This is a genomic window from Glaciibacter sp. 2TAF33, assembly GCF_052114945.1.
GTDB lineage: Bacteria > Actinomycetota > Actinomycetes > Actinomycetales > Microbacteriaceae > Cryobacterium.
In genome coordinates this window covers 168,153-224,731 of record NZ_JBFRFS010000004.1, presented here as the reverse complement: position 1 = coordinate 224,731, position 56,579 = coordinate 168,153, and the positions used below count along the sequence as shown (strand labels likewise).

The 56,579-nt window shown below is 63.1% G+C and carries 54 protein-coding genes, 1 tRNA gene, 1 pseudogene and 1 riboswitch (1 of these 57 only partly in view); of the genes and pseudogenes, 43 read left to right on the top strand and 13 right to left on the bottom strand.

What is annotated here, in order from left to right:
- Nucleotides 1–200 carry the start of a GNAT family N-acetyltransferase gene (locus tag AB4Y94_RS05365; protein WP_441725765.1) on the bottom strand. It extends 358 nt beyond the left edge of the window, so 200 of the gene's 558 nt are visible here — the first part of the coding sequence; the start codon lies at nt 198–200; its stop codon lies off the left edge, out of view.
- 65 nt (nt 201–265) lie between these two features.
- On the opposite strand from AB4Y94_RS05365, the gene AB4Y94_RS05360 reads away from it, so the two are divergent.
- The 11 genes from AB4Y94_RS05360 to AB4Y94_RS05310 all read left to right on the top strand — a co-directional run bounded on the left by AB4Y94_RS05360 (nt 266) and on the right by AB4Y94_RS05310 (nt 10,944).
- Entirely contained in the window at nt 266–1,960 is a 1,695-nt protein-coding gene (locus AB4Y94_RS05360) for a CTP synthase (protein WP_441725820.1), read from the top strand.
- The gene (locus AB4Y94_RS05355; RefSeq protein ID WP_441725763.1) at nt 1,953–2,621 is read left to right on the top strand and encodes an NUDIX domain-containing protein; all 669 of its coding nucleotides are present in this window, start codon (nt 1,953–1,955) and stop codon (nt 2,619–2,621) included. Before AB4Y94_RS05360 ends, AB4Y94_RS05355 begins: the two co-directional genes overlap by 8 nt.
- A complete protein-coding gene (gene xerD / locus AB4Y94_RS05350) occupies nt 2,618–3,541 on the top strand; it encodes a site-specific tyrosine recombinase XerD (RefSeq protein ID WP_441725760.1) in 924 nt (307 codons plus the stop codon). Before AB4Y94_RS05355 ends, xerD begins: the two co-directional genes overlap by 4 nt.
- A 207-nt stretch (nt 3,542–3,748) precedes the next feature.
- On the top strand, nt 3,749–4,663 hold the full coding sequence (locus tag AB4Y94_RS05345) for a ParA family protein (RefSeq protein WP_441725757.1): 915 nt from the start codon (nt 3,749–3,751) through the stop codon (nt 4,661–4,663).
- Between the two features lie 133 nt (nt 4,664–4,796).
- Nucleotides 4,797–5,630 (top strand): segregation and condensation protein A, encoded by an 834-nt coding sequence (locus AB4Y94_RS05340; protein WP_441725817.1) that lies wholly within the window; start codon nt 4,797–4,799, stop codon nt 5,628–5,630.
- Nucleotides 5,620–6,291: an SMC-Scp complex subunit ScpB gene (gene scpB, locus AB4Y94_RS05335; protein WP_441725754.1), complete on the top strand. Its 672-nt coding sequence runs from the start codon at nt 5,620–5,622 to the stop codon at nt 6,289–6,291. The genes AB4Y94_RS05340 and scpB overlap by 11 nt, the downstream gene beginning before the upstream one ends.
- Complete coding sequence (locus AB4Y94_RS05330) at nt 6,288–7,157, top strand: pseudouridine synthase (protein ID WP_441725751.1); 870 nt, start codon at nt 6,288–6,290, stop codon at nt 7,155–7,157. The genes scpB and AB4Y94_RS05330 overlap by 4 nt, the downstream gene beginning before the upstream one ends.
- 31 nt (nt 7,158–7,188) lie before the next feature.
- Complete coding sequence (locus AB4Y94_RS05325; RefSeq protein WP_441725749.1) at nt 7,189–8,271, top strand: prephenate dehydrogenase; 1,083 nt, start codon at nt 7,189–7,191, stop codon at nt 8,269–8,271.
- Nucleotides 8,272–8,274: 3 nt separating this feature from the next.
- A complete protein-coding gene (gene cmk, locus AB4Y94_RS05320; RefSeq protein ID WP_441725748.1) occupies nt 8,275–8,973 on the top strand; it encodes a (d)CMP kinase in 699 nt (232 codons plus the stop codon).
- The gene (gene der / locus AB4Y94_RS05315) at nt 8,966–10,501 is read left to right on the top strand and encodes a ribosome biogenesis GTPase Der (protein ID WP_441725746.1); all 1,536 of its coding nucleotides are present in this window, start codon (nt 8,966–8,968) and stop codon (nt 10,499–10,501) included. Before cmk ends, der begins: the two co-directional genes overlap by 8 nt.
- A 236-nt stretch (nt 10,502–10,737) precedes the next feature.
- Nucleotides 10,738–10,944, top strand: a complete 207-nt coding sequence (locus AB4Y94_RS05310) for a dodecin (RefSeq protein ID WP_441725743.1) — start codon at nt 10,738–10,740, stop codon at nt 10,942–10,944.
- Nucleotides 10,945–10,997: 53 nt separating this feature from the next.
- On the opposite strand, the gene AB4Y94_RS05305 is transcribed toward AB4Y94_RS05310, so the two are convergent.
- From AB4Y94_RS05305 to AB4Y94_RS05295, 3 genes are all read right to left on the bottom strand, one after another.
- Nucleotides 10,998–11,447 carry a hypothetical protein gene (locus tag AB4Y94_RS05305; protein WP_441725741.1) on the bottom strand — a complete coding sequence of 150 codons (450 nt, stop codon included), beginning with the start codon at nt 11,445–11,447 and terminating at the stop codon, nt 10,998–11,000.
- 196 nt (nt 11,448–11,643) lie between these two features.
- Nucleotides 11,644–12,285, bottom strand: a complete 642-nt coding sequence (locus AB4Y94_RS05300) for a hypothetical protein (protein WP_441725738.1) — start codon at nt 12,283–12,285, stop codon at nt 11,644–11,646.
- Between the two features lie 30 nt (nt 12,286–12,315).
- Nucleotides 12,316–12,909, bottom strand: coding sequence for a GNAT family N-acetyltransferase (locus AB4Y94_RS05295; protein ID WP_441725736.1), 594 nt, complete (start codon nt 12,907–12,909; stop codon nt 12,316–12,318).
- Nucleotides 12,910–13,139: 230 nt separating this feature from the next.
- On the opposite strand from AB4Y94_RS05295, the gene AB4Y94_RS05290 reads away from it, so the two are divergent.
- From AB4Y94_RS05290 to AB4Y94_RS05275, 4 genes are all read left to right on the top strand, one after another.
- Nucleotides 13,140–13,216, top strand: a tRNA-Pro gene (locus AB4Y94_RS05290).
- A gap of 241 nt (nt 13,217–13,457) precedes the next feature.
- A complete protein-coding gene (locus tag AB4Y94_RS05285; RefSeq protein WP_441725733.1) occupies nt 13,458–13,649 on the top strand; it encodes a helix-turn-helix transcriptional regulator in 192 nt (63 codons plus the stop codon).
- Nucleotides 13,650–13,655: 6 nt separating this feature from the next.
- Nucleotides 13,656–14,843: a tyrosine-type recombinase/integrase gene (locus AB4Y94_RS05280; protein WP_441725730.1), complete on the top strand. Its 1,188-nt coding sequence runs from the start codon at nt 13,656–13,658 to the stop codon at nt 14,841–14,843.
- Nucleotides 14,844–14,929: 86 nt separating this feature from the next.
- Nucleotides 14,930–15,559: a DUF1801 domain-containing protein gene (locus AB4Y94_RS05275; RefSeq protein WP_441725727.1), complete on the top strand. Its 630-nt coding sequence runs from the start codon at nt 14,930–14,932 to the stop codon at nt 15,557–15,559.
- Between the two features lie 376 nt (nt 15,560–15,935).
- Here the strand turns inward: AB4Y94_RS05275 and AB4Y94_RS05270 are convergent, their stop codons facing one another.
- The gene (locus tag AB4Y94_RS05270) at nt 15,936–16,226 is read right to left on the bottom strand and encodes a hypothetical protein (RefSeq protein WP_441725725.1); all 291 of its coding nucleotides are present in this window, start codon (nt 16,224–16,226) and stop codon (nt 15,936–15,938) included.
- A gap of 644 nt (nt 16,227–16,870) precedes the next feature.
- Complete coding sequence (locus tag AB4Y94_RS05265; protein WP_441725723.1) at nt 16,871–17,617, bottom strand: CBS domain-containing protein; 747 nt, start codon at nt 17,615–17,617, stop codon at nt 16,871–16,873.
- Nucleotides 17,618–18,870: 1,253 nt separating this feature from the next.
- On the opposite strand from AB4Y94_RS05265, the gene AB4Y94_RS05260 reads away from it, so the two are divergent.
- The 6 genes from AB4Y94_RS05260 (at nt 18,871) to AB4Y94_RS05235 (ending at nt 27,513) form a co-directional block, all read left to right on the top strand.
- On the top strand, nt 18,871–19,026 hold the full coding sequence (locus AB4Y94_RS05260) for a hypothetical protein (protein WP_441725720.1): 156 nt from the start codon (nt 18,871–18,873) through the stop codon (nt 19,024–19,026).
- Nucleotides 19,027–19,246: 220 nt separating this feature from the next.
- Complete coding sequence (locus AB4Y94_RS05255; protein ID WP_441725718.1) at nt 19,247–20,704, top strand: AAA family ATPase; 1,458 nt, start codon at nt 19,247–19,249, stop codon at nt 20,702–20,704.
- Nucleotides 20,701–21,747 (top strand): hypothetical protein, encoded by a 1,047-nt coding sequence (locus AB4Y94_RS05250; RefSeq protein ID WP_441725715.1) that lies wholly within the window; start codon nt 20,701–20,703, stop codon nt 21,745–21,747. The genes AB4Y94_RS05255 and AB4Y94_RS05250 overlap by 4 nt, the downstream gene beginning before the upstream one ends.
- A 758-nt stretch (nt 21,748–22,505) precedes the next feature.
- Complete coding sequence (locus AB4Y94_RS05245) at nt 22,506–24,320, top strand: ATP-dependent nuclease (RefSeq protein ID WP_441725712.1); 1,815 nt, start codon at nt 22,506–22,508, stop codon at nt 24,318–24,320.
- Between the two features lie 941 nt (nt 24,321–25,261).
- Entirely contained in the window at nt 25,262–25,687 is a 426-nt protein-coding gene (locus AB4Y94_RS05240) for a hypothetical protein (RefSeq protein WP_441725709.1), read from the top strand.
- A gap of 140 nt (nt 25,688–25,827) precedes the next feature.
- Complete coding sequence (locus tag AB4Y94_RS05235; protein ID WP_441725706.1) at nt 25,828–27,513, top strand: esterase/lipase family protein; 1,686 nt, start codon at nt 25,828–25,830, stop codon at nt 27,511–27,513.
- Between the two features lie 349 nt (nt 27,514–27,862).
- On the opposite strand, the gene AB4Y94_RS05230 is transcribed toward AB4Y94_RS05235, so the two are convergent.
- The 3 genes from AB4Y94_RS05230 to AB4Y94_RS05220 are packed head-to-tail and all read right to left on the bottom strand — an operon-like array spanning nt 27,863 to nt 29,787.
- Nucleotides 27,863–28,147: a hypothetical protein gene (locus tag AB4Y94_RS05230; protein WP_441725703.1), complete on the bottom strand. Its 285-nt coding sequence runs from the start codon at nt 28,145–28,147 to the stop codon at nt 27,863–27,865.
- Nucleotides 28,148–28,177: 30 nt separating this feature from the next.
- The gene (locus AB4Y94_RS05225) at nt 28,178–28,984 is read right to left on the bottom strand and encodes a nitrilase-related carbon-nitrogen hydrolase (RefSeq protein ID WP_441725700.1); all 807 of its coding nucleotides are present in this window, start codon (nt 28,982–28,984) and stop codon (nt 28,178–28,180) included.
- Nucleotides 28,981–29,787: an IclR family transcriptional regulator gene (locus AB4Y94_RS05220; RefSeq protein WP_441725698.1), complete on the bottom strand. Its 807-nt coding sequence runs from the start codon at nt 29,785–29,787 to the stop codon at nt 28,981–28,983. The genes AB4Y94_RS05225 and AB4Y94_RS05220 overlap by 4 nt, the downstream gene beginning before the upstream one ends.
- Before the next feature lie 133 nt (nt 29,788–29,920).
- Here AB4Y94_RS05220 and AB4Y94_RS05215 point away from each other — a divergent pair, with 133 nt between their 5' ends.
- The 16 genes from AB4Y94_RS05215 (at nt 29,921) to AB4Y94_RS05140 (ending at nt 45,573) form a co-directional block, all read left to right on the top strand.
- A complete protein-coding gene (locus tag AB4Y94_RS05215; RefSeq protein ID WP_441725695.1) occupies nt 29,921–30,973 on the top strand; it encodes an ABC transporter substrate-binding protein in 1,053 nt (350 codons plus the stop codon).
- A gap of 44 nt (nt 30,974–31,017) precedes the next feature.
- Entirely contained in the window at nt 31,018–31,914 is an 897-nt protein-coding gene (locus tag AB4Y94_RS05210) for an ABC transporter permease (protein WP_441725692.1), read from the top strand.
- Nucleotides 31,911–32,729 (top strand): ABC transporter permease, encoded by an 819-nt coding sequence (locus tag AB4Y94_RS05205; protein ID WP_441725689.1) that lies wholly within the window; start codon nt 31,911–31,913, stop codon nt 32,727–32,729. The genes AB4Y94_RS05210 and AB4Y94_RS05205 overlap by 4 nt, the downstream gene beginning before the upstream one ends.
- On the top strand, nt 32,726–33,868 hold the full coding sequence (locus AB4Y94_RS05200; RefSeq protein WP_441725686.1) for an ABC transporter ATP-binding protein: 1,143 nt from the start codon (nt 32,726–32,728) through the stop codon (nt 33,866–33,868). Before AB4Y94_RS05205 ends, AB4Y94_RS05200 begins: the two co-directional genes overlap by 4 nt.
- Complete coding sequence (locus tag AB4Y94_RS05195; protein WP_441725684.1) at nt 33,850–34,545, top strand: DUF1028 domain-containing protein; 696 nt, start codon at nt 33,850–33,852, stop codon at nt 34,543–34,545. Before AB4Y94_RS05200 ends, AB4Y94_RS05195 begins: the two co-directional genes overlap by 19 nt.
- Nucleotides 34,542–35,729, top strand: a complete 1,188-nt coding sequence (locus AB4Y94_RS05190) for a M20/M25/M40 family metallo-hydrolase (RefSeq protein ID WP_441725681.1) — start codon at nt 34,542–34,544, stop codon at nt 35,727–35,729. The genes AB4Y94_RS05195 and AB4Y94_RS05190 overlap by 4 nt, the downstream gene beginning before the upstream one ends.
- 126 nt (nt 35,730–35,855) lie before the next feature.
- Nucleotides 35,856–37,049, top strand: a complete 1,194-nt coding sequence (locus AB4Y94_RS05185; protein WP_441725679.1) for an acyl-CoA dehydrogenase family protein — start codon at nt 35,856–35,858, stop codon at nt 37,047–37,049.
- A gap of 13 nt (nt 37,050–37,062) precedes the next feature.
- Nucleotides 37,063–37,560 (top strand): flavin reductase family protein, encoded by a 498-nt coding sequence (locus AB4Y94_RS05180; protein ID WP_441725676.1) that lies wholly within the window; start codon nt 37,063–37,065, stop codon nt 37,558–37,560.
- 46 nt (nt 37,561–37,606) lie between these two features.
- Nucleotides 37,607–38,038 carry a RidA family protein gene (locus AB4Y94_RS05175; RefSeq protein ID WP_441725674.1) on the top strand — a complete coding sequence of 144 codons (432 nt, stop codon included), beginning with the start codon at nt 37,607–37,609 and terminating at the stop codon, nt 38,036–38,038.
- Nucleotides 38,035–39,276 carry an NAD(P)/FAD-dependent oxidoreductase gene (locus AB4Y94_RS05170; RefSeq protein WP_441725671.1) on the top strand — a complete coding sequence of 414 codons (1,242 nt, stop codon included), beginning with the start codon at nt 38,035–38,037 and terminating at the stop codon, nt 39,274–39,276. Before AB4Y94_RS05175 ends, AB4Y94_RS05170 begins: the two co-directional genes overlap by 4 nt.
- Nucleotides 39,277–40,005: 729 nt before the next feature.
- Nucleotides 40,006–41,328: an ABC transporter substrate-binding protein gene (locus AB4Y94_RS05165; RefSeq protein WP_441725668.1), complete on the top strand. Its 1,323-nt coding sequence runs from the start codon at nt 40,006–40,008 to the stop codon at nt 41,326–41,328.
- A gap of 108 nt (nt 41,329–41,436) precedes the next feature.
- Nucleotides 41,437–42,348, top strand: coding sequence for a carbohydrate ABC transporter permease (locus AB4Y94_RS05160; protein WP_441725665.1), 912 nt, complete (start codon nt 41,437–41,439; stop codon nt 42,346–42,348).
- Nucleotides 42,345–43,232 (top strand): carbohydrate ABC transporter permease, encoded by an 888-nt coding sequence (locus AB4Y94_RS05155; RefSeq protein ID WP_441725663.1) that lies wholly within the window; start codon nt 42,345–42,347, stop codon nt 43,230–43,232. Before AB4Y94_RS05160 ends, AB4Y94_RS05155 begins: the two co-directional genes overlap by 4 nt.
- Nucleotides 43,233–43,277: 45 nt before the next feature.
- Nucleotides 43,278–43,985: a GntR family transcriptional regulator gene (locus tag AB4Y94_RS05150; RefSeq protein WP_441725660.1), complete on the top strand. Its 708-nt coding sequence runs from the start codon at nt 43,278–43,280 to the stop codon at nt 43,983–43,985.
- Entirely contained in the window at nt 43,982–44,911 is a 930-nt protein-coding gene (locus tag AB4Y94_RS05145; RefSeq protein WP_441725657.1) for an ROK family protein, read from the top strand. Before AB4Y94_RS05150 ends, AB4Y94_RS05145 begins: the two co-directional genes overlap by 4 nt.
- Nucleotides 44,908–45,573: an N-acetylmannosamine-6-phosphate 2-epimerase gene (locus AB4Y94_RS05140; protein WP_441725654.1), complete on the top strand. Its 666-nt coding sequence runs from the start codon at nt 44,908–44,910 to the stop codon at nt 45,571–45,573. The genes AB4Y94_RS05145 and AB4Y94_RS05140 overlap by 4 nt, the downstream gene beginning before the upstream one ends.
- Nucleotides 45,574–45,937: 364 nt before the next feature.
- On the opposite strand, the gene AB4Y94_RS05135 is transcribed toward AB4Y94_RS05140, so the two are convergent.
- A complete protein-coding gene (locus AB4Y94_RS05135) occupies nt 45,938–46,819 on the bottom strand; it encodes a LysR family transcriptional regulator (RefSeq protein WP_441725651.1) in 882 nt (293 codons plus the stop codon).
- A gap of 222 nt (nt 46,820–47,041) precedes the next feature.
- Between AB4Y94_RS05135 and dctP the strand changes: the two genes are divergently transcribed.
- The 5 genes from dctP to AB4Y94_RS05110 all read left to right on the top strand — a co-directional run bounded on the left by dctP (nt 47,042) and on the right by AB4Y94_RS05110 (nt 51,161).
- A complete protein-coding gene (gene dctP / locus AB4Y94_RS05130) occupies nt 47,042–48,283 on the top strand; it encodes a TRAP transporter substrate-binding protein DctP (RefSeq protein WP_441725648.1) in 1,242 nt (413 codons plus the stop codon).
- Nucleotides 48,280–48,795: a nuclear transport factor 2 family protein gene (locus tag AB4Y94_RS05125; protein WP_441725646.1), complete on the top strand. Its 516-nt coding sequence runs from the start codon at nt 48,280–48,282 to the stop codon at nt 48,793–48,795. Before dctP ends, AB4Y94_RS05125 begins: the two co-directional genes overlap by 4 nt.
- Before the next feature lie 75 nt (nt 48,796–48,870).
- Nucleotides 48,871–49,833: an SDR family NAD(P)-dependent oxidoreductase gene (locus AB4Y94_RS05120; RefSeq protein ID WP_441725643.1), complete on the top strand. Its 963-nt coding sequence runs from the start codon at nt 48,871–48,873 to the stop codon at nt 49,831–49,833.
- Nucleotides 49,834–49,879: 46 nt separating this feature from the next.
- The gene (locus AB4Y94_RS05115) at nt 49,880–50,710 is read left to right on the top strand and encodes an SDR family NAD(P)-dependent oxidoreductase (protein WP_441725640.1); all 831 of its coding nucleotides are present in this window, start codon (nt 49,880–49,882) and stop codon (nt 50,708–50,710) included.
- A gap of 103 nt (nt 50,711–50,813) precedes the next feature.
- Nucleotides 50,814–51,161, top strand: coding sequence for an EthD domain-containing protein (locus tag AB4Y94_RS05110; RefSeq protein ID WP_441725637.1), 348 nt, complete (start codon nt 50,814–50,816; stop codon nt 51,159–51,161).
- A 237-nt stretch (nt 51,162–51,398) separates the two neighbouring features.
- On the opposite strand, the pseudogene AB4Y94_RS05105 reads toward AB4Y94_RS05110, so the two are convergent.
- Nucleotides 51,399–51,554: pseudogene (locus AB4Y94_RS05105) on the bottom strand (FAD-binding protein); the annotation flags it as partial.
- A gap of 19 nt (nt 51,555–51,573) precedes the next feature.
- On the opposite strand from AB4Y94_RS05105, the gene AB4Y94_RS05100 reads away from it, so the two are divergent.
- Nucleotides 51,574–51,960: a hypothetical protein gene (locus tag AB4Y94_RS05100; RefSeq protein ID WP_441725634.1), complete on the top strand. Its 387-nt coding sequence runs from the start codon at nt 51,574–51,576 to the stop codon at nt 51,958–51,960.
- A gap of 981 nt (nt 51,961–52,941) precedes the next feature.
- Here the strand turns inward: AB4Y94_RS05100 and AB4Y94_RS05095 are convergent.
- Together AB4Y94_RS05095 and AB4Y94_RS05090 are read right to left on the bottom strand one after the other, a co-directional pair.
- Nucleotides 52,942–55,218 carry a putative bifunctional diguanylate cyclase/phosphodiesterase gene (locus AB4Y94_RS05095; protein ID WP_441725631.1) on the bottom strand — a complete coding sequence of 759 codons (2,277 nt, stop codon included), beginning with the start codon at nt 55,216–55,218 and terminating at the stop codon, nt 52,942–52,944.
- 18 nt (nt 55,219–55,236) lie between these two features.
- Nucleotides 55,237–55,311: riboswitch (cyclic di-GMP riboswitch) on the bottom strand.
- A 275-nt stretch (nt 55,312–55,586) separates the two neighbouring features.
- Nucleotides 55,587–56,570: an AraC family transcriptional regulator gene (locus tag AB4Y94_RS05090; protein ID WP_441725628.1), complete on the bottom strand. Its 984-nt coding sequence runs from the start codon at nt 56,568–56,570 to the stop codon at nt 55,587–55,589.
- Nucleotides 56,571–56,579 lie beyond the last annotated feature (9 nt).

Here is a 56,579-nt window from a genome sequence, read left to right as displayed (position 1 = left end):
ATATCCTCCGAGGCAGCGTTGATCGTGAACATCCGCGCTTCGCCTTCCTCCCACAGCCGATGGAATTTGGCATGGCGTTTCACAAGCTGTTCGCTCGTTTCGGGACCGCCGAGAAACGTCGTCATCTCCGGCGTATTACCGCGTTCGAGCACCGGCAGGTCATCAGCGGTCCAGGGATACAAAAGGATCGGATCCGTCATAGGCCAACAGTACGAGCACCCACCGACATTCGCGCCCGATCCAACTGATAGGATCGAAGCCCGTGGTGGATAATAAAAACGCGGACAACCTGAACGGCACTACCAAGCACATTTTTGTGACCGGTGGTGTCGTTTCTTCTTTGGGCAAAGGCCTGACAGCGGCCAGCCTCGGCAACCTCCTGACTGCGCGGGGCTTGCGCGTCGTCATGCAGAAACTCGACCCCTACCTCAACGTCGACCCGGGCACGATGAACCCGTTCCAGCACGGTGAAGTCTTCGTGACGGATGACGGCGCCGAGACCGACCTCGACATCGGCCACTACGAGCGCTTCCTCGACATCAACCTCAACCAGGCCGCCAACGTCACCACCGGCCAGATCTACTCGCAGGTGATCGCCCGGGAACGCCGCGGCGAGTACCTCGGCGACACCGTGCAGGTCATCCCGCACATCACCGACGAGATCAAGCGCCGGATGCGCCTGCAGGCCAGCGACGACCCGAAGCCCGACGTGATCATCACCGAGGTCGGCGGCACGGTCGGCGACATCGAGTCGCAGCCCTTCATCGAGGCCGCCCGCCAGGTGCGCCACGAACTCGGCCGCAAGAACGTGTTCTTCGTGCACGTGTCGCTGGTGCCGTTCATGAACGCGTCGGGGGAGCAGAAGACCAAGCCCACCCAGCACTCCGTCGCCGCGCTCCGATCCCTGGGAATCCAGCCCGACGCGCTCGTGCTCCGCAGCGACCGCCCGGTCTCCGACTCGAACAAGCGCAAGATCGCGCTGATGTGCGACGTCGAAGAGAACGCCGTGGTGAACTGCATCGACCTGCCGTCGATCTACGACATCCCGAGCACGCTGCATGACCAGGGCCTCGACGCCTACATTGTCGAGACGCTCGGGCTTCCGGAGTCCACAGTCGACTGGTCGAGCTGGCAGAAGGTGCTCGACGCCGTGCACGAGCCGCGCTACGACGTCAACATCGGCCTGGTCGGCAAGTACATCGACCTGCCCGACGCCTACCTGTCGGTCACCGAGGCCCTGCGTGCCGGCGGTTTCGCTCACCAGGCCAAGGTCAAGATCCACTGGATCGCCTCCGACGAGTGCGAGACCGAAGAAGGCGCCTCACGGCTGCTCGGTGAACTCGACGGCATCTGCATCCCCGGCGGCTTCGGCGTGCGCGGCATCGAGGGCAAGCTCGGCGCGCTGCGCTTCGCCCGCGAGAACGGAATCCCGGTGCTCGGCCTCTGCCTCGGCCTGCAGTGCATGGTGATCGAATACGCCCGCAACAAGGCCGGCCTCGACGGGGCATCCTCCACCGAGTTCGACCCGGAGACCCAGTTCCCGGTGATCGCGACCATGGAGGAGCAGGTGGAGATCATCGCCGGCGGCGACATGGGCGGCACCATGCGCCTGGGGCTCTACTCCGCGAAGCTCGCCGAGGGTTCGCTGGTCGCCGAGCTGTACGGGGCGCCCGAGGCGTCCGAGCGTCACCGTCACCGCTACGAAGTGAACAACTCGTTCCGCGACCAGATCGCCGAGGCCGGCATGTGGTTCTCCGGCACCTCGCCCGACCGGCACCTGGTTGAGTACGTCGAACTCACCCGCGACGAGCACCCGTTCTACGTCGGCACCCAGGCCCACCCGGAGCTGCGCAGCCGGCCGAACCACGCGCATCCGCTGTTCAAGGGACTGATCGGCGCCGCCCTGGACCGCCAGCAGGCCAGCCGCCTGTTCGAGGTGAAGGAAGAAGCGGATGCCTGATCCGTCAGGTTCGCCCGCCGGCGAACTGTTGCGGGATGAGCTCGACGCGGCCCCGGTCACGTCGAGCGAGCTTGCCTTCAAGGGCAAGATCTGGGATGTGCGCCGTGACACCTTCGGGTACAACGGCGCGTCGATCGTGCGCGAATACGTCGACCACACCGGCGCCGTGGCGATCCTGGCGCTCGACGACGAGGACCGGGTGCTGCTGATCAAGCAGTACCGGCACCCGGTGCGGGCGCGGGAGTGGGAGATCCCCGCCGGTCTCCTCGACGTGCACGGCGAGGACCCGGTGCTGGCCGCCAGCCGTGAACTGGCCGAGGAGGCCGACGTCGCCGCCGCCGAATGGAACGTGCTCGCCGAGTTCTACACCTCACCGGGCGGCAACAACGAGGCGATCCGGGTGTACCTGGCCCGCGGGTTGTCGACCATCGAGGACGCCTTCCATCGCACCGACGAGGAAGCCGACATGGAGATCCGCTGGGTGCCGCTGGAGGAACTCGTCGACGCCGTGCTCGAACGAAGGGTACAGAACCCGTCGCTCGTGATCGCCGCACTCGCCGCGCACACCGCCCGGGAACGCGGCTGGACGTCGCTCGCTCCGGCGGACGCGCCGTGGCCGCGGCATCCGTCCAACTGGACTGGCGGGCGCCAACCCGCATGATCATCCAGGCGGCTGTGGACACCTACCTGCGGCACGTCTCGATTGAACGCGGCCTCTCGGCCAACACCGTGGCCGCCTACCGCCGCGACCTCGCCATCTACGCGAACTGGCTCGGCAACAGCGATCTCCACTGGCATGAGCTGGACGACCCGCGCAAGGTCACGCCGGCGCACATCGCCGAGTTCGTGCGCTTCCTCGGCCAGCGTGAGGAATCGCCGTTGGCGGCGTCGTCGATCGCCCGCATCCTCTCCACCGTGCGCGGACTGCACCGGTTCCTGCTCGAGGAGGGCGTTGTCGAAGCGGATGTCGCGCGCGACACCAAACCGCCCAAGCTCGCTTCGAGGCTGCCGAAGGCGATCTCGATCGAGCAGGTGGAGGCACTGCTGGCCGCGACGGACGGCGACAGTGTGCAGCAGCTCCGCGACAAGGCGCTGCTCGAATTGCTCTACGCCACCGGGGCCCGGGTCTCGGAGGTCGTTGGCCTGAACGTCGACGACGTGATCGAGGAGGACGTGGTGCGGCTCCGCGGCAAGGGCGACAAGCAGCGGATCGTTCCGGTCGGCAGCTACGCCCGGGCCGCGCTCGACGCGTACCTGGTGCGGGCCCGGCCGGTGCTGTCGCAGCGCGGGGCGGCGACGCCGGCGCTGTTCCTCGGGGTGCGCGGCCAGCGGGTGAGCCGGCAGAACGCGTGGCTGATCATCCGCTCGGCCGCCGAGCGCGCCGGGCTTGAAATGGAGGTGTCTCCGCACACGCTGCGGCACTCGTTCGCGACGCACCTGCTCGCCGGGGGAGCGGATGTGCGTGTCGTGCAGGAACTGCTCGGCCACTCGTCGGTCGCGACCACCCAGATCTACACCCTCGTCACCGCCGACACCCTCCGCGACATGTACACCACCGCACACCCCCGCGCCCGCTACTAGCCCCCTTCCCCTTCCCCCTTCCCCTTCCCCTTCCCCCTTCCCCTTCCCCTTCCCCTTCCCCCTTCCCCTTCCCCTTCCCCCGAGAACGCACTTGTTGGGTCTAAAAGTGCCTGATAACCCCAACAAATGCGGTTTCGCGGGGTCGGGCGGGCGAATTGCCGGGGCAGCAGAGCGGATGCGTCGGGCCGCGCCGCTAGAATCGACCAAGTGACAGGACGGATCGAGGACATCTCAGTGGCGCGAACGAAAGATGACCGGACACGACTCCCGGGGTTTGAGGACGCCGTCGTCGGCCCGACCGGACGCGCGAAGCAGGACTTCGCCGAACCCGCCAAGTTGAAGAGCCACGGCCCCGCGCGCATCATCTCCCTCTGCAACCAGAAGGGCGGCGTCGGCAAGACGACGACCACCATCAACCTGGGTGCTGCGCTCGCCGGCTACGGCCGCCGCGTGCTGGCCGTCGACTTCGACCCGCAGGGCGCCCTCTCGGCCGGCCTCGGGGTGCCCACCCACGACGTCACCACCATCTACGACCTGCTGCTCAGCCGCTCCAAGGACCCGCTCGAGGCGATCCAGCACACCGGCGTCGAAGGCCTCGACGTGATCCCGGCGAACATCGACCTCTCGGCCGCCGAGGTGCACCTGGTCAACGAGGTCGCCCGCGAGCAGATCCTTGCCGGGGTGCTCCGTAAGGTGTCGTCCGAATACGACGTGATCCTGATCGACTGCCAGCCCTCGCTCGGCATCCTCACCGTGAACGCCCTCACCGCCAGCCACGGCGTGCTGATCCCGCTCGAATGCGAGTTCTTCGCGCTCCGCGGCGTCGCCCTGCTGATCGAGACGATCGAGAAGGTCAAGGACCGCCTCAACCCCGCGATCGAACTCGACGGCATCCTGGCGACCATGTACGACTCCCGCACCCTGCACTCCCGCGAGGTGCTCGAGCGCGTCGTCGACGCCTTCGACGAGCGCGTGCTCGAGACGGTCATCACCCGCACCGTGAAGTTCCCCGACGCCAGCGTTGCCGGCGTGCCGATCACCGAGTTCGCCCCCGAGCACCAGGCCGCGAAGGCGTACAAGGCCCTGGCGCGGGAACTGATCGTCCGTGGCGCTGTCGCCTAGCGCGGCCGGGCAGTTCGACCAGCGAGAAGGCGCCGGCCAGGCGCGAACGGATGCCGCCACCCCGGTGGTCGAGCCTGTCGCGGTGGTCGAGCCTGTCGAGACCCCCGCCAGCCCGGTGGTCGAGCCCACCCCGGTGGTCGAGCCCACCCCGGTGGTCGAGCCTGTCGAGACCCCCGCTCCCCGGCCCGAAGCGTTCTCCGTCGCCCTCAGCAACTTCGAGGGACCGTTCGACCTGCTGCTGTCCCTGATCGGCAAGCACGAGCTCGACATCACCGAGATCTCGCTCAGCCGGGTCACCGACGAGTTCATCTCCTACCTCCGTGGCCTCGACTCAGCCGAGGAACTCGACCAGGCCACCGAATTCCTGGTCGTCGCCGCCACCCTGCTCGACCTCAAGGTCGCCGGACTCCTGCCGCAGGGCGAACTCGTCGACGCCGAGGACGTCGCCCTGCTCGAGGCCCGCGACCTGCTGTTCGCCCGGCTGCTGCAATATCGTGCGTTCAAGGAAGCCTCAGCCTGGTTCCAGGGCCGCATGGACACCGAGACCAGCCGCCATGTGCGCTCGGTGCGCCTCGAGGAGAAGTACCGCCGGCAGACGCCCGAGCTGGTCTGGACCCTCTCCCTGCAGGACTTCGCCGCCCTCGCCGCCCTGGCCTTCACCCCGCGCGAACTCCCGTCCGTCGGACTCGACCACCTGCACGCGCCGCTGGTGAGCATCCGGGAGCAGGCCGCCCTCGTGGTCGCGATGCTGCGGCACGGCGACCCGGTCAACTTCCGCCAGCTGATCGTCGGAGTCGACGAGAAGGGCGTCGTCATCGCCCGTTTCCTGGCCGTGCTCGAGCTCTACCGCCGCGGCGCCATCTCCTTCGACCAGCTCGAACCGCTCGGGGAACTCACCCTGCACTGGAGCGCCGACTCCTGGACGGACGAGAACCTCGCCAACCTCGGAGCCGACTATGACAATTAACGGCGCGACGACGAACGGCGCGACAATTGATCACGTGACCGACGTGACAGAGCAGAAAACGGATGCCCCGGCCGGCCCGCAGACACCGGCCGACGTGGACCGGCAGCTCGAGGCGATCCTCATGGTCGCCGACGAGCCGCAGAGCCTGATCCACCTCGCCACCGCGGTCGACCGCCCGCTGAAGGAGGTCGCCGCGGCGGTGCAGCGCCTGGTCGCCGACTTCGACGGCGAGGGCGTCGGCGGTTCCACGGGGCAGGGCCGGAGCATCCGTCGCGGCTTCGAACTGCGAGAGGTCGCCGGCGGCTGGCGCGTCTACGTGCGCCCGGAGCACGACCCGATCGTCGCCGACTTCGTGCTCACCCAGAACCCGAGCCGGCTCTCCCAGGCCGCCCTCGAAACCCTGGCCGTGATCGCATACAAGCAGCCGATCAGCCGCGGCTCGATTGCCTCAATCCGCGCGGTCAACGTAGACTCCGTGGTTCGCACCCTGCTCGGCCGTGGCCTGATCACCGAAGCATTCACCGACGCCGAGACCGGCGCCATCAACTACGCCACCACCGACCTGCTGCTCACCCAACTGGGAATCAACTCGCTCGATGAGTTGCCGCACATTTCACCGTTGCTCGCCGACGGATCAGACGGATTCGAGGATCTACGATGACTCACCCAGATAACGCGGGCAATTCAGACAACCCGGGCAATTCAGAGAACCCCGACGCCGGCACAACGACTGCCGCAGCCGACGGGGTTCGCCTGCAGAAGGTCATGGCGTCGGCCGGGGTCGCCTCCCGCCGGGTCTCAGAGGACCTGATCACGTCGGGCCGGGTGCGGGTCAACGGCAAGGTCGTCACCGAACTCGGCAGAAGGATCCACCCCGACAGCGACGAGGTCATGGTCGACAACGTCGCCGTGCAGCTGGACACCAGCCGCCGCTACCTGATGCTGAACAAGCCGGTGGGCGTGGTCTCGTCGATGCAGGACGAAAGCGGCCGCCCCGACCTCCGCCAGTTCACCGACCAGTTCGACGAGCGCCTCTTCAACGTGGGCCGTCTCGACGCCCAGACGTCGGGCCTCCTCATCCTCACCAACGACGGCGATCTCGCGCACGTGCTCGCGCACCCGTCATTCGGGGTCGCCAAGACCTACATCGCCCGGGTCGAGGGCCGCGTCTCCGCGCAGACCGTCGCCCGGTTGCAGAGCGGCATCGAACTCGAAGACGGCGAGATCAGGGCGGACAAGGCCCGGGTGCTCGCCGGGCAGTCCGGTGACGGCTCGAGCATGGTCGAGATCACGTTGCACTCCGGCCGCAACCGCATCGTGCGCCGGATGATGGCCGCCGTCGACCACCCGGTGATCGACCTGGTGCGCCGCCAGTTCGGCCCGTTGCACCTCGGCACCCTCCGGGTGGGTGCGGTGCGCGACCTGACTAAAGTAGAACTCGGTGAACTGCTCACCGTCTCGCGGGCGGAACGGGCCGAGCAGGCCCAGCACGCCGCGTCCGCCGAGTCGGGCGAGGCCGCCGAGTAGGCGGACAGGCCCCCAAGTCAGGAGTAACCCCGTGGTCGAAAGCCGTCTGGTCGGACCTGTGCGCGTGGTCGGCGTCGGCCTCCTCGGCACCAGCATCGGCCTGGGGCTGCAGGGCCGCGGCATCGACGTGATCGTCGCCGACGCGTCACCGACGAACCTCAGCATCGCCATCGACTACGGAGCCGGCCGTGCCGCCGCCGCAGAAGACGACCCCCAGCTGATCGTGGTCTGCGTGCCGCCGGACGTGACGGCGGAGATCGTCGCCCGTGAACTCGACGCCTACCCGAACGCGATCGTGACGGATGTCGCCAGCGTCAAGCTCGCGCCGCTGGACGCACTCCGGGCACACGGCGCCGACGTGTCGCGCTACATCGGGTCGCACCCGCTGGCCGGGCGCGAACGCGGCGGGCCGCTCTCCGGCCGGGCCGACCTGTTCATCGGCCGGCCCTGGGTGGTCGCCGCGCACGACGGCATCAGCTACCAGCAGGCCACCGCCATCGACGACCTGATCCTCGACCTCGGCGCGATCCTGGTCGAGATGTCCCCGGAGGAGCACGACCGCGCCGTCGCACTCGTCTCCCACGTGCCACAGGTGGTCTCCACGCTGATGGCGCAACGGTTGACGGATGCCCCGGCATCCGCTTTGAACCTCGCCGGCCAGGGCCTCCGTGACGCCGTGCGGGTCGCCGCCAGCGACCCGGAACTGTGGGTGCAGATCCTCGGCGCCAACGCGGAACCGGTGCGGAAGATCCTGCTCGCCCTCCGCGGCGACCTCGACCGTTTCATCGACGCCCTCGACAACCCGGTGGCGCCCGGCGCCGGCCGGAAGATCGCCGAGGAGATCGCGGCCGGCAACACCGGGGTCGCCCGGCTGCCCGGCAAGCACGGCCAGGATCGCCGCTTCGCCTCCCTCGTCGTCATGGTCGACGACAAGCCCGGCCAACTGGCCCGCCTGTTCAATGAGATCGGCGAGGTCGGGGTCAACCTCGAAGACCTGCGCCTCGAACACTCCCCGGGAGCCCAGATCGGGCTGGCCGAGATTTCCGTACTCCCCGAGGCGGTCGCCCGCCTCACCGAAGAGCTGGCCGCCCGTGGCTGGCGGATTGCTGGTTAACCCATGGGTCGTCACTCCCTCCCGATCGTTGTCGCCATCGACGGGCCTGCCGGCAGCGGCAAGTCCACCGTGAGCAAGGCCGTCGCGCAGAAGCTCGAATACGCATTCCTTGACACCGGCGCCGCCTACCGCGCCCTCGCCTGGCTGATGCTGGAGGAGAAGGTCGACACCGGCAACGTCGACGACGTGCTGGTCGCCGCCCGCCGTGACTTCAGGTACTCCATCGGCACCAACCCGCACGGCTACTTCGTCAAGGTGGGGGAGACCGACGTGACCGACGTCATCCGTCGCCCCGAGGTGACCGCCGCGGTGGCCCCGATCGCCCGCATCCCGGAGGTGCGCGCGCACCTGAGCGAACTGTTCCGCACCATCGCCCGGCAGACCGACCGGCCCGGGATTGTGGTCGAGGGCCGCGACATCACCACGGTGGTCGCGCCCGACGCCGAGGTGCGTATACTGCTCACCGCAGACGAGCAGGTTAGAATGACTAGGCGCTCTGCGGAAATCCCCACCGAATCAGCACAAAAAGTAGCTGACGCGTTGCGAACGAGGGATCAGGCCGACTCCCGGGTCGTCGATTTCATGAGCGCCGCAGACGGTGTGACCACCGTCGACTCCACCCATCTCGACTTCGAGCAGACCGTTGACGCGGTCATCGATGTCATCACGACACGTACCGCGAGGAACTCGCACAATGACTAACGATTCACACGACTCCGCCTCGGCTGAGTTCGACGACACCATCCTCGCACCGGACCCCGAGTTCGCCGCCCGGGTGACGGATGTCGACGACGAGCTGGCCACCCAGCGCGCCGCGGCCCTCCGCACCGGCCTCGACGACTACGAGCTTGACGAGGAAGACTTCGACGTCCTCGACGCCATCACCGAAGACCCCGACGCGATCAAGTACCTGCCGGCGCTGCCGGTCATCGCCATCGTCGGCCGCCCGAACGTGGGCAAGTCGGCGCTGGTCAACCGCATCCTCGGCCGCCGTGAGGCGGTCGTGGAAGACACCCCCGGCGTCACCCGCGACCGCGTCACCTACAAGGGTGAGTGGAACGAACGCCGCTTCAGCCTCGTCGACACCGGCGGCTGGGAGCCCGACGCCAAGGGCATCGACGCCTCCGTCGCCGCGCAGGCCGAGATCGCCATCGACCTCTCCGACGTGGTCATGTTCGTGGTCGACTCCAATGTCGGCCCGACGTCCACCGACGAAGCAGTGGTACGGATGCTGCGCAAGAGCGGCAAGACCACGTTCCTCGTGGCCAACAAGGTCGACGACATCCGCCAGGAGCCGGAAGCGGCGAGCCTGTGGGCGCTCGGCCTCGGCCAGCCGTGGCCGGTTTCCGCGCTGCACGGCCGTGGCGTCGCCGACCTGCTCGACGCGATCCTCGCCGTGCTGCCCCAGGTCTCCGCCGTCGCCAAGCAGGAAGTCGGCGGCCCGCGCCGCGTCGCCCTGCTGGGCCGCCCCAACGTCGGCAAGTCCAGCCTGCTGAACAAGGTGGTGGGGGAGGAGCGCGTTGTCGTCAACGAGCTCGCCGGCACCACCCGCGACCCGGTCGACGAGCAGGTCGAACTCGGCGGCAAGGTGTGGCGTTTCGTCGACACCGCCGGCATCCGTCGTCGGGTTCACCTGGCGCAGGGCGCTGACTTCTACGCGTCCCTCCGCACCAGCGCCGCGCTGGAGAAGGCCGAGGTCGCCGTCGTCCTGATCGACGTGACCGAGGTCATCAGCGAGCAGGACGTGCGCATCATCGACCTCGTGCTCGAGTCGGGCCGTGCGCTCGTGCTCGCGTTCAACAAGTGGGACATGATCGACGACGACCGCCGCCGGTACCTGGAGCGCGAGATCGAGCAGGACCTGGCCCACGTGGCGTGGGCGCCGCGCGTGAACATCTCCGCCAAGACCGGCCGGCACATGGAGAAGCTGGTGCCTGCCCTCGAGATCGCACTCGAGTCGTGGGACACCCGCATCGCCACCGGCAAGTTCAACGCCTTCCTGGCCGAATTGGCCGCGGAGCACCCGCACCCGGTTCGCGGTGGCAAGCAGCCGCGCATCCTGTTCGGCACGCAGGCGTCGACCCGTCCGCCGACGTTCGTCATCTTCACCACCGGCTTCCTCGACCCGGGCTACCGCCGCTTCATCACGCGTCGCCTGCGCGAGACGTACACGTTCGAGGGCAGCCCGATCAACATCAGCATGCGGGTGCGGGAGAAGCGCAAGCGCTAAACCCGCAAGACCGCGCCGGGTGCGGTGGTCGAGCTTCGGTGGTCGAGCCTGTCGAGACCCCCGCCCCCGGTGGTCGAGCTTCGGTGGTCGAGCCTGTCGAGACCCCCGCCCCCGGTGGTCGAGCTTCGGTGGTCGAGCCTGTCGAGACCCCCGCGCGCTCGACACTCTCTCTGGCGCGCCGCGCGTCCCGCCCCCTACTGTGGAGCCACCGAACCTACGAGGAAGTAGAGAGAACGATGAGCGACACCTATCGCGTTGTGGAAGTGGTCGGAACGTCGACCGAGAGCGTCACCGAAGCCATCAAGAGCGGGGTCGAACGGGCCAGCAGGACGCTGCGCCAGCTCGACTGGTTCGAAGTCGGGCAGGTGCGCGGGCAGATCGAGAACGGAACGGTCGCCCACTACCAGGTGAGCATGAAGATCGGGTTCAAGCTCGAGGAGTGAACGCAGAATGGCCGCCTCCCTGTCGGGATGGCGGCCATTCGAACTGCCGTTACTTAGCGGATGCTGGTCGCTGCGGTGTGCGCGTCCGTCACCGTGTCGGTGGAAGCGGGGCTGGCGGTCGTGACCGGCGCGCTGGCCGCGACCGGGGCATCCGTTGTCGAGGTTCCAACGTCGGCCTGGCCGGCCTCGGCGAGGAACAGGTCCTCGTCGGAGAACTCCGGCCTGGTCGGCAGGGCGGCCCGGCGCGCCACAGTGTGGCTGGCCAGCGCGATCATGACGCCGAGGACGCCCGCGCCGATCAGGATGCTGCCCAGGAAGCTCCCGGACTGCGCCTGGAAGTAGGTGCCGTAGTCGGCGGACTGCTTGGCGTAGAAGGCGGCCTGCGCGGCGTTCGACGAGGTGAGGATCACGTAACCGACCACACCGGCGACCACAGCCACCAGCCACAGCAGCGCCAGCGGCAGGTTGAAGTTGGACCGTGCGGCTGAAGATTTCGAAGACATGTTTTCCTTTGCTGTTGCGAACGGACCGTTCCGGACCGGGTTACACCCTAGGCGGCGTTCTTATGCGTTGCCTATGAGCGGGCAGGGCATCCCCCCGGTGGTCGAGACCCGGTAGTCGAGCGCCGGTGGTCGAGCCTGTCGAGACCCCCGGTGGTCGAGCCTGTCGAGACCCCCGGTGGTCGAGCCTGTCGAGACCTCACGCCCCCGCCCCCGCCGACCGTCTCCGCCACCACCGCGCGCCGGCAACCCCGACCGCCGCACCGGCGCCGCCGAACCCGAACAGCACCAGCGCCGGGGTGTCGCTAACGATGCCGACCACCGCCATAATGACCCCGCCCGGTATCATCGCCAGGCTTCCGTACGCGTTCTTCGTCGCGATGGGCAGGTATCCGCTCAACTCCCCGATCAGGTAGTACCCGACGCAGCTCAGCGCGAACCCGCCGATTCCGAGGTTGGTCCAGAGCGCCTCGCCCGTGATCGCGCCAGCACCCGCCGCCGCAACGGATGCCGCGAAGATCACCCCGACGAAGCCCGCCCGCCAACCCATCATGATGACGGCGCCCATGACGCCCGCGATCAGGATCGCGGCCAGGAAGGCGCCCACCATGACCGCGCCGATGTAGTCCTCATACACGGTGTTCAGTGCGGGGGAGACCTCGGTGAACACGCCCCCGATCAGCAGCACGACCGCCACGCCGAGCAGGACCATGGGCAGCCGGGTGGCCAACACGAAGAGCGGATGCCGCGCTACCGCGGGCCCGGACCGCTCGCCCCCGCCGCCCTGCCTCGCGCGCTCCCGCTTGCCCGCCCTGGTCTGTTTCGAGTTGTTCCGCCCCATCCCGCCAACGCTACTGGCAAACGGTGGGCCTCACAGGGTGAGCGCCACGACCGCCCGGTCGCGGGACGGCCGGGACACCAGCTCGAACCCTGCTGCCGTGAACAGGGACAGCGTGCCGTGGTACAGCTCCGCGGAGGGCGCCTTCACCCGGACCGCGGTGTCCACCGGGTAGCCCTCGATCACGCGGGCGCCGAGCTCCCGCGCCTGGTCGACGGCTCCGCGCAGCAGCGCCCCGCCGACTCCCTTCTTGCGGAATCCCACCCGCACCACGAAGCAGGTGACTGCCCAGACGGATGCGTCGTCCGGGTCCTCGCTGCTGCCCTGGGTGGAGACTTTGGCGCGTCGTAACCGCTCATAGTGCGTTTTCGGCTCGACCGCGCACCAGCCCACCGGCTCACCCTCGAGGTAGGCGATCATGCCCGGTGCCGGGTCGTTGGCCCGCACCTGCTGCTGCAGCAGGCCAGCGCACTCGTCGCGGGTCATGGTTTCCCACGCGGCGTTCGGGAGCTTGAAGTACTGGCACCAGCAGGTGGACGGGTCGCCCCGGGTGCCGAATACGGTACGCACGTCGTCCCATGGAACATCCACGACCGAGCGCACCGTCACATCCGTTGTCGTTGGCATGCCGCCACGGTACTCCGCCTGTCCCCGCTGGTCGAGCTAACCCCCGGTGGTCGAGCCCGTCCCGGTGGTCGAGCTTGTCGAGACCACGTGCGCCCTGTCGACACCACGTGCGCCGTGTCGACACCACGTGCGCAATGTCGACACCACGTGCGCACAACGCTTCGCTGGAGGCGGTAAGCTATTCGAGTTGTCTCCTGCAGGTTCCGTTCACCGGATTCGGCATGAGATTACGGGCTGTAGCGCAGCTTGGTAGCGCACCTGACTGGGGGTCAGGGGGTCGCAGGTTCAAATCCTGTCAGCCCGACCAAATGTCCCGGAAACTCAAGGGTTTCCGGGACTTTTTTGGTTAAGAGATTTGATTGTGTCATCACTACGTCATCACTTTCACCGTTTTTCAGCCGCTGAGCCGGCCCTGTCGTCCGAGGCGCCGAGGTCGGTTTCGGTCTTTCCCGATCGTCCGGGATCGTCGTGCACTCCTGTTGGGTATGAGCATCCACGAAGAACACCCAACCTCAACTCCCACCGACGTGTGGGGGATGGAACCCCTGATGGACGTCCACGAGCTGGCGACCTACCTGGGCATACCGATCTCCACCGTCTACGACTGGCGCGTGCACGGCAAAGGCCCCACGGCCTACCGGTTCGGCAAACACCTGAAGTTCGCGATCTCCGATGTGCGGGCCTGGATCGTGCAACAGCGCGAGCCCAGCAGCCCGCCCAGGCGCACCGATCGGCGGTGAGCTGAGATGCCCCGGCAACGATTGACCATCGGCACCTTCGGCGACATCAGCACCCGCACGTCGCCGACCGGCCGGTACCTGGCGCGGACCCGCTACCGCGACTGGGACGGCCACGCGCGCCTGGTCCAGGCCAGCGGCGCCACCGCCAAAGCCGCCGAACGGGCGCTGAAGGCCAAGATCGCCGACCGGGACCTGTTCCAACCCGCCGACACGCCCCTGACGCCCGACAGCCTGTTCAGCAACCTCGTGACGTACTGGTTGGAGGACATCGACCTCGAGGCCCGGATTTCCCGGACCACCCGGAACCTCTACGAGCGCAACATGCGCACCCTCGTCTCACCGGCCTTCGACCACCTCGCGCTGCGGGAGATCGGCGTGGCCCGGTGCGACAAGTTCATCAAGCAACTGGCGAAGCTCTCCTACAATCGCGCCAAACAGGCCCGGGTCGTGCTGCGGCTGGCGCTGGAGCTGGCGGTGCGGCACGAGGTCCTCCCGCGCAACCCGATGGACCATGTCGCCCGGCTGCACCGCGAGCCGCACATCCCCGACGCGCTCACCGCCCCCGAGGTTAACGTGATCCGCGCGGCGATCGCCCAGTGGGAAAGCGCCGCCGGCCACACCTCCGGCCCCAAACCCGACGGCCAGCTCGGAGCGATCGTCGAGGTGATGCTCGGCACCTCAGCCCGGATCGGAGAGGTCCTGGCCATTCGCCGCCGGGACATCGACATCACCAGCCCCGTTCCCTCCATCCGCCTGGCCGGCACCATTGTCAGCCGCAAGGGTGAGCAGACCTTCCGGCAGGACCACCCCAAAACCGCCAAGTCCACTCGCGTCGTCGCCCTGCCCACCTTCACCGCCGACGCGGTCCGCCGGCGGCTCGCCAAGGTCGGGAGCATGGGCCTGGATTCACTGCTGTTCCAGTCCCGGGACGGCACCCCGCTGACCACGGCGAACGTGCGCCGACAGCTGCGACAGGTGCTCGAGGGAGCGGGCATCAACGGGGTGACCCCGCATATGTTCCGCCGCACCGTGGCCACCGCAGTTAACGACAACGCCAGCATCGAACTCGCCGCAGAACTGCTTGGCCACACCGACACCAGGGTCACGGTGATGCACTATATCCAACGCAGCGAACTCGTGAACCCGGCTACCGCGGCGCTCCTCGACCGGGCGTTTGCAAAGGACGAGGACTGAATGCGGTGCTGCCACTGACACATTGGGTTGCTGTGGGCGAAGAGGTGGAAGCCCCACTCTCGAAGCGCGAGGAATAGGATTTCGCCATGGACAGCAGGGAGATCGGCAAGAGCGAAGTCCAGAAACCGGCCACGGGCACAGCGGCACAAGTTAACGCCGCCTGGACACTGCCGGAAGCCATGACAGGCAGAGCAAGCCCCGCGAAAGCGGCGGTCGGCGACAAGCCGGTCTTCGCATACATCTCCAGCTTGCCGCAGCCCCAGCGCGGCATCGCCGAAGCGGTCGATGCACTCGCGGCCAAGACGCTGCCCAATCTCCAGCGCTCCGTGAAGTGGGGCATGGCGTACTACGGCGTCGGCGACGGGTGGTGCTTTAGCTCCGGCGGCTTCGCCGGCCACATTAAGCTCATGTTCATCAATGGCGCGGCGCTCGACCCGGTACCTACGGTGACGCCGGTGGGGATGGGCAAATCAACGCGCGGTGGACGACCTCGACAAAGGCCAGATCACGGCGTGGATGAAACAAGTAACGTCCGGTGCCCGATGTCGGAAGCAGAAAGCATTGAACCCGAGGCTTGCCTGCGAGGCCTGCGAGGCCTGCGAGGCCTGCGAGGCCAGAGGCCGCTGGGATCGCGTGACACACGAGTCGAAGCGTTTCGATGGTTAAGTCGCCCTGAGGGAATCGGGTCGATACTCAATGTGTCGACTGGGTCGTAGACGATGCCGCAAGGTTCTGAGCCGCCCATGGGACGCGTCTCTCGACCGCCCTGTCTAATGCCCACGAGTTGCTGGGATCCAGATGAACGTGCTCGACCTCGTGCGTATCACGCCCCATCATCGGGCCCAATACCGGGCGGGGTAAAGGCGACAATGTCTCAATTCCGTGCGGTCAGAACCGGCTGCTTTCGGGGGAGTGTCCGCAGAAGGTCCGGCTTTTGAAACGGTGTGGCTGGTTGCGATCGACGCTCAGTTCGTCGCCTTCGCGAAGTCAACTCGCCAACAAAGTTGTGTCCGTAGTCCGATGGTGGGACTCCGGAATTAGTCCTTCTCTACTCCGCGCAAATTGGCGTGTCTGGACCTATTCGGCCGGAAGCTAATGGTCGACGACCTGGTTGAGCACTGAATCATACGAGACCGCCATTCCGCTCTCAACGTCCGTGATCGTGAGTTTGTAGGCCGCGCGGTCAGGTGTTGGAAGGTAGCTCAGATGCATGTCCGCGGGCAGTTTCGAGTATGTGGCAGTGGCGGAGGATATTGTTCCGTCCGTGCCGATGGCGAGACCTTCCGGAAGGCCTCCGTGGTCGCGAGAGAAGTTGAGCCCAACACCTAACGCGAAGGTCACGTGTCTCAAGTTGGCGCGGAACTGACCAGCAGGCGCGGTCACGTCAGCGCCTTCGATGGGCGCTACGACACGCGCTCTGGCTCCGTTGCTACGCGACGCATTGTCGATTAGGTGCGGCTCGGCGGGCTGCGTCAGGTTGATTAGCGGTGCCATCGTAGGAACCGCCCGCCGCGGCGCCGACTAGGTCCGTGCTCCTCGCTCTCTCACGTCCCGCTCGTATCGCTGGTGGCGATGAGAGTGCTGACGACAAGGAGGAAGGAGATGATCGGTGCGGTGATAAGGGTGCAGACGGACCTGATGGTGGCGTCGGTAGGACCGAGCTTGAGCCGAGGCTGCCCGATCCAGGCGGAGGATGGGGGCGGTGAAACAGACGCCGCGCCGACGGAGCCTGGTCCAGCACCTACTTACTCCATAGATTTGAGCCCACAGGGCATTCGATCCTTGGAACAGCGAATGCGCGAGCTTCGTGACGAGTTCTTCGAACCCGGCACGCGATCAAACTCCCGGACTATGTCACACAGTCACGGGGCCGATCGCGAACTCTTTCGCACTGGTGATCCGGGGCGATTGAGCTGTTCACTGTTGAATCCTCACGTCCGGGACGACAAGGCAGTCGAGTTGGACGAGGCGTTAGCCCGTGGTGGTAATGATCGCTGCGGCGGTCGTCGCCAGCTCAAGTGCGAGCGTCAGGCCTGGGTCGCGCGAAGTAGGGCCGGTAGATCCCACGGAAGGATCATAGCTTCGACGCTGGGATGCGCGACCCCTCGATCAACAACGACAATGCCCGCAATAGGCCGTCCCTCAAGCTCGACGTCAAATGCGGCGAGTGCTTCAGGCGCGCTTAAATTCGGCGCGAACTCGAGGAACTCTGCATCGCCAAGGCCGGTTGTCGGAACCGATGAAATACGGGCTCGTCGGAAATCCTGCGCGGGATGCCATCGCTTCACGGCAATCCAACGAGCAAGAGCACCGACGGTGAGAACTCCACTAAACATTCCGGAAGCCAAAACCGGGACTTGCGAGTAGTCGTACTCGCGAACTATCGAGAGAAAATCCTCGACGGTGTCGTCCTCCTGAACACTCATGACGACCTGCGGGCCGATCGCGCTGAGAGCGGAGACTGGCTCCATGACCCTCTGCGCGAGAGCATCGAAGTCAGCAACAGTTTCTGGGCGGGGATCGGCGATCGCGACCCCATGGGCGGACGGTTCCCAATGCGCCAGGGCATTTCTAAGGTATCCGTAAGTCGACAGCTGGAGCGCTTGTGCCTCGGTCACCTTCGTTTTGGAACGAAGGTCATCCACCAACCGCTTGAAGGGGTATCCCTCATCCTTCCGGAGCTGTCTGCGCATCCAGCGTTCTAGGTTGGTGAACGTGCGTAGGAAGTGTTCACCGAGGGCCTCTCCATCGTCGAAGCTGTCCTGCGTTGTCATGACCGGCTCTTCTCGTGATGTTGTGTCCTGTGAGCAGAGACTACTGGTGCTAACGCCAATCGAAAATAGGGCCACACTGCAAACTGAAAACAGGGCCGCTGTCGTGCGGCGCTACTGGTGCCGCAGCCACTGTAGCCCCGGCACTAGATGGCGCAGTCTCACTTTGAAGGCGAGGCGGCGCCAGCCACGAACTTCTCCTAGAACGTTCAGCTTGGGCACGACGCTCGGTACGCGCGGAGAATGATCGACCGGCGCAGAATGTGTCCGTTCAACGTCCGGCTTGCGGGCAGGTGGCTGCTGCGTACATGCCCATGCGAACTCGCCCAGAGAGCTTCGGAAACTCAGCTGCACGAGGACCGGTGGAAAACATGCGGTCGGATTGATTGGCAACCGTATAGTTGCTAATATTCAGGAATGGATCCGGTCTTCCGCAGTGCGGACAGTTGTCAATGGCCAATCGCGGTTAAGTCAAGGATCCGAGGGGCACGGTACCCTCGAGGATCGTTGCTGCTTCGGATGCGAATAACCCCACCCAGTCATTTGGCGAATCGTCCGGAGGAATCCTCTGCAGTTTGGATGCCCGCTTCGGCGTGCCCCAAATTGGCTGCCGCGGCAGGCGCGCCCACGCGTCTGTAGCAGTGGTTGCCAGGACATGCGCCTCACGATCGAGCGCATGGTGCGAGGCACCTGAGCTCTGGATGGGCGTAGGGGATCGGCTTCGGCCGGTCCCCTACTCGCTAACGGCACCGCTGAGAGGCAGCGCGAGCCTCCGACGTGACGCGGACAACAAATTGCCACGCCTCTCGCTTGAGGACCGTCTGGAAGCCAGGGTCTCGCCACACTTGTGAGGCACCGTGGCCGAGTGCTACGACAAACTCGCGGCGGCAGGCTGGGCCGAGTCGATGAGGGCCATAAGATCACCTCCTTCCGAGGGTTTGAATAGGTTGTCGGCGCTCGAGCGGATGTGCTCCCGACCGCTCACCGTGCGACTCGCTCTTCGCAAAGTCGTTCAGGCTAAGGGATCCAGAACGTCGCCGTCAAGTTGTGCCAGTCGGGGGGCATTAGGGCGCCTGTGAACCGAGTCGAACACTCGTCTGGCACCGATTGAGCGCCTTCGCGATCTCGACTTGACAGCCCCTGGTCGCAGCGATAGCCTGATCAACTTTGCTTTCGGTGGCCCAAGCCTGCGCTACCGCCGCACGGTCAACTCGCAAGGACCACGCCGACGAACGAATAGCAAGGGAGGTGAACTCATGAGGAAGTATTACGGCGACCAGACCTGCTGGTCTCGTGGAGAGGTGAACGACGCCCGTCTGCACCAGCACTCCGGACCACAGCACGCTTTCGGCGGCTTTGAGAAGGTGAACAACGGGGATGGCTCGTTCTGGATGCGCGAGACGCATCGCTGATCCCTCGACGTCCCGCTCGGCAACATCGGCAAAGGTTGTCGAGCGGGGCGCACGTCCGCCGCCAATTCCAGCGGCGGTTCAATAGCATCAGATCAACAAGACGAAAGGGTTCACCTTGTCAGATCCAATAGGCACAGCCGACCTGACCACGGACGGATCGGCTCGAGGGCGCGCCAACCCCGCTTACGGATCCGACTGGGTAGGGATCGATACGCGCACCATGAAAGCTCGGCGCGAGACGCAGCAGACGCGCGAACGGGAGGCGATCGCTGACGAGACAGCGCGGCTCAGGCGTGACGAAGATGAAGTCCTCGCTGCTGTTGAGGATAACGAAGTCATGGCAGCTCCTGCCACGCCACGTCACGAGCAAAGAAAGCAAACTTCACAGCATCGGGCCCGGCCAATCGCCCTCGTGGAGCGGCTGCACATCCAAAACCTGCGGTCCTTCGCGGGACCGCATGATGTGCCGTTGGCGCCGATCACGCTCATCTATGGCCCAAATTCGGCGGGCAAGTCGACCATCCTCAAAGGCCTCAAGCTGTTCATGCAGGTTATTGACTCGGGACGAAGCGACGCGCTCCACCCCTGGGACGACGCGTTCAAGGAGTCCGCCGCCCGGACGTTGATGACCTACGCAGAACCTGACCCCGATGACCCGACTGGGTTCCAATGGTGCACCCCGCTTGTTTTGGGAATCGACTTCAGAACTCACGACAACAAGCTCGCGCGTGCAGAACTTGGATACGACTTGAACCCGGTAGGTTCGGTCGACTTACACTCCACTGCGATCGGCTTGCTCGACGAGGGTGAACTCTCTCGGAAGAAGTTCACGCCCCAGGACTTCGCCGACGAACGGGAACCGTTTCACCCAGGGGACTTTGGTGAGGTCTTGCTGACACGCTTCATCGTGGAGGAGAGTCGGGCCGGTGCCGAGTGGTCGAGCGAGACGCGACTGGCGGACGCAGAGCTTTTTGCACACGACGACCGCTCACTCCAGGCTGGCCTGTTCGAGATGGCTTTCTTACTGAAGTACCTCGGTCCACATCGTGGCCATCCAGGCCGGGACTACGACCCTGTCAGTGGCGCGTTCAATACGAGCTGGTTTGACATGTACCGCAAGCCGCAACGCGCAGGATTCACCGAATTCGACCTCTTGAATCAGATGCTGGCCCAGCTCGAGATTCCCTACATGTTTGAGCAGGACCCTCTTGCGAAGCTCCGGGAGCCACTCGAACGACTATGGATCATGAGGGACGTCCGATCGGGGGCTCCCGTTGCGCTTGATCAAGTGGGGTACGGAGTCAGCCAGCTCCTACCCGTGATCGATCTGTGCGTCCACGCACAGAAGCAGATCATCTGCGTGGAGGAACCGGAATTGCATCTTCATCCGCGGCTGCAGGCTCGCCTGGGCAACTTGTTCGCGACGGCTGCCGTCGGGCGCGGGAATCAGATCATCGTAGAGACGCACTCGGAGAGCATTCTTCTGCGAACTCGGCGTCTCATCCGCGGGGGGAAGCTTCGTCCGGAAGAGGTGGCAGTGATCTACGTCGACAACACCGGCGAGAGTGGAGTCACCGTCCGTCGACTGCGACTCGGTGAGCGAGGTGAGCTCCTCGACCCGTGGCCGACAGGGTTCTTCGATGATGGACTCGCCGACATCCTAGGTAGCACGTCATGAGCATTCCTGCGACTGTGTTGGTTCCCGTCGCGGTCGATCCCGCCGCTCTTGGTGATCACCCGACCGCCCGGGACGGGCTCATTCATCGGCAGATTGCGAGAACGCTAGAGGCACACGGAATCCTCACCCTGGGGAATCAAGACGGCGACATGCTTCACGCTGCCATCGCTGCACTCGACGCTAACTCCCGAGAAACCTGGGACCTGCTGATCAAAGGCCTGAGCAGCATGAACCGCGTCGACACTGACTTGCGCGGCATGCCCACGGCGAGAGCACTCGATCTCCTCGGTAGTTCGAACGAAACCGCGCAGCTGATCCGGGTGTTCGTCGCGAGCCAGAATGCCGCCGGAGCTAAGCAAGTCGACTACGTTTCGGGATACCGCACGATCAACGGCACGGACATTGTCCTCGCCGCCACCATCGACAAGTCTCCTGCTCTAGTCGACGCACAGAAAGTCGGCAAGTTTCCTCCAGGCACCAACAGGTCGGACGTTGGCGACGGGATCCTGCGACCCGCTGCAGCGCGGTCTGGCAGAGTCATGGTGCTCGATCCGCACTTGTTCGACGACATCCTTGGTACCGCACGTGGATCTCAGCGCGACCACGTGGAGTGGTTGGTCGAAGTCATGGCAAGTAGCCTGCGGCCCGGCTCAAACCTTGTTCTCGTGGCCGATTTTCCAAACGGCCGACGACGGGACAACCGACCGCTCACGATCAACCTAGCGAAGCAGGAGATCGAAGTCGCTGTCCGAAAAGGCCTCGCGCTCAGAACTGAGCAGATAACGGTCGTGGTCACCTTGGTGCAGGGTCCGAAGCGCGAGGTTAAGATGAGCAACAGGTACCTTCACTTCGACTGCGGCGTCGCCTTCGAGGTGTCGCACGACATCCTGCGGTTGGGTAGCCAGACGAACCCGGCACCGGACCATCTGACATTTCGCCGACTGGACCCTTCCGAGACCGAGCACGTGACACGAATCGCGGCAGGGTACACCGGCTACACGCCGGAAACCGCGCGCGTCCAGTGGGCGATGCAGATTCCCTGATCGGCCCACTGCAGTCGACCAACATCTGCGGAGAAGGGGCATGCCTGAGCGGCTGGACGGCTGGACGGCTGCCCGATTGAACCGATCAAAGACACCAGTAGCCGCGCGTTCTGCGGCGTTGCTGGCTGTTGAAACGATCGGCGTTCCCGAAGTCGAGCAGGACGCCGATGGAGGCTCGGTCCCGCACCAATAGTCCCTGAGGCAGTTCCCGTGGAGCGCAACGTGCGCATAGCCGGTGGTGTCCCTCCGGGCTACCAATTGGCGGGGCGTGAGACGTCTCGTAGTCCCACTGCATGTGGGACTGCTGAAGCTCTGGTTCCTGCTTTCAGGCCTTCGGGTTGGCGACTCGAAGGCCACCAACTACCCATCCAAATCATTTCTAACGGACCGGAATTGACCCGGTACGATAGGAGACAGTGAGCCGCCCGGTTCCCTGTAAGGACAAGGGAACCCGCGAGTTTTCGAAGACATTCGACAAAGACCGAGTTAAGGCTCTAGCCTTCAGAAGGTTGAGGGTTCGAATCCCTTCGGGCACAAGATTGTGATGAGCGCGGCTCACCCATCTCGCGCGGGTGTCCTGCCGAGAGTTACTCTTACCGTTGCCGGGTTGTTTCAGGTCTGCTCAATTCTGGGCGCTCAGTGTAGTTCCCGCCTACCGGCAATTCACGTTTAGGCTCGCCGTCGGTGGCCCCTCTTTCTGAACACCGCGACGGGGCGGCGGACCGGTCGGCATGATTGCCGCCAGTAGGTTGGGAGGCGTGCACATAGATCGAGTAGATGTCGAGCGGTTCCTGGGTTTTGAGCGTTTGAGCATCGAGGTCGATGCGCAACTGCAGCTGATTGCTGGCCCGAACAATGCCGGCAAATCGTCATTGCTCCGACTTCTCGAGGCCTTCTTCTCTGACCCGTCTAAGGAGGACCTACAGCGATTGAAGCCATTGCACGAGTACTACGTCCACGGCGGCCCTCGCATGATGTCGAGCATTCAGGTGCAGTTCGCTGGCCTCACCGAGGAGGAAGCCGAGTATTTCTCCGACGCGGTGACAAACGGTGTATTCGCGATTAGGGTCTCCTGCTCGCGCGCTGGAAACATCACCTACCATGCAAGCCACACCTCAGCCCGCGCGCGCGAGTTCTATGAGCGAGTGCTCGAGTCTTTCAGTTTCGTCAAAATTCCGTCCGTGCGGGTGAGTGAGACCGGGCAGGGAGAGAACGATCAGTCGCTGGTACGTCTTTACGAGACGCTCAAAGGCGTACTGGTGCGTTCGGGAGGTTCGCGGAAGACCCAGCTTCAGAAGGACTTCGAGGAGGCTATTGCGCCGGTCGAGACGCTCGTGCATAAAGTGCTGAGCGAATCGGTGGCAGCAGTGTCTTCAGAGCTTCCCTTCCGTGAGCGCGAGCTCGGCATCAAACTGCCGGACTCTCGGCATGCCTTGCGCGGAATGCTTCAGCAGGCCGTCATTACGAGCAAGGACGAAATCGAGGTCTCTATCGCCGAACGCGGTACCGGGTTCCAATCCGCGATGGTGCTCGGGATCCTGCGGTACGTGGCCTCCCGGAGTAAACAGACCGCCGGCAAGGTTGTGTTTGTCATCGAAGAGCCCGAGGCGTTCCTCCATCCTCAGACCCAGCGCGCGATGGCGAAGATTCTCCGAGAAATCTCCGGCGACGCGCAACTCCTGGTAACGACCCACAGCCCGGTTTTGGTGGACTCGTTCTCGGTCAGCCGGATCATCAGGCTACCGCTGATTCCTGGCGGGATGACATACACTGCAAAGCGTCATAACTTCACTGAAGCTGACGAGGGTCGGCTGACGAGGTACTGCGACGCGACCAACAGCGAGCTCGTATTCGCGAACGCGGTGATTATTGTCGAGGGGTATGGCGACAAGCTCATGATCGACTTCCTACTGGAGAGGATTACCGGGGGGGCCGGCGGGCACTACGCGATGGGCATCGCGGTCATCGAAGCCTCCAGCATTGACACGATTCCTCATCTCCTCAATCTCGCGCAAATCTTCGGTGTGCGCGCCTACGTCATCACCGATAAGGACGGGGTGCACAAGGCCGGTGGCAACGGAAAGCGAAAACTTCTCGAGGCCCTTAAAACGAGAGCACCGAAGCCGACGCAGGAGGACCTGCGCCTAATCCATGAACTCGCCGACACTGAGGTGACGAACCTAACCAAGGCGCTAGCCCAGCAGAACGATCTAAATGCGCTTCTGTCGGCTTGGGATGCGTTTGTGCTTGCCTCCGATCTGGAAGGACTGCTACTCGACACTCTGGGCCAGTCAAATCTCGCTGCCCTGCTCGGCCCCGACGGGAGCAGAGACGTTGATCGGGCGACGGCTGAGAGGTACGCGCAGGGGCGTCAGGGCTACGAGGAGATGGCGTCCTGGCTAGGATCCAAGGGTTGGAACTCGACGCGCAAGACCTCAGCCAAGGCGAAGCCGCACCTGCCGTCTGCGCTGCTGCGACAGTACCTAGGCTCCAACCGACATCCGCGGGCCGCAGCTCCCCTTGAGGTCTGGCTTCGCAGCATCGTGGCTGGCCAGGAGCGATCTCCACTCTGATCGATATCATCTCTCAAGGAAAACCCACTCGAACCAGCTGAACCCGGTCGCGGTCTCCGGGCGTTTCGCGCTGAGCATCCTCGAGTTCAGCCCTCGCCCCCAAGCCGGCGCCCTAACCACCCTCTTTGCTCGCCGTGCCGTTCGAGAAGCTGCACCAATGTCACTGATTGGGCACTGAATGGCGGATCGACTCCTCGTCCGGAGGGAGTCCTGCTTCGGGCTGGTAGCAGCCGTTTCGAGTGTGACGTTGAACGAAAACCGGAGCCGTCTCATCTCATTGCTCTCTTTCGTTGCGCGCGCCGCGTTCGTCGGACCGTCCTCAAACGATTGCCGGTGCCGTTTCTCATCGACGCCCCCAATCCCTCCCCGTTTGTCACTCCGTTGTGATGCGAACCCGACCGCAGACCGAGCGCCAGCACGGCCGTGCTCGATTACATGCGGCCGGCACGGGGAATCCTTTTGGAGGCTCGGAGTGCACCAAAAGGGGTTCAAATGGCCATCATTTAGTCATCAGAATCAATTTCAGCCGACCCAAATTTACCGAGTACAATTGGAGGCAGTGAACCGCTCGGTTACCTGTAAACACAAGGGAATCCGCGAGTTTTCGGAGATTTTCGGTAAAACCCGAGTTAAGGCTAGAACCTTACAGGGGGTCACAGGTTCAAATCCTGACAGCCCACCAAAGGGCCGCTCTCGAAACCGTTCGCGAACTGGCCAAAAGAAATCGCTCCTGAGGATTCTCAGGAGCGATTTCTGGTTTCTGCGGTTGAGGTGTCCGTTCGGGGACGCGTTTCTCGAGTTGTGGGTGTAATCCGACGGTTCAGCATGGTTTCGGGCTCACCGGATTGTTCTGGATGGCGGTGTGCTGCCCTCTCAGGCGGTGTCAGCGACGCTGGTGCGCGTCTAGGTTCGACGCGGTGGTCCGCCAGTCTCGTCGGAGGATGCTTGAGGTTTCGATTTCTCGGGCGGGTGACGCCGGGCGGATAGGTGCCCGTGTAAGCATTGCGGAACTCTCGGTCGCGCCGGCGCACAATGGCGACTGCGGGTTCGCCGATGGCGTCCTTCTTCGCGTCCTCTTTGATTTTGTCGCTGGTGAAGGCGGCGATCTTGCGCAGGTTGAAGTTCGTCAAGAGCACCGTGACGATGATCTGTGCGGCGCCGAATCCGCGTACCAGACGTCGTTTCGAAGACGCGAGGTCTTCTCTTCCGCCTGCTTTGACCTGCGCGTTAAGGGACTCCATGCTGTTGCGGGCGTGAGTGTGGAACTCTTCCCTCTCTTTGGTGCGGTAGTCGAAAGCTTGTTTCTGTCGACGGTATTTGGCCGTGTCGAACGAGGCGTCGTGCGTCTCGCACGTATCTCTTCATGAAGAGAGACCTGAACGGCATTCCCCGCCAGGGTCAGATCGACTGAGGCCCCGGAGTATGGAACACAATGGGAGAGTGCTCTATCCATGAAAGGTCGCATACTGCTACCTTTCAGCCAGCATTCCTAGCCGAAGGGTTTGTCATGGCTGACGTTCGCGCTGTCCCACCCAAACTGATGGTGGTCGTTCCAGGCTTGAGGAGTTCGAACATACAGTCCGTCGTCGATAAAGTCCGAGCAACACACCCGGACTACCGGGTCGAGTTGGTACCTCATGGAATCGGGCTATTCAGTCGCACACGGACTCTGGACAAGGCATCTGCCGAACTAGCTCACCAGATCCGGGGCTTGACTGGGGAAAACACTGGAAAGTTGGCGACACAGGTTGTCCTCGTTGGACACAGCTTGGGCGGCATCCTCATTCGGAAGGCCTACCTCTACGGCCTTGGCTATGACCGCGACAGCGGTGATGAAACGCCGGATGTCTGGCCATCGACGGTCACACGAATCGTCTTGCTCGGCTCTCCCAACGCAGGGTACAGGGACGAGAACATCCCCGGCGGCCCGTTCCTTCGTGTGCTGGCTGGACTTGGGAACTTTGCTGTGGAAGCAGTTCGTTCCGGGGGCTTCTGGCTCGCGAACCTTCGGCTCAGGTGGTTGGAGGTGATGCGCAAGCTGAACAACGACGCGAACGCGAACGCGGACGCTCAGGTCCAGTCCCCGCTCGTCGTTCAGGTGTATGGCAAGGAGGACAAGGTGGTCACTCGTGCTGATATCGACGACAGCGACTACATGCCTCGTACGGTCCGGGCGGAGATTAGTACGGGCGACCACGAGCAGATCGTCGACCTGACCGATCCTGCCACTAAGCAGCTGCGGTGGGAAGAACTCGAACACGCCCTCTTCGGCCGCTTCCCGCATGCCGACGAGCACCTCGAGGTTTCAACGGATCCGGTCTACTTCATCCTGCACGGCATCCGAGCGTCCGCGTACGACGGTTGGGTCGGCGACCTCACAAAGGAACTACAGCCCGGACAGGAGCACCACCGCGATGAGGACCGGCTGCCGAAGGTCTACTCACTCAGCTACAAGTTCTTTAGCGCCATCGAGTTCGCCCTCCGGCGCAGCAGGCGAGCTAATGTCCGTCAATTTCTGGACCAGTACATGGAAGCGATACTGAGCCACGAGCCCGACGATTTCGCGTTCATTGGTCACAGCAACGGCACTTACATGATGGCATCGGTGATGCAGCAGGTACCCGCCGTCAGATTCAGGCGCATAATGCTTGCTGGGTCAGTCCTGCCGTCGGACTTCGATTGGAAGGGGCTCTTCGACAATCAGCAGATAGGGCATTATGGGGCTGACGGTCTTTGGGAGAAGGGCGACGTCCACAACGACCAGGCGCAGAGGGACTACCCCGTCGGGATCCTCGCCAACGGACTCCGTCTGCTCGGGTATCGCGACATAGGACCCGGCGGTTACCGAGGATTCGAAGGCAATTCGGCCTCAGGGGTCACCTTCCACCGAACTTCATTCCCGAGAGGTCACGGCGCGGCGTTGATGCAGCACGAACACTATCCCCCACGCATGCACGAGCTCGCTCGATTCCTCTCGACGGGGCAGGTCTGCTCTGAGCCTCACGAACCAATCGACAAGACATTTGCGTTCTGGAGCAGGAACGCGAAGGTCATCATCTTCATCGCGCTCCTCTTGATCGCTATCGTGCTCGCTGGTGCGACATGGTGGCTGAGTCTGGCAATTGGGCCGTGGGCACTCCTCGTCCTAGGAGTCGCTCTCCTGCTTGCGTACTTCGTACTGCGAACGTTCTGACCGACACGGCCGCCGCATCTACGCGGGGCAGGAGCACCTCGAATGGCCCCCCTGCCAGTCGATTTCGTGGGCAGTTCGCCAGAACCGCGAGGTCGGAGAGCTCCGTCCACCTCGACGTTCCGAAGGTAGCGCTGGGGGTCACGATGGACAAAAGACCCCCTGCCTATGCGCGGGCCTTAGCCCTTGAACGAGTGCAGCTACGGTTGCGCGCTTAGGCAGTTAGCCAGTCTGTCTGTCTCCATAGAAGGAGATCGCGGTTCCCGTGCCAGGTTAGGGGCGGGGCTTCCAGCCGTCCGGGCGGAAGGTGTCGTTTATGCCAGCCCTGAACCTTATTGATCACTTCTGCGCTTCAGCCTGGGCCGCGAGCATGGCAGGCGCCCAGTCCGAGCCGGTACCAGGCTTCCTGGGACGCCGCGTGTGACGCGGTGCCGTCGGGCCATGAGGCATAGTACGCGCCCTGGTAGCTCGTGGTCTTCGGATAGTCGGTGTCGTCGAAAAGCTCGGCGCCGGCCGGCGGGTGTCCATTGCACTTGCACTGCTGACACACGATGTCGAGGTAACGGTGCGCAGCATCTTCCGTTCGGCCGGACGGACATAGCGGCGCGTTATCGGACAACCGAACGACGTAGCCCATGGCGATACTTGCGGTTCGTAACGAGCTGAGTTAGGCGTACAGTTCGGGCCGGCGATCCGCGAACACGTGGTTGACAGGAGAGCTCTCGCGTCGTCGCGCCTCGGGAAGATCCATTTCGGCGATCGCTATTCCGGGCTTGCGCCGGCGAGCAAGCACACGTCCTTGCGTGTCGATGAGCGCGGAGCCGCTCGCGAACTCTTGGTTTCGCTCGAGACCTGTGCGGTCGCTGCACGCGACGTACACATGGTTGAGTCGTGCGGTTGCGCGCGCTACCATCACCTGCGCAGGCTGGGCTGCTGGGCCGCTGAGGTCACGTGACCAGTTGGTCGGCACCGCTATGAGGTCCGCACCGCGCATGGCGATTGAGCGCGACATCTCCGGGAACTCCAAGTCGTAGCATATGAGCACACCGACCCGACCCCATGGTGTCGCAATTATCGGCGGTGCGTCATCGCCGGGCGTGAAGAACCGCTTCTCACGGTTCCACAGATGGCTTTTTCGATAGACGCCGACAATACCATCCATGTCGATGATGGCGGCGCTGATGCAAAATGTCCCGTTTGGCATTCGCTCCGCGAATCCGGCGATCACGATGCCCGGCCTATCGCCGAGAGCCTCGGACAATGCTGAGAACACCGCATGGTCCAGTGTAATCGCGAGGGTGTCGACCTCATCCTTAGAATCGAACATATAGCCGCTGAGGCATAGCTCCGGGAGCACGACGATGTCTGCGCCCCGCCCTCGGGCGCGTCGGATGAGATCAGTCGCGCGCCTGGCATTTGCGTTTAGATCGCCGAAGACGGGATCGAATGTGGCGACGGCAACGCGAGCGCTCATGTGTTGGCCCCAACTGAGGCTTCCGCGGAGCGCAAGCGAACTTCGAGGCGGCGTGCTGCGGCAACCACCTCCTCCACAGCGTGATCGGTGCGATTGGCGAGTCGGAACGTCGGGCCGGAGACGCCGAGAGCAGCGATAACGCTGCCATGGTGGTCGTGGATCGGGGCTGCGATGGCGAGTAGACCTGTTTCGAACTCGTCAACGACGACGCAATAGCCCTGTGCCTTTACTCGGGCGATTTCCTCGCAGAGCGAGTCGATGGACTGTACCCCCCCGGGACGAGCGCTTTGGATCGGCCGGTCGGCAAAGAGGGCACGAATGTCGCCGGCACTCATGTCGCTGAGCAGCACGCGGCCGACTGCCGTTAGGTCGAGCGTCCAGTGCTGCGAGGTGGCTTGGATCGAATGGTTCGCCTCTCGCTGGGCAACCGTGACCGCCTCAATTCCTGACCGGACGGACACGTAGACGGATTCGTCGAGGACTGCCAGCAACTGCTCTAGAACCAAACTCGCACTGGCGACCAGGTGCTGCTCACCTGCGGATTGTGCCATTTGGAAGATCCTCCAACCCAGGCGAAACGCGCGCGTACGCGGATCTCGGTCGACGAGACCGTATTCGGCCAGAATCTTCAGCGTTCGCGATGCCTGGCTCTTATCGACAGCGAGGCTATCTGCGACCTGTGTCACACCCACTCCTGCCTCTCCCCGGTTCTGAGCACTTTCGATGATGCGCAGAGCATCGAGGGCGCGCCGCACCCCGGTGTCGCGTGCGGCTATTTCGATGCCTTTCGGCGTAGTTGTCATATTTGCAACTCTAGTTTCTATATTGCCAAATTGCTAGGTCATCACTTAGCATAACGAACGTTGGCAAGTAGCCCGGATGGACGAGCGGTCGGCGAAAGAAAACAAACATCGAACTTCGAAGGAGAAGTAGTCAATGGCACACAGCATTTGGCGAAGGGCCTCGGCCGTAGCTCTCATAGCAGGCTTGGGATTAACCATGGCGGGATGTTCGGGCGGCGCGTCCGCACACGGCGACGACGTCGTACTGAAGTTCCTCAACTACGGTGACTGGGTTGGCGCGACGGAAATCGCTGACTTCGAAGCCGCACACCCGGGCATCAAGGTGAAGCAGATGGCGCTGCCGGAGGGCGGATCCTCTGCGCTTGCCGCGCAGCTCGCTAACAACAAGGGCGCATATGACCTGGTCGCCGTAGGCAACGCCACTGCAGGCCGCCTCCAAGCAGCCAATGTTCTAAGCAAGTTCGACCCGGCGTCCGTCCCAAACCTCGCGAATATCCCCGACGAGTACCGGGAGCAGTTCCCCTGGGGCGTACCCACGGACCTTGGCAAGGTCGGGATCCTCTACAACAAAGAGCAGATCGCCGACCCGCCGAAGAGCTGGAAGGACCTCTTCAAGAACGCGGACAAGTGGTCGGGCAAGATCTTGTTCCCGGACTACGACATCGACGTCGAGTCGATCGCGCTCCTGGCGCTCGGTCACGATATTGCCACCGAGGACAAGGGCGAGCTCGCTGAAGCGGAGGAGCTCGTCAAGAAAATCAAGCCACACCTGCTGGCGTTCGGTGGCGAGCCGGCAAAACGGCTCAGCGACAAATCAGTCGATATCGCGGTCGCCTACGATTATGCGTTTGCCTCTGCCAAAAGCGACACCATCGGCTGGATCTCACCGAGCGAGGGCACTCCCGGATACATCGAAGGCGTGGTGGTTGCTCCCGGTACAAAGCACCCGAAAGAAGCCCTCGCGTTTCTGAACTCCCGTCTCGAGCCCGAAGTGTACGGGGACTTCATCAACAACACCGGCGCATCGTTCATCATGCCTTCAGCCGAGCCACACATTAGCAAGGACATTCTCACGAACCCCGCGCTGATCCCGAACGCCGACTCACCGTTCATCACCTTGCAATTCATTTCAGCGGAGGCAACGCAGAGCCGAGCCGAGATGTGGAACAGGATCAAGGCCGACTAATGACGCGGTCGACGGTGATGCGGTCTTCGACGAGCAAACGCGGCATGCGATCTGAAGATGGTGCCTCGAAGCAAGGGGCAGGCCGCCAAGGGTTCATCGCTCGCTGGGGTGGGTGGCTACTCGCCGGCCCGATGGTTATGTACGTCGCACTGTTCTTCGCAGTGCCGCTCGTGCTGCTCATCATCTACAGCGTCTCAGAATTCGACATGCTCACACTCACCACACGGCCCGGATTCACGCTCGACAACTACATCAACGTGTTCAGCCCCACCTACGTCGGCGCGATCCTACGTTCTCTGGTGATGACCCTCCTAATGATCGTGATCTGCGTGCTGCTCGGCTACCCGGTCGCACTCACCATTAGCCGGGCCCGGGGCCGGGCAAAGGGCCTTTTACTGGTCGCGATCATCGTGCCGTACTGGATCAGCTTCATCGTCCGTGTCTACGCTTGGCTCGATCTCCTTGCCCCAAGCGGCATCGTGTCGAAGAGCGCCGCGTTGTTCGGCATTATCCCGCCGGGCTCGCAGCTCGGATACTCCGACTTCGCGATTGCCATTGGCATGGTTGCCGGATACCTGCCACTGATGATCCTGCCGCTGTTCATGGCTCTCGACCGTATCGATCCCGCCATGATCGAGGCGGCCGCCGACATCGGACTGACCCGAATGAAGGCCTTCTGGAAGATCATCGTGCCGTTGTCAATGCCGGGGGCCATCGCGGGTGTTCTCCTGGTCGGGATCCCAGCCACGGGAGAATATACGATCCCCGCCGTCCTCGGTGGTGGGCGAACCCTGATGGCGGGAAACCTGCAGGCCGAAGCGTTTCTTGCAACCGGCAATTATCCGTTCGGTGCGGCTATCGCGACAGTGTTGCTGATCGTGATGCTGGTCATCCTGTTCATCTTCCGAAAGAAGCTCGATCGGCTGGGGGATATCACGTGAAGAAATTCCGGGTCTCTCTGGGCGTCATCATCACCGTGTTTGTCCTCGTGATTCTGTACTTACCCATCGGCATGGTCGTTGCCAACGCATTCAACGCGAACGTGAGCCTCATCGGCTGGACCGGGCCCACTTTCCACTGGATCGGGGACGCGCTCGCTGATGAGAGGGTGCGACAAGCCGCAGTGATGAGTTTCGTGATCGCGGCGTTGTCAACGGTTGTGGCCGTTTCTTTGTCGCTGGGCGCTGTTATGGCGGTCTCCCGGCTTCCTAAGTCCGTTGGGGGGTTGTTGCAGACGCTGACCTACGCCCGCCTCATGGTGCCGGAAGTTGTCATAGCGGCAGGTATCCTCATTGCGCTTCGGCAGTTTGATCTGCACCCCGGTATGTGGGCGGTGGTCGCCGGCCACATCATCTTCTGTTCCGCATACGCAACCCTCGTGTTGCAGGCACGTTACGCCACCCTCACCGGCAGATTCGACGAGGCTGCCGCTGACCTGGGAGCGCCCCCCCTACGCGTCTTCCTCCGGGTATTGCTGCCGATGATGATGCCAGCGATCGTTATTTCATCGATCCTTTCGTTCACGTTCTCCTTCGACGATGTCGTGAGCACATTGTTCCTGAGTGGCGCGGATATTGAGACACTTCCAGTTCTGATCCTGAGTCTCACTCGCCAGGGATCATCGCCCGAGATCAACGCGATCGCTGTGATCGTGGTGTTCCTGTCGATAGTGCTGATGAGCCTCATGGGCCTCGCCACATTGCGACCCAAGCGCAACCATCCCGTTCCACAATCCCTCAAGGAGGGGGAACTATGACTTCTTCCGTGCTCACATCGCCCGTGGCAACGATTACGGGCTCAAGGCCCACGCTCCACAATTCGCCGGCATCCGTCCAATTGAGGAACCTCACCGCTGTCTTCGGAAGCAACCAGGTGGTCAAGGGCATTGACCTCGACATTGCTGGGGGAGAGTTCTTCTCGTTGCTCGGCCCATCCGGTTGCGGTAAGACAACGACTCTGCGGATGATTGCGGGGCTCGAACAGGCCGCCGCGGGCAGCATCCTCATTGACGGATCGCCGGTGCAGCAACTCCCCGCGCATAAGCGGCCGGTTCACACGGTCTTCCAAAACTATGCGCTCTTCCCGCACCTGACGGTCGCCGAAAACGTTGCTTTCGGCTTGAAGGAGCGCAGGGAGCCGCGCAAGGCGATTGAGGAAAGAGTCGCTGCGATGCTCGAGATCGTGGAGCTCGACGGCAAGGGTCATTTGCGTCCGCGTGAGTTGTCGGGCGGTATGCAACAGCGCGTCGCTCTGGCCAGATCGCTTGTGCTTGGTCCGCGCGTCCTGTTGCTTGACGAGCCGCTTGGCGCACTGGACTTGCGAATGCGCCGAGCGATGCAGGTATTCCTCAAGCAGGTGCAGCACCAACTTGCGATCACATTCGTGTACGTCACGCATGACCAAGAGGAGGCGTTCGCGATGTCGGATCGCGTAGGCCTCATGAACGATGGTCAGCTCGAACAGGTTGGAGCACCAACCGAGATTTACCGCCGCCCGGCGACCCGCTTCGCCGCCGGCTTCGTGGGCGAGTCGAACACCCTGACCGCGCAAGCGACCGCCGCAGAGGAGGGCCGCTACCACCTTGAGATCGACGGCGTGGGATCCGGATACGTCGCGGGCGCTCCCGGCGAATCGGGCACGGTCACAGCGATCCTACGTCCCGAGTCTGTCTCGCTCGGCGACGGCGACCGCGACGGCGACGATGACTTCGCGGTGACCGGTATGGTGCAGGATGTCGCGTTCCTTGGCGCCCGTACCTCCGTTCGCGTTGGAATCCCAGGCGACACCGTGTTGATTGCCGACTTACCAAGCCATCTCCTACCGGAAGGTATCCGAGTGGGAGCGTCGACGCGCGCGTTTTGGTCGGCGCGGGACGTGTGGGCGGTGAACCGTTGACCTACTCCATCATCGCCCGTTGTGAACGCACCGGACAGCTGGGTATAGCTGTGAGCACGTCTGACGTCGCCGTTGGGGCTCGCGTTCCTTGGATTCGCACGGGAGTCGGCGCAGTGGTCACACAGCATCGGACGGATCCACGGCTTGGTCTCAGAATGCTCGACCTCATGCATCACGGTGCGACCGCCGGTGACGCGGTGGCCGGTGCTCGCGCCTCAACACCGGATGCAGCGTGGCGCCAACTCGCAGCCATCGGTCTCAGCGGCCCCGCCGCCGTATGGACAGGCGACGAAGTCGCGCCCGACGGAGTTTCCGTCGTCGTCGGGAAAGATCACGCGGTGGTCGGGAACATCCTCGCTGGTTCGCATGTTGGCATCGCCGCGAGCGAGGCATTTGCGGAGACTGCCGCGACGCCGCTCGGCGAGCGTCTGGTGCGAGCGCTCGAGGCCGGCCTCAGTGCCGGTGGGGAACCCGATCCGCTGCGCTCCGCATCCCTGAAAGTGCATGGCGACCAAAATTTCCCACTGGTCGACCTCCGCGTCGACGACCACGCTGAACCTGTCGCCGAGCTACGTCGGTTATGGGAACTGTACGGGCCAGCCATGGACGAGTACGTGCGACGTGCGCTCATGCCTACCACGGCGCGAGGCGTCGCTCCCGGAGCGGAGGACTCGTGAGCGACGTGAGGCTGGCCGCGCGCACCGCAGCGAGCACGCTCAAACACAGCTTGGCCGATATTCTCTCGCTCACCGGCGAACTCACATCGATCGACAGCGGCTCATTCGTGCCCAAGGGTGTGGACGCCGTTAGCGAGATCGTCGAGCAACGCCTGGTCCCACTGGGCTTCGAGCCCACCTGGCGATCGATCGGGGTAGCGCGTGGACGTGCACTCGAGCTCGTGCGCAACCTTGCACACGAGGGCGTTCGTCTGCTCGTTCTCGGACACTCGGACACGGTGTGGCCGGAAGGCACCGTCGCGGAGTGGCCCGTGCTGCTCGATGGCGACCGGATTAGCGGGCCAGGTCTCGGGGATATGAAGTGTGCCATTGCGATGGCCGTGCATGCGATCGAAGCGGCGCTAGACCTCGGGATGCCGGGAGTCGCATCCATCACCATGGCGCTCGTCCCCGATGAGGAACTCGGTAGCGTCGACAGCCGCGCCTGGCTTGAGGAATTGGGCCAGCGTACCGACGTATGCCTGACTCTGGAGTCCGGACTCGAGAGGGGTGGTGTCATCACATCGCGCGGCGCGGTCGGCGCCATGATCGTTACGGGAACAGGCCGCTCCGCCCACTCGACCGAGGGAACTGGTATCAGCGCTGTGAGCGCACTCGCCCCGCTCGTGGCTGAACTGGAGGCATTGACCGACCGGGAGGCGCACGCGGTCTGCTCGGTTGGTATCCTTCGCGGCGGCACGGCTCGCCAGGTGGTTCCTGATCTGTGCGAGATACATCTGGACCTGCGTGCGCGGTCGGATGAGGCGGGCCGGCGGCTCGTCGAGGGCGTGCACGCGCTTGCCCGCGAGCGGGCGACCGCCGGTGTGGAGATCGACGTGGTCGGTGGGATCACGAGGCACGCCCTTGTCCAGCAGGGTAGTGATCCGGTTTTTTCGCTTGCGGCAGACATCGCAAGCGAACTGGGGATTGAACTCCGCCGAGTCGCCGAGATGGGTGGATCAGACGCGAGCATCGTCGGGCTGCACGCGCCACTATTCCTGGACGGACTCGGACCGATTGCGTTCGCGCAATGCAGCCGTGAGGAGTGGGTGGATCGTTCGAGTGTGCTCCCACGCACCGCTCTGCTTAGCGCACTCATCGTGTGTGCCGGTTCCCTCTCAAGAGGGCGGGGGACGCCGACATGAATCGAACCGCGCTCACGCTCCGACGAGGCGGGTGCCAATACGTGGGCGGCACTGGCTAGGGACGAAGCCCTCCAAACCAGGCGCTCGTTGACCATCAAGTATGAACAAACCAGAGAGAAGAACACCATGACCACCACCACCTACCCCACCTTGACCGACCAGGCACAGCGTCTCGCCACCATCGACTCACTTGCTGAGGGATTCCGCGCTCGGGCGCGTGAGTATGACGAGAAGGCGATTTTCCCGTACGAGAATTTCCAGGAGCTGCGGGCAGCCGGGCTCCTTTCCCTAACGTTGCCTGTGCGCTGGGGTGGCAGCGGGCTGTGGACTGAGGGTGGGTTTGCGCCCTACTACGAGCTGATTGAACGGCTCGCCGCTGTGGATGCACCAACCGCTCAGCTCTTCCAGGTGCACTCGCACAGCATCGGTATGCTGTCGCACGCTGCGACGGAAGCCCAAATGGAAAAGTACGTCGCCCCGCTGGCCCGTGCTGGCAAGCTGGTCGCCTCGGTCGGCAGTGAGGCGACACCCGGCAAGGTGAACTCAGGCGCGTCGAGTACAACTTTGGTACGCGATGATCAGGGGCGCTGGGTGCTCAACACCGTCAAGCATTTTGCCTCGCTGGGTCCAGCTGCTGATGCATACCTGATTTGGCTTGCTATGCCTGGAACCGAGGGTTATGACCACCGTACAGTCGGCGTGCTCGTTCCTCGGACGGCCCCTGAGCTTGAGCTCATCGACAACTGGGACACGCTCGGGATGCGTTCGACGGTCAGTTGGGGAATCAAGGTCACCGACTATGTTCTGCCCGATGACGCAATCTTCGGCGAGCCCGGTTGGTGGGAAGTTGACGACACTCGCACATTTACTCTCGCATTCGCCGCGAATCACCTCGGTGCAGCTAAGGGCTCCCTCGATTTCACGATCGACTGGGTGCGGTCTCGTCCTGAACTTGCCGAGAGCGAGCTCATCCGCTTCCAGCTCGGCGAGATGGCGTCCCAGCTGCTCGCCGCTCGGGCGGCTCTGTACAGCGCCGCCGACACGTGGGACTCCGGCGACCGCAAAACGGCCGAGTTTGAAAGTGTGCATGCATTAACCGTTGCGAAGCGCGTAGCGCTCGACGTGACCGGACGCTGCCTCGACGTGTGCGGTTCGCGGTCAATGTTTAAGGCGTTCCCGCTTGAGCGGTTCTACCGGGACACCCGCGCGTTTAGCCTGCACTATCGCGTCGATGGCTACACGAAGAACCTCGGCGGCGCACTGCTCGCTGGTGATTTCCGGGTGAATGGCAACGGCGGAGTTACGCCGGTCGCCGAATAGGGAGAGTGCTGGAATGATCACAATTGACCGGACTACAGATCCGCGAGTACTGCGCACCGCGTTCAGCTGCTTCCCTACCGGTGTCGCCGCGCTGTGTGCCGAGGTCGACGGCGAGTTGATCGGAATGGCCGCAAGTTCGTTCACATGCGTCTCCCTCGATCCAGCGCTCGTGTCGGTGTGCATCCAAAACGAGTCTCGCACCTGGTCGCGCCTGGCTCAGGCGCGCCGGCTCGGTGTGAGCGTCCTCGGTGCAGACCAGGGCGCAATCGTGCGCACAATTTCGTCCCGCGAGGGCGACAGATTCGCCGGCACCGAGCCAATGCTCCTTGATGGCGGCGCGGTCGTCCTGCGGGGCGCCCCACTGTGGCTCGAGTGCTCCCTGTGGAACACTATGCAGATTGGCGACCATCTGCTTGCCGTGTTCGAAGTGCACGGGGCGGATGCCGAACCTGATCGTGATCCACTGGTGTTCCATGCGAGCGCCTTCCGTGTCCTTGAGGGACGCGTGTGATCCCCCTGCCACGCTCACATCGTTCGAACGGCACGCAACTATCGAAGTGGATGATTTCATGACGCACCCGCAAGAAGGCCGCACCCGTGAGCTCATTCGGTTGTCTTCGACCCCTGACTCGGCTCCGTACTCCGCGGCGGTAGTGCTGGGGGAGCTGGTGTGGACCAGCGGAGCCTTACCCGTCGACCAGACCGGGGCAACTCCGACCAATTTCCCGGACCAGGTGCGCATGGCGCTCGAGAACCTCGGACAATCGCTCGAAGCTGCTGGCGCGGACTGGTCGACGGTTTTGAAGATAAACGGCTACGTATCCGATATAGGGCGTCTGCCTGAGCTGAACGAGGTCTACACCTCGATCGTGACCGTGCACGGCGCGCCGGCGCGTACCACCGTGGAAGTATCACGCTTTCGCGGTGCGGTGCAGGTCGAATTCGACGCCGTGGCATATCGGTGCGTAAAAGTGGCGGACAAGCAGTGAGCACGATCGTTGTCGGTGCCGGTGCAATCGGACTGTCCTGCGCATACGAACTCGCCGAGCTCGGGGAAGCCGTGCAGGTCGTTGACGCGGCGCAGCTGGGCGCTGCGGCGTCGGCGGGTAACGCCGGCTGGGTCACCCCGTTCCTGTCCTCGCCACGCGCCGCCCCCGGCGCATTCGGTGACGCCGTGCGCAGCCTGTTAACCGCGGACGGACCGTTGCGCATGCACCCGCATATCGACCCGGGGTTCGTATCCTGGTCGCTGCGGTTTCTGCGTGCGAGCTCTCGCGCCCGGCATGACCGAGCAGTCTCCGCACTGCACGATCTCGCCTCCCGGGCTCACGATGCCTTTGATTCACTCCATTCCCGTGGAGTCGAGTTTGAACTGTATCGCGAAGGACTGGGTGTCGTATTCAAGCAAAGAGAGAATCTCGAATCGTATGAGCAGGCGGTTCGAAGGATGCGCCGTTTCGGATACGTCGGTGACGTCGCGGTGTATCGGGGGGCCGAGATTCAGCAGTTCGATCCCGCGATCAACAGCCGTGTCGAGGGTGTCATGCACCTTGAGTCCGAGCGCCACGTGCGACCAGAGAGTCTGGTCCGCGGGCTCGCTGACGCGATCCGCGCCCAAGGTAGCACGATCCGTGAGCATGATGCCGTCAGTCAAATCAAACCGGGGGATGCCGGAGGGTGGCGGGTGAGCCTCGCCTCAGGCGTTGAGCTCACTTCCGATCGGTTGGTTGTCGCCGCAGGCTTTGCAACTCGCCGTCTACTCGCTCCTCTGGGGGTGAAGGTTCCGCTGGAGGCGGCTAAGGGAGTAAGCCTGACTGCACGAGGCAAGGGCACCGTGCCCAAACATCCGCTGAAGCTGTACGAGAACATGGTCGCGTGCTCGCCGTTCGATCAGTCGGTGCGACTGAGTGGGACCTTCGATGTGGGCGCGCGAGGCAGCGAGATCAACCAGAAGAGGCTGGCCATGGTGGTGCAGCAAGGAGTCTCGTACCTCGAAAACTGGCAACCGACCGACGTCGAACTGCAGTGGGCGGGCCACCGCCCGACAAGCGCTGACGACTTGCCGATAATCGGTCCCGTGCCCGGTCACGACGGACTTTACTTGGCGACCGGTCACGGCACGCTTGGTATTACGCTCGGACCACTGACCGGCGCTCTCGCTGCAAAAGAGGTTGTCGGGTCTGAGGAGCAGAGTGTTCTGGCCCCGTTTCGGCTGACACGTTTCTGAAGCGGCGGCAGGTTTGGACGCTGCCCCGTTCGGACTCGGCTTCCACCCCGACCTGATAGTGGGCGATGAAACCGTCGACGGTTGCCCCTGCTAGCGCGGTGGGGAGTGATGGTTGCGGCGGGAACCTGGCGAGTGGCCGTATCGGGTGCGTCTTCGACGGGGGAGAGTGCTGCCGACTTTCTCCGAAGGAATTACGAAGTGCCGACTGGTTGATCACTTCGACCAGCTCAATTTTCGCCACGTCTTCCGGATCGGTGGGTACCAGCCGATCCCACCGCGCAAGAACGGCGACTATTGCGGCCGCCGAGGATCCAGCGGTAATGACCAGGCCTTGCCACGTAGGTACCACGAGGTGGCGGCATCATTTTCGGGTCGGCAGCCCATGTGTCTCCATGGGAGGCGACCAACCGTCCCGCGGTTGGATGGGGGCCCACCAGTATGGGCGAAGTTCTCCTATTGGCTATTGATTCCGCGCCGGGCCGCTTTTGGATGCGGCCGTGGACACGCACCCCACGAGGAGGGTGAACTGAGCCGGAGGAAGCCGGGTGGAGAGCAGCAATCGCTTCTCGAATTGTGCCCAACCAGCTCTCGTGAATTTCACAGCCCTCACACGACTCTGGACCGTACCAATCACCTCCCCTGTGTAAAGTTTTTCTCGATACTCTTGCGGAAATCCAACGGGGATGACATTCTCTATCGATAACTGGTACATACCACTTTGGAGGAAAGATGCTTAAGAACCGAGCACTTGCGATCGGGGCAGTGCTTCTGTCAGCAACGCTGCTGGCTGGCTGCTCGACCGCGGCCGGAGGAACGGACGGCTCCGGCAAGGGAACCGTCAAGATGGTGGCCTGGCCCGGCCCGGAAGGCGACGCGATGGCTAAGGTGGTCGACGCCTACAACTCCGACCAGGGCAAGAAAGACGGCATCAAGGTTGACGTCGTGCTGCTCTCTCGCCAGGACACGTTCTCGAAGGAGACCGCCCTCATGGCGTCGAAGTCCAGCGACATGGACGTCTACTGGACGGCGTCCTACAACGTGGGCCAGTTCGCGCCCTCCCTCGACCCGCTCGACGGCATAGACACCTCCGGCTACTTCCCCGTCGCAGTTGACGGGCTCACGTACCAGAAGAAGCTCTACGCCCTCCCGCTCGACGTCAGCAACCACTTCCTGCTCTATCGCAAAGACCTCGTCGACGCGCTCCTGAACAACCCGGCCGCACAGGCGGAGTACGAGAAGATCAGCGCAACCGTGCTCGGGACGCCGCGTGCACCCAAAGACCCGCAGAAGTGGGATCTCGACGACTTCAAGGCCATGGCGGCCTATTTCTCGAAGTCAGCCAACCCGAACTCCCCAACCGAGTACGGCACGATCCTGCAGGCCAAGAACCTGCTCTACAACACGATGATCTGGAACGACGTGCTGTGGGGCTACGGCGGAAACTGGGCGAAAGACGGCAAGGCGTCGCTCGACACCGAGGCCGGCAAGAAGGCCGTCTCGCTCTACGCCGACATCTACAAGAACAAGTGGACCTCACCCGACAGTTCCCAGGCCGAGTTCCCTGAGACCCAGGCTGCGTTGCAGTCCGGCAACACGGCATTCGCGATCCAGTGGTCGGCGGCGTTCGCCTCGCTCAATGACCCCAAGCAGTCACCGGATGTCGCGGGCAAGATTGCGATCGCACCGGTTCCGGGTGGTCAGACCCACGTTCACGCCCTCGCGGTGTCGTTGAACAAGTCGAGCAAGAACAAGGCCGCCGCCAAGAAGTGGCTCTCCTACCTCGCCACGAACGACGCGATGACCAAGTACGCCGAAGCGGGTGGTATCCCGGCGATGCCGAAGGTGCTCGAGGCCAAGCAGTCGATCAACCCGGCGTTTGCGCAGGTTTCGGAGACGATCGCCAACAACGGCTACGCAGAGCCGGTCTTTCCGAAGACGTTCCAGGCCTACAGCAAGCTCGCTGAAGACCTGAGCGGCGCATGGGTCGGTCAGACTCCGGTCGATGAGGCGCTGAAGACCGCCAACAGCGACCTGCAGGCACTCCTGGACTAACCGGTCGGCACAGGCTCCAGCCGGAGTGGGGGCGCGCGTGAACCATGTCGCGGCCCCCACTCCACTCGAAAACGTGGCACCCCAGTCCCACAGAAGGTGAACCCAGCCATGGCGCACACCGCCGAACGCACAAAATCAATCGTCGCCGAGCGCCGGAAGCGCACACTTGCAGCAGGGATGCTCAGCCTGCCGCTGATCGCCTTCGCCGCACTCTTCATGATTTATCCGCTGCTCTCGGGAGCACTGACCGCCTTCCAGAGCAGCACTCTGCTCGATCAGTCCAACACATTCAACGGCCTGACCAACTTCGTCGCACTGTTCACCAACAACGGATTCGCGAAGTCTGCGGGTTTCACTGTCATGTTCGCGGCGATCGTCGTCACCGTCGAGATGGTGCTCGGATTCGGGCTCGCGCTGCTGGTGAACCGCAGGTTCCCCGGCAAGAAGCTGTTCTTCACGATGATCCTGTTGCCGATCATGGTTGCCCCCGCGCTGCTCGGTATCATGTTCCGCCTTCTCCTCAACGGCGACATCGGTGCGGTGCCGGCTATCCTCCAGGGACTCGGCATGAGCGTCTCCCTGTTCTCGCCGAGTTCGATCGTTCCCCTCCTGGTTGTGCTAGACATCCTGCAGTGGACGCCATTCACGTTCCTCATCATCTATGCGGGCTTGCAATCGTTTCCGAGCGAGCTGCTTGAGGCCTCGGCCATGGACGGTGCAGGCTACTTCCGTTCACTCCTGAGCATTGTGATGCCGGTACTGAAGCCTGTTCTGTTCGCGGCGTTCTTCCTCAGGGCGATCGATGCGCTCCGCACCTTCGACGTGATCTACGTGCTGACGGCCGGTGGCCCCGGCACGAGTACCACGACAGTCAGCATCTTCATTTACAAGGCCGCCTTCGAGTCTGGAGACTTCGGAAAGGCCGCGGCCGCGGCGCTCCTTGTTCTCGTGTGCCTGATCCCGTTCGTGCCGTTCATCGTCAAACGCATCTCTTCAACCGGAATGGAAGCCGAGAAATGAGCACCACCGCTACGGTCGGAGTGCAGCGAGAGCAGCCCAACAAGCGAACAGATGCCCGATCCAGGAAGCGCTCGAAGACGTGGGTCTTCACGGTTGTGGTCGGCATCATCGCGCTCCTCGTGAATATTCCACTGCTGAATGCGATTCTGGTCAGCTTCAAGCCCGACGGCGAGATCGCGAAGAACCCGTTGGCGCTGCCCACCTCGCCCACGTTCGACCACTACGCGAACGTGCTCTACGCATCCGGCTACGACTTCCCCCGCTTCTTCGTGAACTCCGCGCTGATCGCGCTCGGGACCGTCGCGGTGGTTTTGGTCATCGCGGTACCCGCAACCTACGCGATCGTCAGGCTCAACTTCGGCGGCCGGTGGATCATCAGCGGCGCCTCCGGACTCCGGTTGCTGCCGGCGATCTTCTTTATCGTGCCGTTCTTCATCCTGTTCTCCGCGCTCGGGTTGCAAGACAGCATCCCGGGCCTGATCGCGGCGAACACGTTCCTCAACCTGCCGCTGGCGATCATCCTCCTGGCCGCGGGGCTCCGCGACATCCCGAAGGAGATCGAGGAGGCTGCCGCTGTCGACGGCGCGAGCATCTACCGAACGTTGCTCGGCATTGTGCTTCCGATCCTCGGCCCCACAATGGTTGCCGTGTCGGTGCTGGTGTTCATCTTCACCTGGAACGACTACCTGTTCGCGCTGGTGCTGTCCACCTCGAACGCCACCCCGGTCACACTCGGCGCGGCCAACTTCATCACCAGCACCGGCATCCGCTGGGGCGACATCTCAGCAGCATCCTTCCTCTCCACGCTGCCGCCGCTCCTCTTCGCGATCTTCGCCCAGCGCTATCTTGTGAGCGGACTGTCTGCAGGGGCGGTCAAGGGGTGAGTGCTATTCAAGGGAAGAAGTCGACGATCCGAGGAGGAGACGCGCATGGCGCATAAGTACGAAACCGTGGCAGCCGGCATCCGTGCCTCGATCGCCAACTCGCTCTCGCCACACGACGCACTACCGTCCGAGCGGGACTTGATGGGCGTGTACGGGGTCAGCCGCATGACGGTGAGACAGGCCATCGCCAAGCTCGGTGAAGAGGGGCTCGTTTACAACGTTCACGGATCCGGGACCTACGTCGGTTCGGCCGACCTGTTTTCGAAGACCCCGAAGCTCACCTCGTTCACGGAAGACATGATCAGCCGTGGGTTCACCCCCGCGTCGCGCGTACTCGAACTTTCCCGATCCGGGGCGCCCGAAGACGTCGCCCGCCTCCTGGGCCTCGAGCCGGGTTCGGAGTGCACGCACATCCGCCGTCTCCGGCTGGCCGACACCAACCCGATGGCCATCGAAGACGTCTATCTGCCGGGGGCCATCCTTGATGTCGAGTCGTTCAATTTCGCTGAATCGCTCTACGAACAGCTGCGTGGAGCGGGTCACGATGTCTTCCGCGCCGAACAGAAGATCCAGGCGATCACCCTGGACGAAGAACGCAGCGGCCTCCTTGACGTCCCTCCCGGAAGCGCCGCGCTGGAAGTGACCCGCGTCAGTTCCTCCCGCCGCGGCAAGCTGGTCGAGTTCGCCCGCACCATTTATCGCGCAGACCGGTACTCCTTTCAGCTGGCCGTGACGAGGGATGCCGAACGATGAGCGACCTCACCGAATTCGCGGTCGGCATCGACATCGGTGGCACAAAGACTGCCGCTGGACTGGTCAACCGGCTCGGCGAGGTTGTGGCCAGGGCGGATACGCCGACTCCGGCGAAAGAGGGCGGGGAGCGTATCGTCGCGACGGCAGCTAGCTTGGCCCTGGGACTCATGTCAGGGCAGACGGTCACTGCCGTAGGAGTTGGGTCCGCCGGTGTCATCGATTCCGGCCGACGCCGCGTGATATCGGCAACTGATCACCTCGCAGACTGGACAGGTATCGAGCTGGGGGCCATGTTGGAGAGTCTTCTGGGCTTACCGGTGGTGACCGACAACGACGTGCACGCTCACGCCGTCGGCGAGGCTTTTGTTGGAGCAGGTCGGGGCCACGGAGCAGTTCTCGTTGCCGCGATCGGGACCGGCATCGGCGGCGCGGTCGTGATTGACGGGATCCCACAAGCGGGCACACACGGAGTGGGTGGTCATATCGGACACGTCACAGTGGAAGAAGCCGCCGGTCTGCTGTGCCCATGTGGACGCAGGGGACACCTCGAAGCAGTCTCCTCAGGCAATGCCCTCTATCAGCTATACCTGCGAAGGGGGGGCGACGTCGCCGCTCGCGACTCCCGCGCTGTGATTGCGCGGGCAGGGACCGACTCCATTGCGCATGAGGCCGTCGCCACTTCTGCCCGAGCACTCGGACGAGCGCTCGGTGACTTGGTGAACGTCATCGACCCCGGCGTTGTCATCATCGCGGGTGGCATGCGGAACGCGGGGGACCTGTGGTGGTCGGTCATGGACGACGCATTGCGGGCGACGACCATCCCTTTGCTTCAAACGGTGCCCGTTGTCAAAGCTCAGCTCGGCGATGACGCGGCCATCATCGGCGCGGCTAAGCGCGCGTTCGACTCGATAGAAAGAAACTCATGATCGAATCTCTCCACGGTGGCCTCATCGTTTCGTGCCAGGCTTACCCGGGCGAGCCACTGCGAGATGCACGGGCAATGTCACTGATCGCCCAATCGGCTGTCCTGGGAGGCGCGGCCGGCATTCGCGCTCAGGGACTCGACGATATTCGCTTGATAAGCCAGTCAGTAGCTCTGCCACAGATCGGACTGTGGAAAGTTGGAGCGGACGACGTCTTCATCACACCGACGCTCGCGCATGCCCTTGCCGTTATCGACGCCGGTGCCGGGATCGTGGCGATCGACGGGACGCGGCGTGCGCGTCCCGATGGCCTCACCCTTGCCGAAACGATCGCCGAGATCCATGCCCGCACGAGCGCATTGGTCATGGCCGACGTCGGGAGCTTCGACGACGGCTCCGCCGCACAGGATGCGGGTGCTGACATCGTGGGAACAACGCTTTCCGGCTACACGGGGGATCGGGGCAAGACTCTCGGCCCTGACCTAGAGCTTGTCGCGCTGCTCGCGGGCGCGCTGGAAGTGCCCGTCTTCGCGGAAGGTCGCATTCACACGCCGGATCAGGCGAGGGCGGCACTGGACGCTGGGGCCTACTCAGTCGTCGTCGGGACTGCCATTACTCATCCGACGACCATCACGTCGTGGTTTGTAGAGGCGCTGTCCCGCTGATCATGTAGTGGGGTCTCCTAAATGGCATTCGGAACCTGCGCCCCATTCAACTTAGTCCGCCTCACTTCAGCGACCTCCGATGCGGTCTTCGGCAGCACGGCGCCACTTCCGTGGGGCGACGGCAATCCCGGATGGCCCGCTTAGGTACACCGCATTGCCACCAGCATTAATGTCGGCCGTTATACAGACTGGATCTGAGGTGAGTTCGGCTCCGAGGGCTGTCAGTCTGTTGGCGACTTCGTCGCCATCGTCGACAAGGAACGCGACGTGCATGGCGCCCGGTTGAGGGTTATGCGGTTGGTCAGTGACCGGAGTGCGTTACCGCGCGACATGTTTCCGGCCCGGCCGGGCCAGCCCCTGACTCTCACCGGTGTATTGTTCCAGCGACCCGTATCAGGTCCGAGCGTAGTTGCGCTGCGGCGGGCGATTCGGATCTACTCCGGATAGAAACGATGCCGAGCGTCGATCGGGAAACGCCGGGGCCCGAGGCAAGTGTTACTTCGACAAGCTCCTCCGGTATCGCGCCATCTCCTGCGACTAGTACTGAATCCGTCGACAAGCAGACCTCCCCGAGAACGTGGATATTGTTGACAAGGAACGTGGAAGGGTGGCCCAATGCTGCTCGCTCGGCCAAGTCGAGCACACCGCCAAGGTCCGTGCCGGAGGCGATCGGATACGCTTCGATTTCCGCCAGTCCCGGTGTCATGCCCACTAGTGGATGACCCGGGCGAACGAAGAACCTGGGAATGATCTCGGCGAGGGCTTGACACGAAAAAGCCGGATCGTCCGCGATCGCGTCTTGTACCCCGATGAAGAACTCGATCTGGTCATCCAGCAACTGCTGTCTCATAGCGCTGGTCGAACCTATCGAAACCTCCACCTTCAAGTGCAGTTCCGAAGACGCATAGCGAGCAAGAACTTGCGGAAGCAAGGCGGTTGCAGTGAATGGTCCAATTCCGAATCGGACCGTGCCGGTGAGACCGTGTGACGCGGCCGACAGAGTCTTTTCGATCGAGAGCGCGTTCGAGAGGAGGTTGATCGCTTGCTTAAGGATTTGGTTTCCCACCGGTGTCACCCGCACGCCGGTGCGGTCACGATCGAGGAGACGCACTCCGAACTGTCGCTCAAGAATTTGAATATTCCGGGACACTGCCGGCTGGCTCAGGTTCAACTCCTCAGCCGCCCGCACGAAGCTACCGGCCGATACTACCGTGACAAACGTCCGCAACTTTTCGAGATCAAGCATGTCTGCGTCCTCCTTACCGTCCTGTCTGCCGTAAGTCGCCAGCCACAGGCTTGGAGGATATATCAGGAAAGCTGAGTCTAAACGAAGAATATCCGCATTGGACGAAACTATTAATGCTTTTTAGGATTGGCGAGACCGAAGGTGTGCCGCGCACGAGCCATTAGATCGACCGTTGCGTGTCCCTGCTCCCCGGCATCCCATCTCTGAACAAAGGAGTTACGAGTGGAACACAGCAAGAAGCGCTTCCTCGCCCTTGGGGCGATCGGTGCAGTCGCACTCTTGGCCGGCTGCGCCAGCGCAGCCGGCACTACCGTTCCAACGGCGGAAGCCGGCGACGACTTCGACTGGAGCGCCGTCGAGGCGGTCGAGCTCACGGCCAGCAGCGTTTTCCCGCCTGGTAGCACCGCGCAGGTCCTGGAAACCGAGTGGATGGCCGCGGTCACGAAGGCGACCGAGGGCAAGGTGACATTCGAGTATTTCGAAGGCGGGGTTCTTCACCCGGTGACCGAGGCCATCTCCGCGCTGAACTCCGGCCTGACCGATGTGACTTTCGTCAACAACGGCTATTTCGCCGATCAGCTCCCGATCTCGAATTGGGACGACGCCATCATGCAGACCGCAGTGAGCGGCTTCGGATACCCAAACATGAATATTGCGGGTATCGGGCAGCAAATCGTCCATCATTCGGACCCGGACACCCCCGCCCGAGCGGAGATGACCGCGAAAGGATTCATCCCAATTCTCCCGATGCTCAGCGGGCCGCAAGGGCTCCACTGCGCGAAGCCATTTGCCAGTCCCGCTGATCTCAAAGGCCGTACTGTCCGAGTCCCGTATCCTATCGCCCAGGAGGAACTCGAGTCCCTTGGAATGACCGGGATGTTTCTTCCGCCAAACGAAGTGTATGAGGCACTGCAGCGAGGCATAATCGACTGCGCATTGAATGCGACGACCAATATTCTTGCGGGCGGCTTGCTCGAAGTGTCCCCGTGGGTCGCCTTTCCTAACACGGCCCCGAGCCCCGGCGCGAACATCGCGATCTCAACCGCGGCTTGGGATGGGCTGATCCCCGAAATTCAACAGGTGATGCTCGATGCCCGATATAAGCCGTTCGAGCGATTCGCCCGCGATACGCTCGACGGATACGCGGACATCGTGACCGCGGCAAAGGATGCCGGTGGCGGAGTCATCGATGCCGCAAAGCTGAATCCTGCCATCGCACGGTACTGGGCAGGCCGGCCTGACCCCGTCAACAGCGCCCCCGCGGGCGTGGCCGATCCCAAAGCCGACGTCAAGCGGACGAATGCCATCACAGAGGCGTGGAGAGACTTCGCGGTCAACGAGCTCGGCGTGCCTGTTGACGGCGGTGACATCGTCGAGGTGCTCGGCCGCGGCTCGGGCGTCATGGACGACGCGGCGTGGGACGCCTGGAGCAAGGCCATCATCGACGGCCTTGGTGTGAGATGAGACTCGAACGACCCAAAACAGTCGCCCCGGATGACGAGCTCGCTATCCGCAACCTCGCCGCCCGCTTTACTGATGCAGCTAGCAAACGAGATATCGAGAGATGGCGTTCAACGTGGACCGAGGATTGCCATTGGTACATCGGCAACCGGGCGGTTGACGGCGCGGAGACAGCGGCGGCGTTCCTCAGTACGGCTCTCGAAAAGTATGACTGGTTCCTCATGATGTCGTTGTCGGGGCAAGTGTTCGAGAGTGACGGGATGATCAAGGGCATTTGGTATGTCCTCGAGTATCAGGGCAAGCCTCACGAGATCACCCAGATCTTTGGCACCTACGAGGACGTGTACGTCAAAGTTGACGGGGATTGGAAGTTCCGCAGTCGCGTGTTCCAGTCGTCCTACCGCGGTCCGATGAGCCCCGGACTGACGGCTCCAGTGATCTCTGGCGGCAACGCTACGCTCCTCGACCCCGAGACGCCTGCCGCCGTCGGCAAGTCATGTCCACAACCGGCCTGAAAGCGCCGACACTCGGCCTTGATATTCGTCGCGCCCACCCTGCCCAGCCAAACACCTACTAATGGAAGAAGCGATATGAAAGCGAATGAAATCCGTTTCGACGGGAAAGCAATTCTCGTGACGGGCGCTGGTCGGGGCATGGGTCGCGATCATGCGCAGCTGCTGGCATCCCGGGGCGCGCAGGTCATCGTCGCCGACAACGGCTCGGCCATGGACGGGTCGGCCAGCAGTACGGGGCCGGCGGAGTCCGTCGTTGCCGAAATCCTTGACGCGGGCGGTTCGGCGGTGGCATGTACGGCGGACTTGTCGACGGAGGAGGGGTCCGCTGCGGCCGTTCAGGCTGCGATCGACGCTTTTGGCCGAATTGATGGCATCCTGCATAACGCGAGCACTTCACCCAACCTGAGCAGCCCCGACAGGATCGACACGGGGCAGCTTGATCTGGTTCTGCGCATCAACACCTATGCGGGCTTCTGGCTGACGCGCGCGGCATGGCCGCACATGAAAGCGCAGGGGGGAGGGCGCTTCGTGTACGTGGCGTCCCACTCGATTTACGGAGTTGCCGGTTCCTCTATGTATGCCTCGGCGAAGTCCGCGTATATCGGGATGGCGCGGTCCGTCGCTCCCGAGGGGGCGAAGCACAATATTCTCTGCAACGTGATCCTGCCCACCGCACGCACGCGAATGACTGAACGGATGCCGCCATCGGAATACGCGGATTGGCTGTTCGAGACGATGGATCCGGCAAAGGTGTCACTCGGTGCCGCCTATCTGTTGAGCGACGAATGCTCGATCTACGGCGAAATCTTCTCAGTCGGAGGTGGCCGCGTCGCGCGCGTTCGTCTGGCGGAAACGACCGGCGTCATGGGGCCGGCGCTCTCGATAGAGGAGATGCGAGACGCATTCACAACAGTCATGGCCCAGGACGAGTACATCTATCCCAAGGACCAGCAAGAACGCGTCTCGATCGTGCACGCGTCCATGGGTTTCGCGGGCACGCTCCGCGAGGACGCGTACGCGGTCAAGGATGTCGGCTGACCGGTGGCAGAACGGTTGTCGATCCACTAGTCCAGGTCCTAAGAAGGTGAGGAAATCCATGCAACTTGAAAATAAGAGGATCGTCGTCGTCGGCGGCGCAAACGGAACCGGTGCGGCCATTGTCCGTGCCTTCGTCGCGGAAGGCGCAGGCGTCGCGTCGTTGGACATCCGCGATGCGGAGGGCGAATCGGTTGTCAGTGCTGCCAACGGGAAAGGCCCGGGAGAGGGACATTATTTTCACTGTGACGCATCGGTGCGTACCGAGGTGAAGGAAGCGTTTACGTCTGCGGCGGGCGTCCTCGGCGGCATCGACGCGATGGTGGTCACGGCCGGTGTGATGGGCAAGGTACTCGAGCCGGAGTCGATCGATGACGGTGAATTCGACCGGATTATGAACATCAATGTGCGGTCGATATTCGTGACCAACCAGGAGATCTTCCCGTATCTGAAGGAGAACGGTGGCGGCCGCATCATCAATTTCGGTTCCGGTTCTGCTCTTCGCTCCTACCCGTCCGCCGTCCATTACTCGGCGTCGAAAGGTGCTGTGATCTCCTGGACTCGATCCCTCGCGTTCGCCTGGGGTAAGCACAACATCACGGCGAACGTCGTGAACCCGGCGATCGCGCGAACCCTGATGTTCACCGAATCGGCCCAGGAAGCGGCGAGCGAAGGCAAAGAGGCCACCGCGAATCAACTGGAGAGTATGTTCCCGCTCGGTTCGCGGCGCTTCCCGCCGACGAAGGAGGATCTGCCGGTCGGGTTCGGCGACCCGGATGCGGACCTCGCGCCCGTGCTGGTCTTCCTCGTCGGCGACGGTGCCCGCTTCATCACTGCTCAGATCATCCCCATTGACGGGGGATTGACGCCGGGCCGCTGATTCCCACAACAGGTCACAAACAACTGCCATCTGGCGTCGAGTGGGACGTCAATTAACGCGGGAGACCACCGACCGCGCATGGATAACGAGATTGGATACGGCAATGATCAAGGCAGTTTCGCTGCATTCGCGAAACCCGAACCTATCCGTGGAGGAGTTCGTCGAGTACTGGCATACGGTTCACGCGCCGCTCTGCGCGAGGCTCATGCAAGGACTCGGGTTGCGTAGGTACGTCGCGAGTTTTCCGATCATCAACTCACCGAACTTCGGCGGGGTGGGACCCGACTTCGACATCGTGGCCGAGATCTACTTCGATGATCGGGAGTCGCTCGAAGCCGCGCTTTCGTCGCCTCAGTTCAACACGCCGGAACGGATGGCTAGCAGCGCACACCTATTCGACCTGGAGAACAGCCGCAATGCGATCTGCGAAGAGACTTCGTTCCCTGTGTGACTGAGCCTCTCCTCAGACGAAACGCTAGGCTCCAACCTTCACCGAGACGCCGCCGCGTCGTCGACAGGATCGACCCTAATGGCACCAGCGGGACTGGCACGCGGGACCAGTGGTAAGCGTGCATCTGCCAGTCACTGGAACTAGTGGCAACTAGCAGGTGCACACTCCCGCCTATGTGCTGGTCGAGCCTGTCCACATCGGCTGCGAGGTCGTCCCGAAGAGGTGCAGGTAGAGGTCCTAGTCTTTGCCGACGTAGGCGGCGCCGAAAACGCCACCGGTGCACTCCCCGGCAGCGTAGAGGCCCGGAATCACACCAGCCTGCCCGAGCACTTGGGCATCGCGATCGATCCGCAGGCCGTACGCGGTCACGTTGACAAGGGCAGGCCGCATTTCCGCGACGTAGAAGAGTCCGGTGGCAAGAGCTCAGGAATCGCGCGGATTTGCCGAGGTCCCGATCTTCGCCGTCTACAGCCAATTCGTTGTAACGCTCGATCTCGGCTGTCGCTGCATCGACCGGAACTCCCATGAGTCGCAGCGGATCGGGCAAGGATGGCCCGCGGTGGATCGCACTCCGATCGACGAGGTCATCGACGATGTCGGCGACCAGGGTTTGCGGTACCAACTCGCTCGTAAATTCCCCAGACTCCTACTTTTCCCTGCTGTATATCAGGGTGAGCTTGTGCCCGTCGTAGTCATTCTCAGCCCGCTCGAAGTGGCTCCCGAACTCGATTCCTCTTGCGGTGAACGGAATCCCAGGAATAGCATTCAACGTCAGGTGAGACCCGGCGGCGATCGCTAACCCGAATAGCGAGAGCCACCGGGCTTCCTCCTTTATATCGTGTAAAGATGCAGTAGCGCCATGCCATCAGCCGACAAAGGTGTCGGATCAAGATGGGCAGCACCATTTCGGGCAACAGGATCCCTGTCGTAGGCCCTCTCCTAAGTCAAACGGCACCTACACGCTGTCAAGCGGCCCGGGCCGCCCAACCGTCACCCGAGGGAGGGTATACCGGCAGTCTATAGATCGCCTATGATTTTCCTGAGCCCCGCTCATTGAGTGTGTTGCTTCGGCGCGGTGCCTCGTCTGCCTCCTAGGGAGACCGACGAGACTCCGAGCGATGCGTCGTCCCTGATACGCGTCGGGTTACGTGTAGAACCGAAGCATCCGCCGTGACGTGCCGCGCGTAGAACGGGAGACCAACTTGAGAAAGATCGTAGCTGGGACGAGGAAGCCTGAACCCAAGTGCCCGAAGTGCGACTGCCGAACTCGGCTTATCCCAAACCCGTACTTTGGCTCCGGCCTGGCGGTCCACCGCTATCTCCGCGCCTGCTCTCGTTGTGACTGGATTGTCATCGTCAGAGAGCAACCGACTGCACTTTCCCCGACCGCTGAGGACAACGAAGTGAGCAAGCCCAGCGCGAGCGGTCGAGGGATCTGGAAACGCAGGCGAGAGAGCTAGCGGGATGCGCAGGCGCTAGATCCGGGCTCCTCGGCTCGGTTCCAATCTGCTTGACCTGACCTGCACGGCTTTATACGCCGAGCCGTCCGTCCGACCCTCCCTGCTATCGCCGAGCCACGTCCCGACAATCACTCGGCCCCGCTCGTCGCGTGGAGATGAGTGATCCCAATACCGCGCGTCGAGCCAGACGGAACCGTTGCGATACTGGCTGATGTAGCAGACGTGTGAGCCGGCCCATGAGAGCTTTCAACCTCCAGGGCAGAGTATGCGCTCAGCGGCGCGCACCGATGTGTGAGGACTGGTTCATCACCCGATGCTGCTCATGCCGTTTGCTTCAAGTGACGCAGGATGGTGGCTGCGTCGCCGGGGCGTCCGAGAAGATAACCCTGCGCCCGGTCGCACCCCGCAGCGCGGACAGCCGCCAACTGCGCCTCCGTCTCGACGCCTTCCGCGATCACGCGAAGTGAGAGGCCGTGGCCGAGTCCCACTATGCCCGCGAGGAACGGGGATACAGCACTGCTGGTCTGCTCAGTCGTGAAAGCTCTGTCGATCTTTACCTCGGTCACTGGCATCCGTTGCAACTGGGTAAGCGAAGAGAAGCCTGTTCCGAAGTCGTCGATCGAAAGCCCGGCGCCAAGCTCACGCAACTCTCGTAGCACGGTGCGGAGAACGGCGTGGTCGGTGACAACCTGGCTCTCGGTAATTTCGATGGTCAGAGATGCGGCCGGGAAGCCCGTCTGGTGCAATGCTTCTTTGACCTGCGAAAGAAAGTCGGGGGCACTGAGCTGGGCCACCGAGACATTGACGGCCATTTCGACAGGAAGGCCGGCCTTGTGCCAACTCGCGCCCGTGCGCGTGGCCTCCTGAAGAACGTGCGTTCCGACTTCCCGGATGAGCCCGCTCTCTTCAGCGATGGGGATGAAGGAAGCGGGGGAGATCATTCCGAGCTCCGGATGCTCCCACCGCACCAAGGCCTCAACGCCAACTATGCTGCCGTTGGCCAGGTCAATTTGGGGTTGGTAATGGACTCGCAATTCACCGCGGCCGGCGGCTCCGCGAAGGTCAGTCTCCAACCGGAGCCGTTCAGTGTCCGCTTGGTCCGGGTTAATGTGGCCGGTGATGGTTGCCTTCGACCGGTGCAGGTCAAGGTCTGCCAACTCCATCATTCTTTGGGCCGGTTTCCCGAAAGCTCCGGCCTCCTCGATGGAAGGTCCGGTGCTTGTGGCAACACCGATAGCCACATCCGCGAATAACATCTCACTGCCGATACGCAGGGGTTCTGCGAACGACTGGCGTATTTCGGCAATGATCATGGCTGCACGGTCGACGGCGTCGGGGCATAACGCCAGTACGGCAAATTGGTCCCCATTGATACGGGCCACGATGTCCCCGCCGTCAACGCAACGTCCCAGCCGCGTCGCGACCTGGCGAAGGACTTCATCGCCGGCCCCGTGCCCCAGACTCTCGTTGAAACGCTTGAAACGGTTGATGTCGCAAAGAAGCACTCCGACGGAGTGACCAGCTCCGGATGCCTTCCCCAACGCCCTCTGAAGTTCCTCTTCGAACAGGGTCCGGTTAGCGAGACCGGTGAGCGGGTCGCGCAGTGCCTTCCAGCGCGCTTCTTCCATCAGCTGCGCATTGTGGAGGGCTACCGACGCGAGGCCAGCCAAGCCCGACAATCGTTGGACAGCCGCGTGATCGAGCGAGCGCGGAGGGTTGCCGTCCCAGTGTGCGATGACAAGGCCCCGGAAGTCTTCGTTTGTGAGGATGGGTATCGCTAGAAGCGCTTTCAACTCGAAGTGGTCGAGCATTGACTGGGCCCAGTCTGAGCCTCGCCCGTCGATGAGCAGCGGGGCGGGGCAGATCAGCATGTCGCTGAGTTCGGGGCTCTCCTGTGTGGTGAGAACAAAGTCGGAGAGTTTCTGCGCGAGGGCTCCCCGCCATCCAGTGGCACCATGAAAGCGGAGTTGTGCGGTGCCTGAGTCCCAGAGAGCCACACCCGAGCGATTAGCCCCCGACAGCACGAGCGCTGCCTCTGACATAGACTGCGCGACGTCGTCAACCGTGTACTGCTCGGAAAGGGACCGGGCGGCCTCCAACAGCATCTCGGCCGTTTCCCGCTGCTCACGTGATTCGGCCAGCAGGATGGTCATTTCTATGCCGGCGGCGGCGTGATGCGCATATGCCGCCAGCATGATGTGGTCGTCCGAGGAAAAGTGAGCGTCTTGGGGGGCGATTGCAATCAGGGTCCCGTAGCTGTGTGTTCCCGAGGCCACTGGGGCGGCGAGAACATTTCCTCCGAAGTCCTTGTCGCGGTCGTGGCCATGGGCGTGGCGCCCCGTGCGGGTAAGCGCCTCCGCTGCCACTTCACGATCGCCTCGCGACCGGGAATGCGTCAGCCCGTTGGGGAGTTGTATAGCCAAGTCGTGGCGGAGAGCGGGAACCGCATCGGCTGCCCCAACAATGACACGATCGAGCACGTCGTGCAGTGAGCCACCTAGAGCCAAGTGTTTCGCCGCGATTTCGAGCGCCCGGAGCCTGTCCTGCTCAGGGTTGACGGAATCGACTGCAGGATGTTCCGCCATTTGTGCGCGCATTTGTGCAACTTCTCTCGCTTCGGCAGCCCGGCCGACCCGAAGGGTCCCGTGGCTTTGCGTCCCCGACTTGCGCCGGGTTTGCTATTTACGTTGAGGTAGTGCGGGCGAATGCACCGCCCTGATGATTCCGGGAGGGTGCGGGAATGTCCACTCTCTTTGAGGCTACTAATGAGCACTCCTCGTCCGGAGTTCTTGCTCTACCCCAATTCTAGGTACGGCTGGTGAGACGTGGATTGAGCGGGCCGCCGACACAGCGATGATCGTCGCGGACCGCTGGTCGAGGCCTCCGTCCTCATTGCGATTGCGTGTGAGGTCGAGGAACGCTTCGAGTGCGTTCGGATTGAGCGATGCCTCCCGAAGCAAGGTGATCAGCGACTAATTGTGTCTGATGGGCGTTCGCCGAACCGTTGCCGGTATGCGGCCGCGAAGCGGCCGAGATGCACGAATCCCCAACGCGCCGCTACCTCGGTCACTGTCGCGGCACCGGGCTCGGTGGCTACGAGTTCCTTGTGCACCTGCTCAAGCCGGAAATCGCGAAGGTATCTCATCGGGGACGTGCCAACTGAACGGCGGAAGTTCTCCTGCAGGCTGCGCACGCTGGTCGAGGAAGCGGCGGCGAGCTCCGCCGTAGTCCACGCGTGGGCTGGACGCGCTCGCATCAGGTCTACTGCCTCAGAGACCGAATGTCCGCCCGCGTGGGGCGGAGTGGCCCGAAGTACTTCCGAGTAGTTGTGAGGTTGCGCGAGCAGCAGGCTGTGAATCAACACTTGTTCAAGACGGTGCGCGGCGAGCGGGTGCTGGAGCATGCCGTCATCTTGGTTGGACGCGGCGTCGATTAGTCGGAGTGCCCGCAACACTGTGCGTCCGGGCGGAGAGGCGAGGTCCAGGGCCATTGAGAATTCCAGTGGCCTCTTGAGGCTGTGTCCCAGGAGGCTCTCCAGTTCGAACTGTAGTCCCGCCTTCGGGAGCATGAGTGCGATCTGGGCGAAGTCGTCGTCGCAATCGAGATCGACGGGAAGGCCGGGTGCGAAAATTGCGGCGGTTTGCGGGGTCCCGTGCACGGGGTCACGCGGGCCGGCTTGCATCCTCGCCTTGCCTGCGACGGGAATGTCGACATGATAGTTCGCAGCTTCCACGGTCTGAATTCGCATGGCGTCCCCGAATTGCAGGTACCCCGCCGTCACGCGTCCAACCTTGATTACATTCAGGGACATGTCGAGGGAGGTCGAAGCGGATGCCGACGGGAAGTCCATCGGTAGGTACACCTCGCTCAGCGTCCGGCGTGCCACGTCGAGGTCCCGGCAGGAGACGACGGGATGACGGCTGAACACCTCACGAGACGTCGACTGCATACTGTGATT

Coding starts and splice junctions, on each gene's coding strand:
- AB4Y94_RS05165 (WP_441725668.1), top strand. CDS start 40,006: ATGCTTAAGAACCGAGCACTTGCGATCGGGGCAGTGCTTCTGTCAGCA.
- AB4Y94_RS05215 (WP_441725695.1), top strand. CDS start 29,921: ATGGCACACAGCATTTGGCGAAGGGCCTCGGCCGTAGCTCTCATAGCA.
- AB4Y94_RS05330 (WP_441725751.1), top strand. CDS start 6,288: ATGACTCACCCAGATAACGCGGGCAATTCAGACAACCCGGGCAATTCA.
- AB4Y94_RS05095 (WP_441725631.1), bottom strand. CDS start 55,218: ATGCGCGCACAAATGGCGGAACATCCTGCAGTCGATTCCGTCAACCCT.
- AB4Y94_RS05120 (WP_441725643.1), top strand. CDS start 48,871: ATGAAAGCGAATGAAATCCGTTTCGACGGGAAAGCAATTCTCGTGACG.
- AB4Y94_RS05250 (WP_441725715.1), top strand. CDS start 20,701: ATGAGCATTCCTGCGACTGTGTTGGTTCCCGTCGCGGTCGATCCCGCC.
- AB4Y94_RS05090 (WP_441725628.1), bottom strand. CDS start 56,570: ATGCAGTCGACGTCTCGTGAGGTGTTCAGCCGTCATCCCGTCGTCTCC.
- AB4Y94_RS05150 (WP_441725660.1), top strand. CDS start 43,278: ATGGCGCATAAGTACGAAACCGTGGCAGCCGGCATCCGTGCCTCGATC.
- AB4Y94_RS05180 (WP_441725676.1), top strand. CDS start 37,063: ATGATCACAATTGACCGGACTACAGATCCGCGAGTACTGCGCACCGCG.
- AB4Y94_RS05235 (WP_441725706.1), top strand. CDS start 25,828: ATGGCTGACGTTCGCGCTGTCCCACCCAAACTGATGGTGGTCGTTCCA.
- xerD (WP_441725760.1), top strand. CDS start 2,618: ATGATCATCCAGGCGGCTGTGGACACCTACCTGCGGCACGTCTCGATT.
- AB4Y94_RS05240 (WP_441725709.1), top strand. CDS start 25,262: ATGCTTGAGGTTTCGATTTCTCGGGCGGGTGACGCCGGGCGGATAGGT.
- AB4Y94_RS05110 (WP_441725637.1), top strand. CDS start 50,814: ATGATCAAGGCAGTTTCGCTGCATTCGCGAAACCCGAACCTATCCGTG.
- AB4Y94_RS05220 (WP_441725698.1), bottom strand. CDS start 29,787: ATGACAACTACGCCGAAAGGCATCGAAATAGCCGCACGCGACACCGGG.
- AB4Y94_RS05225 (WP_441725700.1), bottom strand. CDS start 28,984: ATGAGCGCTCGCGTTGCCGTCGCCACATTCGATCCCGTCTTCGGCGAT.
- AB4Y94_RS05160 (WP_441725665.1), top strand. CDS start 41,437: ATGGCGCACACCGCCGAACGCACAAAATCAATCGTCGCCGAGCGCCGG.
- cmk (WP_441725748.1), top strand. CDS start 8,275: ATGGGTCGTCACTCCCTCCCGATCGTTGTCGCCATCGACGGGCCTGCC.
- AB4Y94_RS05285 (WP_441725733.1), top strand. CDS start 13,458: ATGGACGTCCACGAGCTGGCGACCTACCTGGGCATACCGATCTCCACC.
- scpB (WP_441725754.1), top strand. CDS start 5,620: ATGACAATTAACGGCGCGACGACGAACGGCGCGACAATTGATCACGTG.
- AB4Y94_RS05275 (WP_441725727.1), top strand. CDS start 14,930: ATGGACAGCAGGGAGATCGGCAAGAGCGAAGTCCAGAAACCGGCCACG.
- AB4Y94_RS05300 (WP_441725738.1), bottom strand. CDS start 12,285: ATGGGGCGGAACAACTCGAAACAGACCAGGGCGGGCAAGCGGGAGCGC.
- AB4Y94_RS05305 (WP_441725741.1), bottom strand. CDS start 11,447: ATGTCTTCGAAATCTTCAGCCGCACGGTCCAACTTCAACCTGCCGCTG.
- AB4Y94_RS05185 (WP_441725679.1), top strand. CDS start 35,856: ATGACCACCACCACCTACCCCACCTTGACCGACCAGGCACAGCGTCTC.
- AB4Y94_RS05155 (WP_441725663.1), top strand. CDS start 42,345: ATGAGCACCACCGCTACGGTCGGAGTGCAGCGAGAGCAGCCCAACAAG.
- AB4Y94_RS05145 (WP_441725657.1), top strand. CDS start 43,982: ATGAGCGACCTCACCGAATTCGCGGTCGGCATCGACATCGGTGGCACA.
- AB4Y94_RS05255 (WP_441725718.1), top strand. CDS start 19,247: ATGAAAGCTCGGCGCGAGACGCAGCAGACGCGCGAACGGGAGGCGATC.
- AB4Y94_RS05210 (WP_441725692.1), top strand. CDS start 31,018: ATGCGATCTGAAGATGGTGCCTCGAAGCAAGGGGCAGGCCGCCAAGGG.
- AB4Y94_RS05310 (WP_441725743.1), top strand. CDS start 10,738: ATGAGCGACACCTATCGCGTTGTGGAAGTGGTCGGAACGTCGACCGAG.
- AB4Y94_RS05265 (WP_441725723.1), bottom strand. CDS start 17,617: ATGACAACGCAGGACAGCTTCGACGATGGAGAGGCCCTCGGTGAACAC.
- AB4Y94_RS05135 (WP_441725651.1), bottom strand. CDS start 46,819: ATGCTTGATCTCGAAAAGTTGCGGACGTTTGTCACGGTAGTATCGGCC.
- AB4Y94_RS05295 (WP_441725736.1), bottom strand. CDS start 12,909: ATGCCAACGACAACGGATGTGACGGTGCGCTCGGTCGTGGATGTTCCA.
- AB4Y94_RS05355 (WP_441725763.1), top strand. CDS start 1,953: ATGCCTGATCCGTCAGGTTCGCCCGCCGGCGAACTGTTGCGGGATGAG.
- AB4Y94_RS05280 (WP_441725730.1), top strand. CDS start 13,656: ATGCCCCGGCAACGATTGACCATCGGCACCTTCGGCGACATCAGCACC.
- AB4Y94_RS05230 (WP_441725703.1), bottom strand. CDS start 28,147: ATGGGCTACGTCGTTCGGTTGTCCGATAACGCGCCGCTATGTCCGTCC.
- AB4Y94_RS05260 (WP_441725720.1), top strand. CDS start 18,871: ATGAGGAAGTATTACGGCGACCAGACCTGCTGGTCTCGTGGAGAGGTG.
- der (WP_441725746.1), top strand. CDS start 8,966: ATGACTAACGATTCACACGACTCCGCCTCGGCTGAGTTCGACGACACC.
- AB4Y94_RS05200 (WP_441725686.1), top strand. CDS start 32,726: ATGACTTCTTCCGTGCTCACATCGCCCGTGGCAACGATTACGGGCTCA.
- AB4Y94_RS05125 (WP_441725646.1), top strand. CDS start 48,280: ATGAGACTCGAACGACCCAAAACAGTCGCCCCGGATGACGAGCTCGCT.
- AB4Y94_RS05140 (WP_441725654.1), top strand. CDS start 44,908: ATGATCGAATCTCTCCACGGTGGCCTCATCGTTTCGTGCCAGGCTTAC.